We start from the raw sequence: 57,671 nt of genomic DNA, 5'->3' as shown, positions 1-57,671 counted from the left end.
TCACTTCTATTCAATCTGCAATGACGATGACATTACGTGTTCTCGTTCGTGGCCCACTGTTATTTATCGGAAGTATAATTATTGTTTTTGTAACAGCGCGAGAGTTATTTCCAATATTACTTGTAGTTGTTCCAATTTTATTACTTGCAATTATTTTAATTGCAAGTAAAGCAAGTGGTACATTTAAAAAGGTGCAAGAGGCATTAGATAAAGTGAATACAAAGTTACAAGAAAATTTATCTGGTGTGCGTGTTATAAAAGCGTATGTAAGACAAAAATATGAAATCGCTCAATTTGGAAATGTAAATACAAATTTAACGAAGATAAATATTCGAGCTGTGCAACTTATTTCTCTAATGATGCCAATCATTATGCTAGTTGTAAGTGGCGGGATTGTTGCAACATTATGGATTGGTGGAGAAAAAGTATTCAGTGGAACACTTCAAGTAGGAGCGATTTTGGCATTTATTAATTACTTGAATATCATTTTAATGTCACTTATGTCGATTAGCATGGTATTTATTCAAATTGCGCGAGCTTTTCCATCTGCGGATCGTGTAAAGCAAGTGTTAAATACTGAAGTTGATATTATAAGCGAAGCGAATGCGATTGAACCTGAGAAAATCGAGGGGAATATAGAATTTAAAAATGTTAGTTATAGCTATACGAAAAATAATGAATATGTTTTAAAAGATATTTCGTTTAGCATACAAAAAGGTGAAAAAGTAGGGATTATTGGATCGACTGGAAGTGGTAAATCAACCTTAGCGAAACTGTTACCACGTCTATATGATGTGGAGCAAGGTGAAATATGTATAGATGGAATAGATGTTAAAACATATGATTTGCAAAAACTCCGTGCTTCAATAGGCTTTGTACCTCAGAAGGCGTTGTTGTTCTCAGGTAGTATAGAAGAGAATTTACGTTATGGTAAAGAAGATGCAACACACGATGAGCTGGAAGTAGCAACTGCATCAGCTTGTGCGACTGAGTTTATCAATAAGCTGGAAGAATCTTATCAATATAATTTAACACAAGGTGCAACAAATCTATCAGGTGGACAAAAACAACGTGTATCAATTGCAAGAGCACTTGTGAGAAAACCACCGATTCTAATATTAGATGATTCTACATCAGCAGTTGATGCGAAATCAGAGGCTACTATTCAAACAGCTTTAAAAACAAAATATAAAGGCACAACGACTTTATTAATTGCGTCCAAAATTTCTTCCATAATGGATGCGGATAAAATACTTGTATTAGATAATGGTGAATTAGTTGGTAATGGTACACATGAACAATTGTTAGAACAAAGTGAGGTTTATCAGGAAATTTATCTTTCCCAAGGTGGTAATTTGTATAAAGAAGGTGGGGAAGAACATGCGTAATTTTCAAGGACAATTTGCTAATAAAGGTAGAAGAAACACGCCAAAGATGGGAAAAGCTAAAAATGCTCAAGGAACTGTAATGCGGATATGGAATTATATGGGCTATCAAAAAGCTGCTCTTATGTTTGTTATATTTCTAGTAGTTGTTACTACATTACTTGGATTATTAGGTCCATATTTTATGGGAGTCATTATAGATCAATATATTGTACCGAAAGATTTAAGTGGTACAGCAAGAATGTGTATGTTACTTATCGCGATTTATGGTGTAACGGTACTTTTAACATGGTTACAAACGTTTGTCATGATTAACGTTGCATTAAAAACAATTCAAAAAATACGACAAGATATTTTTGAGAAAATCCAAACGCTTTCTTTACGGTTCTTTGATGTACGTTCTCAAGGTGATTTAATGAGCCGTGTGACAAATGATATAGATAATTTGAACCAAGCTTTGACACAAAGTGTTGTACAAATTATTTCATCAGCGTTAACTTTTATAGGTGTAACGATTGCGATGTTCGCCTTAAATTGGATTTTAGCAATTGTAACTTTAATTACAGTACCTATTATGTTTTACGTTACAAAAAAACTAGTTGCATATAGTGGTAAAAACTTTGCGAAGCGTCAAAAAGATTTAGGTGAATTAAATGGATTTATTGAGGAAGCAATTACAGGTGCGGATGTTACAACGTTGTACGGAAAAGAAAAAGAAACTGTACAAAATTTCAATAAAATTAATGAACAGCTAAGAGTTTCAGCTACGAAGGCTGATACATTTTCAGCTTTTATTTTTCCAAGTATGAACTTTATTAATAACTTAGGTATGGGGCTTGTCATTGGGACTGGATCAGTTATGGTCTTAAACGGAATGACAACAGTAGGTGTTATTGCGGCTTTTATTAATTATTCTCGTCAATTCTCAAGACCGTTAAGTCAATTTGCGACTTTAATGAATACAATTCAAGCAGCAGTTGCTGGTGGAGAACGTGTTTTTGAGATTATGGATGAGGTACCAGAAATTCAAAATAAAAAAGACGCATTTGTTGTACAAAATTTACAAGGGCATGTTGTACTTGAGAATGTTTCATTTGGCTACGCAGAAAATAAAACGATTTTAAAAGAAGTAAGTCTTAAAGCGCAGCCAGGAGAGACAATTGCTTTAGTTGGTCCGACTGGATCAGGGAAAACAACAATCATTAATTTGTTAACTCGTTTTTACGATATACAGCAAGGACAAATTCATATTGATGGAAAAGATATAAAAGATTATGATATTAATTCTTTACGAAGTAAAATAGGAGTAGTTTTACAGGATACGTATTTATTTGCAGGCTCGATTATGGATAATATCCGTTATGGACGCTTAGATGCTAGTGATGAAGAAGTCATCACTGCAGCTAAGGCAGCATCTGCACATTCTTTTATTAAGCATTTGCCAAATCAATATGAAACAGAAATTGCTTCAGAAGGATCGAATTTAAGTCAAGGACAAAAACAACTTCTTGCGATTGCACGAGCAATTTTAGCAGATGCAGATATATTAATTCTCGACGAAGCGACATCTAATATTGACACAAGAACAGAATTACAAATACAAGCAGGACTAAATAATTTAATGAGAGGTCGCACAAGTTTTGTGATCGCTCATCGACTTAAAACAATTGAAAAGGCAGATCAAATCCTTGTTATAAAAGATGGAAATATTTTAGAAAGAGGGAATCATGAATCTCTCATGGAAGATAAAGGATTCTATTTTGATTTGTATACGAGTCAGTTTAAAATATAGTAAAAGCATTGATATGTTGCGGTTTCTCTTGAGAGGAGAAACCGCATTTTTTTATATTTGAAAATATTATTATTCTAATGGTCTTTCACTACATATTTTAACAGCATCCTCCTGCATTCCAGGCAAAACATGTGAATAGCGATTTAATGTTATGAACATATCTTTATGACTGAAGTGTTCTAGATGTATACCTTGTTTCAAAAGTAGCGGAGCATGTGTATAACGTAAATCATAAAATCGAACTTTAAAAATTGGGATTTAAATAAAAAGAGCGCAGTATAGCGCTCTGAGACAAACTATATATTTAGAGAGAAATCAAGATAATATATGGATATTGTTTGAGAATGTTGTAGGTTTTAATTAAAAATAAAGCACACATATAAGTGTGCTTTTATGAACGCTTTAGATTTGTATGACTATATAGTCAACATACAATAAAATATGCTTGTTTAATATGAATGTGTGTCAAATCTATAAAAATATATTTTAGTGTGTATAAGGAACATTAAATGTTAGTTAGCCAAGTCTTTTGTTTTTATCCCGCTATTTGCCGGGCAGTAAGGCCCCCACCTCAAAATTCAGTGGAAGCAAAGAAGTTAGGTGAGGGCTGATTAAAGTTTCACTTTATTAACGAATTTGCGCAACTGTTAACGCTGCAGAACGAATATCTACTGTACCTATTACTTCAACGGGGACAATTTGAATTACATCACCAGGGTTTAAGTTAATTAGAATGACACCACTTGATACATCGACTTCACCAGTTCCGATAATATTAGAACGGACTGCGGTTCCGGATCCTGCAATAACATTAGTCGATGAATTTAATGTCAAGAAAAAGCGCGCTGCTTCCGGGGCTACCGGAACGTTATCAAGGCTAATTGTTAATGTATAGCTAATTTGATAAATACCAGCTATCTGAATTTTAATACCAGTTCCAGTACTAATTGTATCATTGATTACAGGGACAGTAATGTTAGGATTTGGGCCTGTACTAGGTAATAGTAGTGGTGTAAATAATGTTGCAAATTGAGGTGAAGTAGCATTGAAGGCAAAACCTAGGGCAGGTAGTGTACTAGGTGCTTGTGCTTCACAATTAAAATTAGCGAATTTACGAATTGATGAGCGCATATTTTCACTCCTTTCTTGTATTTAGATTGCGTGAGTATTAAATTCACGTTTTGGACAATCATAATACAATATATGAAAATTTATAGTAGATAGTGCACAAGCGTTACTATTACGGATAAAGCTATAAATAATATATGGAAAAAGCAGTTAGCTAAATTAGCTAACTGCTTAGTAGGTTCTCTAAGAGCAAATAGGAGAAGAATTATTGTGCCATATAAAAGGTCACTATAGATAAGTGCTCTTTTTGTGAGTGAGTATAAGTTCCTATCATTCTATCTAGTATATGCACTGTACTATATGTAGTTGCTACTAAAATTGATGTGAATTTTTAAAATTAGAGGTTTCTTTTAATGAAACCTCTAAAAAGATAAATCAAGTTACGTTATAGTAAATTCAATTGCAATAGGAGTGCCTCCATCTAGGACTGCTCCTCCTACAATAGTAGCAGCTGTAGTAGTCACACCAGTAATAGTATCACCTGTTTGAATAACACCATTAATATAAAGTGTTAAAAAGGCATAAGAAGCAGGGAATGTTGTTACAGCGCCAGTGTCATCAGTGAAGTCTGTGTTAGCAAAAGTTAAATCTGCTCCAGCAGCAGTTCCTGTTGCTGCTGTACTTACAAATCGTCTTCCAGCTATAAAAGGTTTAACGATAGGCATTTATATTCACCCTTTTTGAGAATTAACTCAGACAAGTTTTTTGAAGGTTTTGTCCTGTATCGTATTCTATGCTGTGCTTCTACTAAGAGATACGGCTTGTATACTAGTAAATGAGTATAATTATTATGCGTTTTATAAGTTAGGTTCTTATCAGTAATTAAGTGATTAAGGTTGGATTTTGTATATGGTATGTTTAGGTTAAAAAAGAGCTCTTAATCAAATTATTATCTTAGTGTTGTAGGGAAACTGGCGGCCTCAGTGACAGATGGCAAAAATAATTTACGTGGTATTGTAATAAATTCAAGCGCAATTTGCTTTGGATAAATAAGTATTTGAGTTAAATCTAGAGCATGTATTAATAGTATCATGAAGCTTGTAAGAATTAAAAAACTACCCCAAAAGAAACTTTTTGAAGTGTTGCGGAAATCTTTTATTAAAGAAAAGAATGAAAAAAATGCGGTAACAATGAGAATTAAAAATTTATACTTATCAGCCATTGTGATCCTCCTAAAGAGCAGTAATTTATATTATACGGTATTTTTTCTCTATAATTATAAAAAGATTTTAAAATACCTATGTTGTAGACTTATTGTTTTCATTTTGCCTACAATCGTATAATACTAAAGCGAATAATGTTGAAGAACTTTATTAAGCTAGCGGCACACAACAAAATTAATATTATCTAGTGAGAAACATTCTAGTTTACTTCGTAGTCCCAATCCATAAATTGTGAAACTACGAAATAGATTATTAATAAAAACATTTTAAGATTATTATAATATTGATGTGATGTATACAGAAAAGAGGATAAAAAGCATCCAGAATGAGTTAATAGCTAGTGAATAACAATTGAAATAGCACTGAAAATCAATAAAACAGCCATAATGATGTTAAATAATTGATTATGTTTTAATAAAATTTTTTGGAACATGGAACCAAAAAGGCTCCAACTAAATGTACTCAGTAAACCAACTATACCTAGGAATAATGAGAAAAGTAGAAAAATTGAATATGAGTTGTAGTAAGGGAGTATAAAAGTAGAGACTACGGTGAGTCCAAATAATATTCCTTTTGGGTTAACAAATTGAAGAAAAATACCCACTGTAAATAAGTTTTTATTATTTTTTTCATCGGGTTCTGCACTGCCTTTACTAGTGATTATTTTAAAGGCTAAATATAGCATATACGCGACACCTAAAATCTTTAAAGGCAATTCAATTATAGGTACAATATTAATTAATACAATATTAAAGAAACTACATAAAGAAGTGAGGATGAAAAAACCGAATGCTACTCCAAAGCAAAAGTTTATACTTCTCTTTAATCCGTGTTGATTTGCGTATGTCATAGCTAAGAAATTGTTAGGGCCAGGTGTGAAGCTGCTTATAAAAACAAATAACAAAAAAGAAAATATTGGCATTTTAAAACCCCCTAATTATTTTGTATGTTATAATGATCAAAAAGAACAATATAACGTGTGCTTTTTATTATACATAACGGACGTTATATTGTATACAATGTAGGAGTGTTTTTTATGGAAGAAATTCAACTTATTCTGGCAAAAAATTTAAAATCAATACGTGAAAAAGAAAAATTAAGTTTAGAAAAGGTCTCTCAATTAACAGGTGTAAGTAAAACGATGATTGGACAAATTGAAAGAGGAGATTCAAGCCCGACACTAACAACAATATGGAAAATTGCTAATGGTTTGAAAGTATCCTTTACCTCTTTAATTAATAATCCACAGCCTGATACGAAAGTGATTTTACGAAATGATGTTCAAGCATTGTCTGAAGACAATGGGAGATATAAAGTGTATCCCTCATTTCCTTTCCAAGATGATAGAAACTTCGAAATCTATACGGTTGAAATTGAAACAGAAGGGAATTTAAGTTCAGAAGCACATAAAGAGGGTACTGAGGAATTTATAACGGTATTTGAAGGGGAATTGAAAATTGATATAAATGATTGTCAATATACGTTAAATAATGGAGACTCAATTCGCTTTAAGGCGGATAGACCGCATACTTATACTAATTCAGGAAGAACATTAACTCGGTTAAGTATGACTATTTATTATCCAGCTTTATAAGCTGGCAATAATATAAAGAGTAAAAGTAAATGTGTATTGTTAAAACCATCTATAAGAGATGGTTTTATTTTTTTGAATAAAAAAAGACACTCAATTGAGTGTCAATATAGTATTGCTCTCGCGTATAGGATTGGAGATGTTTCTCAAATACATATTGAGATGGTCTGTAAAGGAGAAACAATCTTCATCTTTAATGTAACATCGACTTGGGGGAAGTGTAAATTGATAATATATATACGGAAAATTTAGTATAGATGTTTTCTACTATGGATATAGTATAATTTGTTTTTATTACTTAATCACTATAGTAACATTTACTAAGTGAGTATTTAGATTTTTTATTATAAAAAGAATGAATCATTTTTTAATCAATTCGTATAATTGTAAGAGAGGCACCTGTTGATCCGCCTCCAACTAAATTCACGACGGATAATATACCAAATAATTGTAGTGAAATTGTATTACCAGCATTTAAATTAGTAATTAAATTATTACTATAATTTGAAGTTGATAACGCGGGAGAAAAAATAGAGCCAGGAATTGGCGTAGAAGCGTTTAATAGTAGTCTTGTTCCAGCAAGTAGAGAGGTTGTCGTATTAACTTGATAGGTTAAATGATATCTTCCAGTTACAGGAATTGTAAATATATCGTTTGAGGCGTTAACTGTAAAATTACCGAGGCTTTGGTTATTAGAAAGAGGAATATTAGTGCCACCTAATATCACAGAGATGGGACCACCTAATGTATTATTAGCGAACATAGAGTTTGTTGTAACGATTAAACCAGTGCCCAGTACTTCCGGTAGGTCCAGTACTTCCGGTAGGCCCAGTATTTCCGGTAGGTCCAGTACTCCCGGTAGGCCCAGTAAGCCTGTAAGGGAAAATAATGTCAAGGGCCATTGACATTATTTCTTTTTTTCTAATTTCATTATTATCTTGAATATAAATCACCTCATCTTTTTAAATAAGAATGTTATAGATTTAGTACTTTTTAAATAGAATGATTTATTTATTATATTAATTAAAGCGGTTATAGCAACGGTAAAATGTTTAATATATGTAATAATTCTTTGGGAAGAAAAAGAGAATAGTTATAAAGTCATTCTTTAATAATAGGATCATAATGATGTGTATGAATTAAAAAACATGTGGAATGAGGTATTAAATTGAAACGCAATGACAATTTATCATTGAATAAGGGGATGATAGGGCCAGAAAATATTGGACCTACATTTCCGATTCTTCCACCAATTTATATTCCAACAGGAGAAACAGGTCCGACCGGAATAACGGGACCGACCGGAATAACGGGAGCAACCGGAGAAACGGGACCGACCGGAATAACGGGACCGACCGGAATAACGGGACCGACCGGAATAACGGGATCGACCGGAATAACGGGACCGATCGGAATAACGGGAGCAACCGGAGAAACGGGACCGATCGGAATAACAGGTCCGACCGGAGAAACGGGACCGACCGGAATAACAGGTTCAACGGGAATAACGGGACTGACCGGAGTAACCGGGCTAACCGGAGAAACGGGACCAATCGGAATAACGGGACCAATCGGAATAACGGGACCAATCGGAATAACGGGACCGACCGGAGCAACAGGACCAACAGGACCAACCGGAGTAACCGGAACAACAGGGATAACAGGACCAACTGGAATAACAGGACCAACAGGACCAACAGGACCAACCGGAGTAACTGGAGCAACAGGTCCTACTGGGGGTATTGGCCCTATAACAACAACCAATTTGTTATATTACACTTTTGCAGATGGAGAGAAACTTATATATACAGATACTGACGGGATACCTCAATATGGTACAACGAATATTTTGTCTCCTAGTGAAGTTTCTTATATTAATTTGTTTGTTAACGGAATACTGCAGCCACAACCATTATATGAAGTGAGTACTGGTAAATTAACTTTATTGGATACGCAACCACCATCGCAAGGATCTTCAATTATATTACAATTTATCATTATTAATTAAAAGGACAGATCCTTAATGAAAAGGAATCTGTCCTTTTTGTTTCATATTTAAATAGTTAAAATTAAGTGAAGGTACATTCAATTTCTAGATGTTATAAATGGTTGAATGATAGGAAATTTACTTTCAATCCTTTTCATTGTGTATTGGAATAAAATATAGAATGAATTTTTCAATATATTATATGAGAGTTCTCTATGATACAAACGGCTTCATGTTTAAAAAGAGACCACAATTTTAGTAAAGAAATAATGTGAATTTATATGTAAAAAATGGCACCGTTAATTGTTGAGTATATTCAAATTAATATGTGTATTTGAACCTAAGAGATAAACGTGGAAAAATAAAATAAACTCTTAAGTTTAGGTATTTAATCTAAGCAGTCAATTATTAAAAACATATAATTAATATGTGAGTCATGAACATAATTAAATAGCGTTTGCAAGTTTAATTATATTTCATGTTTCCTATTTTAAGTCAATGTATAACACATACTCTTTTACAACTTTATGATCCTTATAATAGGAAAAACTCAAATATAAAACAAGTAAGGAGGACATAAATGACAAGTAATAATTGTTTTGGTCATAACAACTGCAATAATCCGATTGTTTTCACTCCAGATTGTTGTAAAAATCCACAGTCAGTTCCTATTACTAGGGAACAATTAAGTCAATTAATTACTTTACTAAACTCATTAGTATCAGCTATTTCAGCATTTTTTGCAAATCCAAGTGATGCAAACAGAGTAGCGTTATTCAATTTGTTTAATCAATTTTTAATTTTCTTAAATTCCTTATTACCTTCCCCAGAAGTTAATTTTTTGAAACAATTAACTCAAAGTATTTTAGTTTTATTACAATCTCCAGCTCCTAATTTAGGTCAATTGTCAACATTATTGCAACAATTTTATAGCGCACTTGCACAATTCTTCTTCGCTTTAGATCTTATCCCTGTATCCTGCGACTCAAATGTCGATCCTGCAACTTTACAAGTTCTTTTTAATTTATTAATTCAATTAATCAATGCTACTCCAGGTGCAACAGGTCCAACAGGCCCAACAGGTCCAACAGGTCCTGGAGGTGGAGTAACAGGTCCAACAGGCCCAACAGGTCCTGGAGGTGGAGCAACAGGTCCAACGGGAGCAACAGGAGCAACAGGCTTAACAGGAGCAACAGGCTTAACAGGAGCAACAGGTCCAACAGGCCCAACAGGTCCAACAGGAGCAACAGGCTTAACAGGAGCAACAGGTCCAACAGGTCCAACAGGTCCAACAGGTCCAACAGGTCCAACAGGCTTAACAGGAGCAACAGGTCCAACAGGAGCAACAGGAGCAACAGGCCCAACAGGAGCAACAGGTTTAACAGGAGCAACAGGTGCAACTGGTGGCGGAGCTATTATTCCATTTGCTTCAGGTACAACTCCATCTGCGTTAGTTAACGCGTTAATAGCTAATACAGGAACTCTTCTTGGATTTGGATTTAGTCAGCCTGGTGTAGCTTTAACTGGTGGAACAAGTATCACATTAGCATTAGGTGTAGGTGATTATGCATTTGTAGCACCGCGCGCAGGAACTATTACGTCATTAGCAGGTTTCTTTAGTGCAACAGCTGCATTAGCTCCACTATCACCAGTTCAAGTGCAGATACAAATATTAACTGCACCTGCAGCAAGCAATACGTTTACAGTACAAGGCGCACCTCTATTATTAACACCAGCATTTGCCGCAATAGCGATTGGTTCTACAGCATCAGGAATCATAGCTGAAGCTATTCCAGTAGCGGCTGGGGATAAAATACTGTTATATGTTTCATTAACAGCAGCAAGTCCAATAGCTGCAGTTGCTGGATTTGTAAGTGCAGGTATTAATATCGTTTAATTTGTTACAATGTTTAGTAGGAAATTAAACAGAGGTTTGTATATAGTCCTTCCTAATAAATTTAGGAAGGACTATATTTTTGGGGGGAATAGGTAATAAATCAATTGAATAATCACTCTTTGTTAAGTTCGTATAAAAAGTATAATTTATCCTTTCCTATTTAAGGAATAAGTTATGTAACATAAAAAAATTCCGATCAGCAAAAAAAAGATGAATTCTTTTACAAAAGAATTCATCAATAAAATAAACTATTTATTTTTATTACAGTTACATCCTTTTTTCTTTACATAGCCTTGCTGAGTTAAGTCTCTTTGCGATTGGGAATTGGAAGATTGAGAGGATGCTGAAGAGCTACTATTTTTATTATAAGAGTAGTTTTTTCGATAGTTATAATTACTCATAGTACTATCACCTCCAATTTAATATATAAATATTATATGTATGTATACTATCAATTGTTACTATTATTAATAGGAAGAGAAGATACAATAAAAAATCTCCTCGGTATTTTCCTAGGAGATAAATGATGATTATTTTGAAAATTTACAAATTAATAACCCCAGTACAGAGGAAAGTAATAAGAATCTTGGCGATAGGGATTAGGCTGTTGAGTAAGGGGGTGGGTTGGATAATTTTTCATTTCACGGTTTTGATTGCAGTTTGCCGGAGGACCAATTACAGTAGTTGATTGAATAGGAGAAACCGCTTGTTTCCATTGTTGTTCATTGAGGCAGTAAGTATGGGCCATCATATGAGCCGGAGTTAATCTTAAAATGTCAGAACCGAAAATAACTTCTGGCGCTGGGGCATTGAAAATAGCTAATAAATGAGTATTATCTGCTGTAGCAATTTCATAATGCCACCACGCTTGTGGAATGTTGGCAACTTGCCCCGGTTTTATCGGTAAGTTTAATATTTGATTCGTAAATGGATTAAGTAAAGAAACAACAGCAGACCCTGAAATACAATAAACAAGTTCAGCTGCATTTTGATGAATATGTGGTTCTACAACATTTCCTGTACTTAAATAAATATCTAATAAAGAAGTATTTTCTAAAGTATTTAATTGTTTAATGCCAAGTACATTTATATAATTTTGGGCATCTTTCTGAAAAAAATTACTTTTATTTACATCATAAGTAAAATTAGTTGAGGGGGAGGTATAGTCGATGTTGGCAGTCAATTGTATTACCCGCCTTTCTATAGGTAAGTTAGGTTACAAAATTAGGATATGTGTCTAGTCTTTGTTTTGTGCTGTTGTCGATAACTTAATAAATTCACTTATTCCATAAAGAATAAGGTATTAAGATTAAACTATATTCGTATTCCCATTCATACTTTGGATTGATGGAAAAAAGTAATGAAAATGTTAACTTAAAATTACATCAATCATTTATAAGGAGTGAATGTTCATGTCATTTAGTGAAATGATTAGAAATGAAGTACTCAGCTGGGCGGGTGTTTCTGAAAAACCGCATCGATTTGGTGGTATTGAAATAAATTATGGCAAGAAAGAACTTGGCCATCTTCATGGTGATAAATTAGCTGATTTACCATTTCCGAAGTTAAAGCGAGATGAATTAGTGAAGCAGGGATTGGTAAAACCACATCACGTATTACCTGAATCAGGATGGATCAGTTATTATATAAAGAGTGAAGAGGATATTCCATTTGCAATTGAGTTATTTCGTATGCAATATGACCGAATTAAAAAGTAATGAAATAAAGTAGGATAATAAAAATTTATTTTTATGTCACATCCCTCCTTAATCGTTCGTCTTGTATGTAGAACGATAAGGAGGGATTTTATTATGAATACATTTGATATAGCAATTGTTGGCGGTGGGCTTGCTGGATTAACAGCATCTATATATTTAGCGAAAGCTGGAAGGAAAGTGATTGTATTAGAAAAGTCCAGTCAATTCGGTGGCCGAGGGATGACTATAAATAAAAATGGAATCTGCATGAATCTTGGTGCACATGCTTTATATAGAGGCGGGGCAGCGTTTATAACTTTTAATGAGCTCGGTATGAATCTTCCAGGTGGAATACCATCTACAAAAGCACATGGAATATGGAAAGGGGATATATTCACCATCCCAACAGATTTTCGCTCAATTTTATCAACACCACTACTTTCGTGGTCTGCAAAAGTACAATTCTCACGTCTTATGATTCGTTTAGGAAATTTAGATGTAGGAGAAATTCCAAAAATGAGTCTAACTACATGGGCAGAAAATGAAATAAAAGATCCAATGGTTCGCAATATATTTTATGCGCTATGCCGGACGACAACATATACGTTTGCTCCTACAATACAATTAGCATCATCTGTACTAAAGCAAATACAGCTTTCTATAAAAGAAGGAGTGCTTTATGTAGATGGTGGTTGGGAAACGATAATAACAAAATTAAGAGCTATAGCGAACGATGCCGGCGTGCAATTTTTGGCTAAAAAGCATGTTTTGGAAATAGAGCATTACGAAGATAAACAAAGAATACATTGTGTTGATGATGAGGTTTTTGAAGTAGGTACAGTCATCGTGACGACTCCGCCGAAAGAAGCTTGTAAAATAATAAAAGGTGCAGAAGGAACAAGTTTGCATAGGTGGAGTGAACAATCGGTACCGGTTACTGTTGCTGCATTAGATATTGGCTTGAGACAATTACCCAATCCTACACATCAATTTGTATTAGGATTAGATCAACCTATATTTTTCACAAATCAATCGAGAGCAGCTAAATTAAGTGAAGATGGATCAATTGCAGTGAGTCTAATTAAGTACCATAATCCTGTGCTAGCGATGAATCATATTCATGAAGATAAAGAACAGTTGGAAAGTACGATGGAGTTGTTACATCCAAATTGGAAAAGAGAAGTTGTTGCACAGCAATATTTACCTAAAATAACAGTAGTACATGATTTTCCTCATATTGACCGTGTTGAAAAACCGGGCCCAAATATACCTGAAATGCCAGGTATTTATGTTGCAGGAGATTGGGCAGGGCATGATGAAATATTAGCTGATGCTGCGGTAGCAAGCGGGAAACGTGCAGCGTTACACATTTTAAAGCAATATGAAAGTGAGGTAGTTCATCATGGAAACGGAGCAGTTATATGAAGCGTATCAACCATTATTATTTTCGTTAGCATACAGAATTCTTGGGAGCGTTATGGATGCTGAGGATATCGTTCAGGATGTATTTATCTCGCTAAATAATATAGAAGATCCTCAATCTATAGAAAATATGAAAGCATATTTATGTAAGATGGCGACAAATCGTTCAATTGATAAATTACGATCGGTAGCGCATAAACGTAACGTGTATGTAGGGATGTGGTTACCAGAGCCACTTGTAGAAGAGAGTGATGAGCCATCAAAGTCATTTATAATGAAAGAATCCCTTTCCACCGCATATTTATTACTTTTACAACAACTATCTGAGGTAGAAAGGATTGTTTTCATATTAAGAGAGGTTTTCAGTTATGAATACGAAGAAATAGCTTCAATTGTTGATAAGAGTAGTGTGAACTGCAGGAAGATCTTTCAACGTGCACGAAAAAGCATTTTGGAGAAACCGAAGCAATCAAAATTAAGCACGGAGAAAATGGCTTCTTATGTTGAAAAGTTTGTATCATCATTACAGTGTGGGGATGAGGAAGGTATGTTAGAAGTATTAAAAACAGATGCTATACTCAAAGCTGATGGTGGTGGTAAAGTTACGACTGCGATTAATCCGATTTATTCTGCGGATCGAATTATGCGCTTGTTCTTTGGGATTGCACAACGATTGACAGAAGAGTACACTGTTGATTTCAAAATGGTAAATGGTATGCCAGGAGTTATAGTTACAATAAATAATAAAGTAACGTATGTTCTTTCGTTTGCATTTGAGGATGAGAAAATTTCAAATATTTATATGATGGTTAATCCTGAAAAACTTATGCATTTAAATGTAAAAATATAAAAAAGCGCATTTCTTCAGAAATGCGTTTTTTATTATTTTTCTAACATTTCAAGAGGTACATCTTTTTCGCCAGCTACCTCAAATTTAATTTCCCCGTCTTCTTCATAAATACGTGTAATAATCGGTATAGTAATCATTAATTTTTTATGCTGCTTTCGTTTTCGAGCAGCATCTAAGCTAATCACGTTCATTTGTAAGCATCCTTTCTTCTGGAAATATATAAACAAAGAAAATGCGTCCGAAAAGGGCGCTTAATTGAATTTGAAATACCGATTCATTTAAATGGGGTTTATATAATTTAATAACTGCAATTTTAATATGAAATAATATGAATGGAATAATTGCACGTAGAAATTAACTTTACCAAAAAACGAAACAATATGCTATAAAAAATTATAAATCTTTGTCATATAACAGGAAAAAGGTTTTTGTTTCGCATATAATAAAAAGTAGACGGGCAGCAAGAGCTTTTTCATCATATTGCTTGGAAAGGCGATGAAAAGAATGGATACAGTAGATTCATTATTATTGCAACTTGAACAATATGGAGAAGAGCATGATCGAAATAAAAAAACAAGGGAAGAAAAATTACGGAATGTTTCTCGTGAGATGGGGCAATTTTTATCAATTTTAGTAAAAGGTTGTAATGCAAAAAACATCTTAGAAATTGGAACTTCTAATGGTTATTCTACATTGTGGTTAGCTAATGCGGTAGAAGAAACGAATGGAAATGTAACGACTGTAGAGCTTTCTTCAGAACGAGTTGGAGAGGCACTTGTCAATTTTGAAAAGGCAAACCTGTTACAAAGAATCGATATTCATAATCAAGAAGCCGGGGCATTTTTAGATTCGCAATTAAATCATTCATTTGATTTTATTTTCCTAGATTCAGAGCGTACGCAATACATGTGGTGGTTTGAGCATATAAAACGTATGTTACAACCAAAAGGTTTTCTTGTTGTTGATAATGCAACTTCTCATGCGAGTGAATTAGGTGAGTTTATAAAAATGATTGAAGAAGATGATACGTTTGAAACGGTGTTATTAGCGTTTCAAAAGGGAGCATTTGTAGCTCGCAAAAATAAATAAAAGTGAGCGTAATAGAATTATCACATTGAAAAAGGGTGAATGTCAAAAGATTGAGTGTAGCACGATTGAAAGAACGTAAATTATTTAGGAAATATATGAAGAATCCGCCTTCAGCATGTAGTTCTCTAGGTCTTAAGTCTGAGGAAAATTATGTTGATTACAGGTATACTTATAGTAAGAAACAGGGAATGACTGCATAAACAGACATTTCTAAAAAATCGATTTCAAGCAGGCAGAATGTATATGAAATACGATATAATTGATGAAATATAGTGCATATGAATTCGCACATATAAATAAAGGAGCGATTTTGTTGACTGAACTCGAGAAAAAAGAACCTGTATCCATTGTGAAAGATAATAATGTAGAAGTAGTAGTTGATACAGTTATAAAAGATGCAGAATTAGAGGAACTAAATAAAGAAGCTGATCTTTATGTACAAAAGTTAAATAGCGAGCAAAATACAGATTTATCAAAAGTATTGTCTCAGCTAGGAGATTTAGGGGATAAAGAGCAACAAGCAGCAGGACAAACGTTATCAGCTTTAAAACGCCCTGTAACAGCGATGATGAATGGGAAAAATGAAGAAATTCCAAATACATTGTTAGAATTACGAAAAGTGGTATCAGAGCTTGATCCCAATTCACTTAAAGCAAGTGGTATGAAGAAAATAATGTTTAAAGTATTCAAGAAAAATCCACTTGAAACATACGTGCATAAATACCAATCTATAGATAAACAAATCGAGGAAATTATTAGATCCCTCCTAATTGGTCGTGATAACCTACAAGAGGATACAGTTGGTCTTGAAATGTTAAAAGAACAATCGCACGATAAAATTCATGCTCTTGATAAACAAGTATACTTAGGGAAAAAGCTTGCTGGCATGCTTGAAGCTGAAAAACAAAACCCAGAGCGTCAAAGGGATATTCCGTTAATTAACGATGCATTAGAAAAGATACTTGTACGTACACGTAATATGCAGCAAGCGAAAAGTGTATTATTACAATCTATAGCTTCTGTAGACATCATTAAGAAAAACAATGAAAAATTAACAGAGGCAATACGTAATGCGATTACGATGACGCAAAACGTTGTAACAGTTTCAGCTGCTATTCAGCTAGCATTAACGAATCAACGTAAAACAATTGATGCCGTAAATGCGACGAATGAAGCAATTGAATCGATGGTGTTAAGTAATTCTCAAGCGTTAAAACAAAATACAGAAGAAACGACGAAATTGCTTGAGAATCCTGCTATTAGCATGGATAAATTACGCGAATCATTCGAAAATGTGTTCGCTGCAATTGAGGCATCTGAAAAATCGTCAGAACGTATTATTGAGTCAAGTAAGAAGTTTGTTATTGAACTAGACACATTTAATGATGAGATGAAGCAGAAACTCATTCAGCGTCCAAGGAAATAACGGATTATTAGAGGAGGTGAACAAATGAGTTTCATTCAAACAGTACTATTACTACTCGGTACATTGCTTTTAATAGCATTTACTGTCGTTGTTTTAGTCGTATATTTCGGACGGAAACTGTATTTTTCATGGACGAAGCCATATAAAAAAGCGCAAGATTCTTTAGATAAGTTATCAAACAAATCAATACCGTTTCTACAAGAATTTACACAACACCCATTGTTTTATCGCTGGATTCGCACCGAAGGAAAGAAAGAACAAAATATACTAAATACTCTATTCTGTGCATCAGGTCAACGTACGAGAGAACAAGTCTTCTCGATGTTACCGAAAGAAAAGCAGAAAAAAGTGCATGTAATGGCAAAAACTACGAAAAAGCTTACAAGTGAAGATATCGATGTGGCTGCGATGAAAGTGAAAGATTTCTTAAGACAAGAAACGCAGCAAACTGTAAAACCGACAGACTTATCATTTTATAAATTGTATTTTTATGACCGTTATCCAGACGCATTAAATACAATTCAAGCGTATAAACGCTCAATAAATCCTTCATTACAAAGAACGGTTGATGATATTACAATTTCAGTATTAAATGCACTTCCGTACTATCAAGAGCAACGCATGTTTGAACAACAACATAAACTTGAAACGTTCTTAATGAAAGATTTAACGGCCATGTTATCGTTGGTAGTACAATTACCACCTTCACAAAGACCAGAGAAGGAAGAAGAATTGAAAATCTACTTGGAAAATTTCAAAAAAGAAATGGAAGTAGTAGAGCGAGATATTCGCGACTCAATTGATCATGATTTAAATGTGAAGATGAGAGCAGCGACTGAGAAGTTTAAGAATAAATAACAAAAAGCGCCTTAAAAGCTAAGTATCACAGCTTTAAGGCGCTTTTTGTTATGAGATTTTATTTTGCTCTAACGGTAGTATGACTAGAAGCCACACTTTCATTATGCAATCGATCAACTGCAGTTACGACATACGTATACATTTCTCCAGAAATAACGGTTTTATCTACATAAATTTCTCCAAATTTTGTTTTTCTTACAGTAGTAAGTAAATTTTTAGGATTTTGTATATCCACTTCATTTTGCCCATTCGCGCGGTAAATAGCGTAATAAGCAGAATCATTATCTCTATTATCAATGATACCGATTGCAATACCTTCATTTCTTGGAATGGCACCTTTTAATGTCGGTTGTTTTGGTGGATCATGATCAATCCAAGGCATAGGCGGGATTAATGCAGGATGTATATATATGTCTTTTGAGAGTCTATCTTTAACTCCAAGTGGATTGTTATTAATATCTTTTAAGCTAAAATGCATACTACCTTTTATTTCAGGATATAGCCGGTTTAATGTAATTTGTCTTGGATATTCTTCTGGATCAGACCAAGCAGGGACGGAGTTATTATTAATTTTATAGGCCGCTTGACCGATGTATAGGTGAATCGGTTTGTTATTTGTTTCTTTAACCCACCAATCTACTAATATGTCATATGCAGCTGGGGTGAAACCTATATTCCAATATATTTGCGGTGTAATGTAGTCAATATATCCTTTTTGTATCCACTCACGTGTGTCAGCATAAAGGTCATCATAGTTTCTTTGGCCTGCGGTTGTGTTAGAGCCAGTCGGATCGTCAGCTATATTTCGCCATACACCGAACGGACTAATGCCAAACTTTACGTATGATTTTTCTTGTTTTATAGCAGTATTTAAATCTTTTACAAGTTCATTTACATTGTTACGTCGCCAATCTTCTATATTTGTAAATTTACCGTTATTATATGTTTCGTATGTTTTCTGATCTGGAAATTCTTCACCGGCTACTTTATATGGGTAAAAATAATCATCCATATGCAGCGCATCAATATCGTAATTTTGTACGATTTCTAAAGCACCTTCTGTTATAAATTTTTTCACTTCTGGAATACCGGGATTGTAATATAACTTTCCGCCATAAGGTACAACCCAATTGGGGTGTTGCCTTGCAGGGTGATTATTTGATAATCGATTTATATCAGTGTGATTCATCGTTATTCGGTATGGATTAATCCATGCGTGGAATTCTATATTTCTTTTGTGTGCTTCTTCAATCATAAATGCAAGTGGATCGTATCCGGGGTCTTTTCCTTGTGTACCCGTAATGTATTCAGACCAAGGGCCGTAATTTGAGGGATAGAAAGCATCAGCTGTTGGTTTAATTTGTACAACAACTGCATTCATACCAGTGCTTTTTACATCGTCTAATAATCTTATAAATTCTTGTTTCTGCTTTTCAATAGGTAAGCCAGTTTTTGTGGGCCAATCAATATTCAGAACTGATGCGATCCATACAGCACGTAATTCATGTTTTTTGTACGTAGTATTTACTTCAGCATAAGTAGAGTGAGGGGAAATGAAAGAGAAAGGGATGAACAAGATGACGATACAACATATCATTAATAAACGTTTAACGATCATTTATACGCCTCCCTATCATATGATTATTTAAAATAATATCTGAGGTGAGGTTGGCCTTGCAATAGAGAAAATTACACATTGAAACATTAATTTAATAGGAAAAATATTTTTAATGAAATTTACTTTCATTATAACTAAATTCATTTACTACTTCATATGCTTGTTAGTAAAGTGAAACTTCCTTTCATTTGAAGGGTAATAAATTATAAGTATAGGAGGATTAATAAATGAAGGTTTTGTTTGTCTGTTCTGGAGGAATGTCCAGTGCAATTGTTGTAAACGCTTTAAAAAAAGAAGCGGAGAAAAATGGTTTGAATATGGAAGTGCATGCAATTGGAACGAATGAGGTAGAGGAAGAAGTAAAGAATGGCTGGGATGTCGTAATGGTGGCACCTCAAATAAGACACCGATTTGACTCTGTAAAAAAATTTGCAGAGGAGGAATCTATTCCGTGTGGCATCATTCCACCGCAAGCATACACGCCGCTTGGAGGCCCGACTTTATTAAAAACTGTAAATGAATTAATCAGTTAGGGGGAAGCGTTATGAATAAGTTTGTCACGTTTCTTGATAAAAACTTATCTGGCCCGATGGCAAGGCTTTCTGAGCAGAGGCATCTACAAGCAATCCGTGATGGAGTTATTTCGGCGTTACCATTTATTATAGTAGGAAGCTTCTTTTTAATAGTAGCATTTCCACCACTGCCGAAAGATAGTTTCATATCGGTTTGGGCATTAAAGAATCAAACAAGTATATTAATACCATATCGTTTAACTATGTTTATTATGTCCTTATATATAGCATTTGGAATAGGATATAATTTAGCGAAAAGTTATAAATTAGATGCTTTATCAGGAGCACAGCTTGCGGTATGTTCACTACTTTTAACATTAACGCCTGAGTTAATTGATAAAAAAGGATTTATGCTTCCAATGACAAACCTCGGAGGTCATGGATTATTTGTGACGATGATTGTCTCTATTTTATCAGTTGAGATTTTAAGATTTTGTAAGAAGAATAACGTAACGATAAAAATGCCAGAACAAGTACCACCGTCAGTATCACGTTCATTTGAAGCACTTATACCTGCAGCATTCGTTATTATTATTATGAGTCTTATTACAGTCGTTTTTAAAGTTGATTTACATTACGTTGTAGATAAACTAGCCGCACCGTTAGTAAAAGCTGGTGATAGTTACTTTGGCGTTATTATACCTGTATTTTTAATTACGTTTTTCTGGTCTTTCGGGATACACGGAGTATCAGTTGTAGGTACTGTGGCAAGGCCGCTTTGGGATGTGTATTTAGGAAAGAACGGTGAAGCTGTAGCAAGTGGAGCGAGTCATTTTCCGTTTATTGCACCAGAACCGTTTTATCAATGGTTTATTTGGATTGGTGGTTCGGGCGCAACGTTAGGGCTTGTGTTAGCTATGATCGTATTTGGTCGATCAAAATATTCGAAAGCATTATCGAGAACGTGTATTGTTCCGGGGATTTTTAATATAAATGAACCGGTTATATTCGGTTTGCCGATTGTATTAAATCCAATTTTAATTATTCCTTTCGTCATTACACCGTTAGTAACAGCTACTATAGCTTATGCTGCAACAGCGATGGGATTTGTAACACCAACGCATATTATGCCGCCATGGACATTACCTGCTCCAATTGGTGCTTATTTAGCAACAGGTGGAGATTGGCGTGCGATTGTATTAGTTTTTATAAATATAGCAATATCGTTCCTTATTTATTTACCATTCTTTAAAATGTACGACAAAAATATGCTTGAAATTGAAAAGAATGGTAACGGGGAATCTGTTAATCCTTAATCTGCACGCTGTTATTTTGAGTGATAGACTTTTTGTCTATCACTTCTTTCACATTAAAACTAGAAAGGGGGAAATAGAATGAATATAAAATTTAGTTATAAAGGCGTATTTTTATTATTATTTGGAGTGATTTGTGCAAATTTACTTTTTGTCCCTTTATTAGGCATGCTAAATCTATCACAAATGCATAGTATATGGCTCGTTACAAGTATTGCGGCAAGCGTTTTGCTTACGGTAGTTGTTTCTTTCATTGATGGATCGTTTGCATCGAAAGCTCAGTTGTTTTTTAGATTTATATTGTTTTCGATTGGTTGTACGTTCGTTACTTACATGATTGTTTTTTAGTAAATAGGAGGTCATGCACGTTATGTATATTGCAGGGGTAATGTCTGGTACTTCATTAGATGGAATAGATGTAGCGCTCGTTCATATAGAAGGAAGTGGTGTAGATTCTAAAATCGAACTCATCCATTTTACTACTGTTCCATTTTGTAATGATATGAAAAATGAGATCCAACAAGCGTTATCAATTGAAACTTCGAATGTCCAACTTATATGTAGTTTAAATTTTAAACTTGGTTTATGCTTCGCCAATGCTGTAAAGGAAGTTTGTAAAGAGGCCAATTTTCCTTTGAGACAATTAGATCTAATAGGCTCTCACGGACAAACGATTTATCATCAGCCAAAGCAAGAAGGAAATATTATTTCTTCAACATTGCAAATTGGGGAACCAGCAGTAATAGCATATGAAACGAACACGACAGTTATCTCGAATTTCCGAACGATGGACATGGCGGCAGGGGGACAAGGTGCACCACTTGTACCATATTCAGAGATTATTTTATATCGGCATCAAACTAAAAATAGACTACTACAAAATATTGGCGGGATTGGTAATGTTACAGTGGTTCCAAGTAAACGAAGTAATGAGAGTGTTATTGCTTTTGATACTGGACCAGGGAATATGATAATTGATGAAGTATGTCAAAGGTTATTTCAGTTGTCATATGATCAAAATGGTAAGATTGCAAAACAGGGAGTAGTTGTAGATGAAATTTTGACTTATTGTATGAACCATCCATTTTTGAACGTGAAACCACCAAAATCAACAGGTAGAGAACAGTTTGGAGAAGCGTTTGTGACTGAATTATTGAATCGATTTGAAAAGCATAGTAGAGAAAATATATTGGCAAATGTCACGATGTTTACAGCAAGTTCAATTGTTCATCATTATCAGGAATTTATTTTTCCGTATTATGAAATCGATGAAGTAATTTTAGGCGGGGGCGGAAGTTATAATCGTACACTTGTTGAAATGATACGATTTGGATTAAAGGAAGAAAAATGCAAAATATTTACTCAAGAAGATTTAGGCTATTCCTCAGCGGCGAAAGAAGCGATCGCCTTTGCTATTTTAGCAAACGAAACGTATCATCGTAATCCGAGTAATGTGCCGAGCGCAACAGGTGCTAAGAATTCCGTGGTTTTAGGGAATGTAACATTCCCTCCAATATGTAAATGAAAATGAGGCGAACATATGAAGTATATGATTGGAGTAGATGGCGGGGGAACGAAGACAGAGGCAATTGCATTTGATCAAAATGGAAATGAAGTTGTAAGAGGTACGAGCAGATTTGGAAATGTATTAATAGATTTTGATCAGGCGCTTTTGCATATTATGGAAGCAATTAATCAATGCCAGAAAGGGTTATTAAAGGGGGATTGCGTTTGTATTTGTTTAGGATTAGCTGGTATAAGCGGAGCGAATACAAATGAATTAACATTAGGTTTAAAAAAGAAATACGGAACAAAAATTGAAATTTTTAATGATGCAATGATCGCGCATGCAGCTGCTTTAAAAGGTAAGGATGGAATATTAACTATAGGTGGTACAGGTGCAATTTGTCTTGGAAAGAAAGGAGAAGCGTATGAGTATAGCGGTGGATGGGGACATATTTTAGGTGATGAGGGGAGCGGATATTGGATTGCATTACAAGCTTTAAAGAAAATGGCAATTCAATTTGATCAAGGAATCAGTCTTTGTCCATTGAGTTTGAATATTCAAAGGCAGTTTCAACTGTTGACACCGTCTCATATAAAAAGCTTAGTATATACTTCTTCTAAAGATAAAATTGCAGCAATCGCGCCATTAGTTATTCAGGAAGCGAGAAATGGAAATGATGATGCACATGAAATTATAATGCAAGCTGGAAAGGAATTAGCAAGGATTACAGTAAATGTTTATAACAAGTTAAACTTTAAGCACTCAACGCCAATTGCAGTAAGTGGCAGTATATTGCGTTTAGTTCCTGAAATATTTGCTGTATTTAAGAAATGCTGTGAAGAAAGTATGAAAGAAATTATATTTGTATCACAAGCAGAAATGGCAGTGAAAGGAACATATTATTTAATGAGGGATATATATTTTTAAAAATAGCGTATGAGAATTTTTGTATGATTTGTAAAAATATGATGTTAAAATGTATAAAGGGATGTATATTAAAACGTACAATATACGTAGTAATTGAATATTGTATATGTAATCCCATGTAGAAAGTGAATGATTACATGATTAATAGTATGCAGTTTTTATATTTGGTGGCTTCTTATTTAATTGGAAACATCTTGACCGCTTATATAGTAACAAAATTGAGACATAACGTTGATATTAGGGGTGAAGGAAGCGGAAATCCTGGTGCAAGAAATATGGGGCGCGTATATGGAAAAGGGTATTTCATCGCTACATTTTTAGGTGATGCAATTAAAGGAGCAATCGTTGTTACTGTTGCAAAATATCTTTTTGAAGATCCTACATTCGTAATGTTAACATTATTGGCCGTTATTATTGGACATATTTACCCAGTTTTATTTAAAGGTAAGGGCGGTAAAGGTATTTCAACATTTATTGGAGGATTAATCGCATTTGATTATTTGATAGCGCTTACCCTCATAGGCATTTTTATTGTATTTTATTTAATATTTAAAGGATTTACGAAGCCAGGACTAATTACGATTGCTTGTTTACCAATTTGTATGATTCTTTATTCTTATTCTATTGTTACGACTATTTTAAGTGGAATGATTATTGTACTTATTCTATATGTAAATCGAGAATAAAATGAATGTTTAATAAGTGGGGATAATCTCCACTTATCATTTTTTATTAAATAGATAAAGGAGATAAGGCATGGGGTTAATTTATAAAGTTGCTGATCAAGATTGGGAATTTGAAAGTATACATAAATTAAATTATAAAACTTTTGTGGAAGAGATTCCACAACATGAAGAAACGAAAGACCAGTTTCGTATAGATAGGTTTCATGAAGAAAATACATATTTAATTTGTTTAGATGAGGATAGATTAGTAGGTATGGTCGCGGTGCGGGGAAAACGACCATTCTCGTTAGATTATAAAATTTCAAATTTAGATGTTTATTTGCAAGAGCATGGAGAAAAAGTGTATGAAATTCGTTTACTTTCAGTAGAACGTGAATATAGGAATGGAAGAGCGTTGTTAGGATTAATTCGTTTTCTACATCGTTATTTGCTTCTAAAAGGATATGAATTAGCACTCATTTCTGCAACAACACGTGAACTAGCTTTATATGAGCAGATGGGATTCAAAGATTTCCATACGTTAGTTGGTACAGAAGCAGCAACCTACCAGCCAATGTATGTTACCCCTGCTATGTTTGAAGAATCGAGTGTTGGAAGTATTATGACGAAAGAATACACGTTTTTACCTGGTCCAGTAGACATTGAAGAGAACGTTCGAAAGGCATTTTGTACTAAGCCTATTTCGCATCGCTCTAAGTCATTTCAAGTGACAATGGACAATGTGAAAAAACGGTTACTTCACATGACAAAAGCAAAACATGTACAACTTATGTTAGGAACAGGGACGTTAGCCAATGATGCGATTGCTTTACAGTTACGTTCTTTAAAAGGGAAAGGACTAGTATTAACAAATGGAGAATTTGGAAATAGATTAGTTGGGCATGCAAAACGAGCACAGTTACATTTTGATACGTATAAAAAGGAAATGAGAGAGCCGTTTATTTATACAGAATTAGAAGAAATAATGACAACTGGAAATTATGAATGGCTTTGGTTTGTTCATCATGAAACATCTACTGGAATGTTAAACGATTTAAACGAGCTAAATACTCTTTGTAACGAGAATCAAATGAAACTATGTGTAGATTGCATAAGCTCAATTGGAGCAATACCAATAGACTTGAAGGATGTGTATTTTGCAAGTGGTGTTAGCGGTAAAGCGATTAAATCATATACAGGAATTTCTTTCGTTTTTCATAACCACATTGTAAAAATAAACGAGGCTGTGCCGGCCTATATGGACATTGGCATGTATGAAGAAAATGAAAGCATTCCATACTCACAATCATGGAATTTAATTTATGCATTGCAAGAAGCGTTGAAGAGATTTGAAGATGAAAAGGCATTTGTAAAAATTAAAGAGACATACGATTATGTTGAAGAAGTTATTACTGATATGGGTTTAAAGCTTGTTTCACCTAAAGAACATGCCGCGCCAATTATACTTACTATTGTATTGAGCGAAGATCATTCTTCTAAAGTAGTAGGCGATGCATTAGCATTACAAGGATACATCGTTCATTATGAGTCATCTTATTTACAAAAGAATAATTGGATCCAAATTGCATGTTTAAATCATTATAAAGAACGTGATATGAAGAGGATGTTGAATTGTTTGCAAATGTGTTTATTTCAGAGTGGGGTACAAATATAAAGACTTTTTCTTTTCGTATAAAGGAGCTACGACTTACGAAAACTTAGGAATAGAACATTGGAAGAGGTGTAAGTATGATAACTAGAAAACTACCATTACATATAGACAATATTAAAAAAGCTCACAAGATTCTAGATAGAAATGCTCGTAAAACGCCATTAGTAAAATCTTTTTACTTGACTAGTAAAACGGGCGGAGAAATTCATTTGAAATTAGAAAATATGCAATTAACGGGTTCTTTTAAATTTCGTGGCGCATTTAATAAAATGTCGCGGCTCACGGATCAAGAAAAAGAAAGAGGTGTAATTGCATGTTCAGCAGGTAATCATGCACAAGGAGTTGCATTATCTGCTCATTTACTCGGTATTAAGAGTAAAATTGTTATGCCAATTTCTGCACCGCAGGCTAAAGTCGAAGCAACTAGAGGATATGGATCTGAAGTAATTTTACATGGTGAAACATTTGATGATGCAAAGGCAAAATGTGAAGAAATTATAAGGGAAACAGGTGAGACATACTTACATCCATATGATGATGTAGAGGTAATGGCTGGTCAAGGTACAATTGGATTAGATATTCTTGATGATATGTGGGATGTAGATACTGTCATTGTACCAATAGGTGGAGGCGGAATTATTTCTGGTATTTCTGTAGCATTAAAATCTTTTAATCCATCGATTAATATAATTGGTGTCCAAGCAGATAATGTTCATGGAATGAAGGCATCTTACGATAAAGGAGCAATCGTAGAACATTATGAGGCGCCTACTATTGCAGATGGTTGCGCTGTTAAAATACCAGGGGAATTAACATTTGAAATTGTAAAAGAATTAGTAGATGATATTGTAACTGTATCAGAAAAAGAACTGGAAGTAGCGATGAAAGATTTATTACAACGTGGGAAAGCTGTTGTAGAAGGTGCAGGTGCATTAGCAACTGCTGCACTTCTTGCAGGAAAAGTTGATAGCTATATAAAAGGAAAAAAAGTAGTAGCGGTTATATCTGGTGGGAACGTGGACTTACAGCGCATATCAAGTGTATGTGAGCACTTTTTTGTCGCTAATGAAGTGAAATAGTTTTATGAAAGAAGAGCTAAGAGAAATAATTTTAGCTCTTACTTTTTGTCTACTGTTTATTGTAAGTAGCAATAAATTTGCTGTTTAATGAATTGTTTTATTTAAGCGCCAATTTTTACACATATCTTGAATGTTACAATAATTATTTCAATATTGTCGAAACGTAAGCAGAAATTTAATATAATAGTTTTAATGTACTAATGAGCGGTGAGGAGGGCAGGTCATGAATAAAGAAGAACAGGTCATGAACGGTTTCAGGAAATTATATAATAAGCTGGTTTGGCTTAATAAAGATAAGATGGAAGAAGGTCTTAAAGGTTTTAAGTCTTCTGAAGTCCACTGCATTGAATATATTGAAAATAATGTGGATTCTAATGTGACACAACTTGCAGAGGCTTTTTATGTGACTCGCGGTGCTATAAGTAGAATGACTAAGAAGCTCATACAAAAAGGCCTTATTGAAAGCTACCAAAAGTCGGAAAATAAGAAAGAAATTTATTTTAGGCTTACCGAAGAAGGGAAAGAAATTTATAAAATCCATGAAGATCTGCACAAAGAGTTTCAAGAGCGGGATAAAGCTGTATTTGAGCAAGTAACTGAAGAAGAATTCGACAGTATAATTAGTTTCGTGGAAAAGTATAGTAGACATTTGGATGCAGAAATAAAGAAACAAGGTATACATATTAAATCCTAATACATTTTAATAATGAAATGGCAGCCTTACTCTAATGAGAATAGGCTGCTTTTTTATTATGTTATTTTTGTTGACTAATCAACAAAACGAAGTTATCATTTTGTTGACACGACAACAAAATGTTTTGAGGAGAGAAGTTAAATGTCTATATTTAGATCACAAAATGAAAGGGAAACTGAAAAAAGCATAGATAAACATGCTTTACTATTCGGACTTATTTCTGTATTTCTTTGTGGTATAGGTTTCAGTATTATCATGCCTGTAGTCCCATTCTTAGTACAGCCATATACAAGTAATCCGGAAGAACAAGCATTAGTTGTTACACTACTAACTTCCGTATATGCGGCTTGCGTGTTTTTAGCTGCCCCAGTACTCGGAGCTTTAAGCGATAAGTATGGCCGTCGTCCATTACTTTTAATATGCTTATTTGGTTCTGCAATTGGGTACTTAGTTTTTGGTATAGGAGGAGCTTTATGGGTACTATTTGCTGGACGCATAATAGAAGGAATAACAGGCGGGAGCATAAGTACTATCTTCGCATATTTTGCAGACATCATTCCAAAAGAGCAGAGAACGAAATACTTTGGATGGGTGAGTGCAGTTGTAGGTGCGGGAACTATCATTGGCCCCACTATTGGGGGATTACTTGCCAAGTTTGGTGATACTGTACCTATGTATTTTGGAGCAATCATAACGTTAATAAATGTTGTATATGGGATCAAATATATGCCTGAGAGTCTTGACAAAAATAATAGGTTAAAAGAGATTACTTTTGTAAGGTTGAATCCTTTTGCACAGCTAGCAAACATACTTTCCATGAAAAATTTAAAATGGTTACTTGTCTCAGCGTTTTTACTTTGGATACCTAACGGATCTTTACAAGCAATTTTCACGCAATTTACAATGGATACTTTCAGTTGGAAACCTGCACTAATCGGACTTATGTTTTCAATTTTGGGCTTTCAAGACATTGTTTCACAAAGTTTTATAATGCCAAAGCTTTTGATCCAGCTTAGTGATAAACAAATAGCAATTCTTGGGATGCTTTCGGAGATTATAGGATACAGTTTTATTGGGGCATCAGCTTTGTTTTCACTCTATCCACTACTTATCGTTGGAATGCTGATGTATGGTTTTGGGGATTCAATTTTCGGGCCTTCATTCAACGGGATGCTTTCAAAGTCTGGCGGTTCTAGTGAACAAGGAAGGATTCAAGGGGGAAGTCAATCTATTCAAGCTTTAGCAAGAATGATTGGTCCTATTATTGGAGGGCAAATCTATGTATCGCTTGGTCATGCTGCACCTGCTTTTATGGGTATGATCCTTATAGTCGCGGCAATAGCAGTTTTGTATAAGGGGACACATGCAACTGTATAACAGATAGATATAAGAACAAATAAAAGGGTGTCAGAACTTAGGAACACGTGCTGACACCCTATTTGTTTACGGTTTGAGAGCTAAGAGAAATGCTTTTGTTTAGGGATTTATTCTGCAATGCTCTCATAGTGAAGAGTAATGTTCAGTGAGGTTGAACTATCATTAATTACAGTTAGCTTTTTTTGAAAGTAAAAAGGTATGTAAATGACTAGTTAGTTTAATTATGCTTGTGCTGAAGTAAATAATGACTCCATTTTTACCTTGCTCTTCTCTCGAATTTCAGCATCTGCATGGCGCATAACATATTTATGCGCTACAGCGATTGCTAAAACATCATCTAATAAGCCAATCCCAATAATAGCAGCTATATCTGGAATGAAATCAATTGTTAATACGTAATAAGATAAAGCGGCTAATATTATGAATTTCGCTTTAGTAGGTAATTCTTTCTTTTTCATTGTGTAGAATAAGATAATACTTTCATATACGCTGGATTTACCGAGGTTTACAGAGCTTTTTTTGAACTTTTTCCAAAGTGTCTGTTTCTCCATATAAATACTCCTTTTACAAAAACATAGATTTTTTAAAAGGATAGACAAAGAAGTGAGAGATTAATCAATGTTATTGTTTTTCTTATTATATATTTCCATAAAAATAGGGGATTACCTGTTCAAAATAATATAATGTGGATTATGCCACGATTCACAGTGTTCCGTTACATAGTATATATATTGTAAAATGTATGTGTATGATTTAGTTATTATTATGCATTTTATAAGCGGTATGGGGGAAGAAAAATGAAAATAATAGAACTACCAATTGAATTCGAATTTAACGGGCAAAAACAATGTATTTATCCAAGTTTAATTATATTACATAATGAATTAACGTTAGTCGATACAGGATATCCAAGTTTTTTACCTTTAATTGAAAATGCAATATTAAAACATGGATATGAGATGAAAAACTTAAAGAATATAATTATTACCCATTATGATGACGATCATATAGGGGCTTTATATGATTTTAAAATGAAATATCCAAATGTTAATGTTATTGCTAGTGAAATTGAATCTAACTATATTAGTGGTGATATAAGATCAGAGAGGTTGGCTCAAGCTGAAAAAATGTTAGAACGTATGCCAAATGAAGAAAAAGAATTTGGTAAATGGTTTATTCAACAGTTAAAAAATATAAAACATATTTCCGTCGATGAAAAAGTACATGATGGTCAAATGATTTTGAATAATGAATGTCAAATAGTAGCGACGCCAGGACATACTTCGGGGCATATTTCATTATATTTTCCGAATTTAGACTGTGTAATTACAGGAGATGCAGCGGTTCAAGAGAATCGTGAGTTAGTAATAGCTAATCCGGATTTTTGCTTAGATATAGAAAGGGCGGAAAAGTCTTTAAATAGGATTAAAAGTCTTAAAGCAGCACAGTATTATTGCTACCATGGAGGAAAGCTGACTTTATAAAATAATGAAAACCGGTCTTTCCTAAATCAAAAAGATCGGTTTTTTAGTTCATATATTTTGCGATTTCAACCAAATCAGTAACAGTATATTTCGGTAAAATTGAAATGTATATGTACAAAAGAATATATATAATTTGAGCAAGGGTATAGGAGGGAGAAGATGGGTTCGTTATTTGATGTAATAGCAAATGTTATTTTGTTTTATCCTCGAAATGACATGAAATTGAAACACCATATTGCAAAATTAAGTGAATTAGAGTGGTTTCGAAATCTACATGAAGATCCGAAGTATACAAGTTTAATTTGGAGTAATAGAAAAATTAAAAAGTATATTTTGACTTCTGCAAATATGGAACCATTAATAAAATCCGAGAAAAAGCAAAAAGAATTTGTCCATCTAGTACAGGATGAATATAAAAAAAGAAGATAAGAATTTTTTTATTTTTCATATTTAGCGAAACAAATGGTACAATGAAAGCTAATGTGAAAAATAAGGAAAAGAAGTGGTCTATTTGAAAAACTTTTTAGAATTAGGAATTAGTGAAACTTTTAATCATACATTACGTGAAAATGGAATTACAGAAGCAACACCAATTCAAGAAAAGGCAATTCCAGTTATTCTGTCAGGTAAAGATATTATTGGGCAGGCGAAAACTGGAACGGGTAAAACGTTAGCATTTGTGTTACCGATTTTAGAAAAAATCAATCCAGAGTCTAGTGATGTTCAGGCTTTAATTGTTGCACCAACAAGGGAACTAGCTCTGCAAATTACAACTGAAATTAAAAAAATGCTTGTTCAAAGAGAAGATATTAATGTACTAGCGATTTATGGTGGGCAAGATGTAGCACAACAATTGAGAAAATTAAAAGGTAATACACATATTGTTGTTGCAACACCAGGACGATTATTAGATCATATACGACGCGAAACAATTGATTTAAGTAATCTTTCAACGATTGTACTAGATGAAGCGGATCAAATGCTTTATTTCGGTTTCTTATATGATATTGAAGATATTTTAGATGAGACACCTGGTAGTAAACAAACGATGTTATTCTCAGCAACGATGCCAAAAGATATTAAAAAATTGGCGAAGCGTTATATGGATGAGCCGCAAATGATTCAAGTACAAAGTGAAGAAGTAACGGTAGATACAATTGAGCAGCGTGTCATTGAGACGACAGATCGTGCAAAGCCAGATGCACTTCGTTTTGTTATGGATCGTGACCAGCCATTTTTAGCAGTTATTTTCTGTCGTACAAAGGTTAGAGCAAGTAAGCTTTATGATAATTTAAAAGGACTAGGTTATAATTGTGCTGAACTTCATGGTGATATACCTCAAGCGAAACGTGAAAGAGTTATGAAGAGTTTCCGCGAAGCTAAAATTCAGTACTTAATCGCAACGGATGTAGCAGCTCGTGGACTTGATGTAGATGGTGTAACGCACGTATTTAACTTTGATATCCCTGAAGATGTAGAAAGTTATATTCACCGCATTGGCCGAACAGGACGTGCAGGTGGATCAGGTCTTGCAATTACGTTTGTTGCAGCGAAAGATGAAAAACATTTAGAAGAAATTGAAAAAACGCTTGGTGCACCAATACAAAGAGAAATAATCGAACAACCGAAGATAAAACGTGTAGATGAAAATGGAAAACCGGTACCAAAGCCGGCTCCGAAGAAATCAGGTCAAAATCGTCAAAGAGATAGCCGTGAAGGTTCAAGAAGTGAATCAAGACGTGATTCGAGAAATAGCCCAAGAAATGATTCAAGAAATAGTTCGAGAAATGAAAACAACCGATCATTTAATAAGCCAAGTAATAAAAAAGGTAATACAAAGCAAGGTCAGCAAAGACGTGGTCGTTAAAGTATGAAGTGGTAATTGGGATGAAGAGTTATATCGTTTGTTAATAGAGAAATCGCTATATAATAAAAAATCCTGATATAATTATTAATGCAGAAGGAGTCACAAAAATTTGTGGCTCTTTTTGTATTTAATAATAGGTTGGCGTGCATTTGCACCATAAGAGTAAAGTTTATAATTTCATTTACCGTATTTAAAATAATTTAAAGAATAAAGAAAAAATTAAAATGTGGAGCCTTTATTCGTCTGATAGTTCAAAAAGATATATAATAATTTTCTGACTATTAATTCGTGGAGGGGTATTAATGAAAACTGAAACGTTATACACACAAGAAGATATTTTAAAAATGCTTGATTCATTATTAAGACCTGCTGAACCATTTTGGAATGAGTTTTATGAGAATAGAGAAAAGGATGTTCCGTTTTTTGAAAATGTTCCAGATGAGAATCTAGTTTCGAATATACAAAAAGAGAGAGTTTCAAAAGGGAAGGTATTAGAACTTGGATGTGGTCCAGGTAGAAATGCCATTTATTTAGCGACTCAAGGATTTGATGTAACAGCAGTGGATTTATCTGTAGAAGGCATTAACTGGGCAAAAGAGAGGGCATTGGCAAAAGGGGTAGAAATTCATTTTATTTGTAATTCAATTTTTAATTTAGAGGTTCAAAACGAATTTGATTTTGTATATGATTCGGGCTGTTTGCATCACATTTCACCGCATAGAAGAATAAATTATGTGGATTTAATTAAAAACTCATTAAAATCGGGTGGTTATTTCGGATTAACATGTTTTGCAGCAGGCAATTTAGATGAGCGAAATGGATCAGAAATAACAGATTGGGACGTATATAGAGAATGGAGTCTACAAGGTGGTCTTGCATACTCGGAAGAAAAGTTAAGAGAGATATTTAAAGAATTTGAGGTAATTGAGATTAGAAGGATGAAACAAATAAAACAACCGAATGAAATGTTTGGAGAATCATTTCTTTGGACAGCATTATTTAAGAAGAAATAAGAAAGTAGATAATTGACAAACTCATCGTTTTTATAGACAATACACTTATAGGAATATACGTTCGGTTTTTTGGCCGACTTATGTTTTACATAAATATATAACAAGGGGCTGTCTCCATATGAGTAACACAAATCAAAAAATTACTACGTTTTTAATGTTTGAAGGCAAAGCTGAGGAAGCAATGAATTTTTATACGTCGCTATTTGATCAATCGGAAATTGTAAGTATTTCTCGCTACGATGAAAATGGACCTGGTAAAGAGGGAACTGTAATTCATGCAACTTTTACGCTAAATGGCCAAGAGTTTATGTGTATTGATAGTTATGTAAATCATAATTTTACATTCACTCCAGCTATGTCTCTTTATGTAACTTGTGAGACAGAAGAAGAAATTGAAACGGTCTTTCATAAACTAGCGCAGGATGGAGCAATTCTCATGCCTTTAGGTTCTTATCCGTTTAGTAAAAAATTTGGCTGGTTAAATGATAAGTATGGTGTATCTTGGCAGTTAACTCTTGCTGAATAAAAAAGAAAAAGCGTAGCTTATTTGTTTAATGGATTTAGTTAAAAGCTTGAAAAATGAAATAACATAAAAAAGCGTTCCAACTGTCAACAGTTTTGGAATGCTTTTTTTGTGGAAATGAGTTGTTTAAAACTTACCAATTCTACAATTATTTTAAATGAATGGAATGGATGTATATTTTTGTGTCTTTTTAGAATTTTTAGTAATTATTAGTGTTTATCTGTTAATATAAATGTAAACAACTATGTATGAACTATCAGGCAGGTTAATAGGAAAAGGAAAGTATAAATAGTTAATAAGCTTACACATTGAATGCCACTAGATCGTTTGGAGGACTAATCGCAATGGATACTACACAACAAAACAGTAATGCATGGGATAAGAAGGTTGAAGAAGGTTCTAGATACACGCAGCCTGTAAGTAGCGAGATTATTGAGAAAAGCAAATCAGGTGAATGGGAGATTACAGTCACTACGGAAAAGTCAGTTCCTAGAGAGTGGTTTCCAAAGTCATTAGATGGATTAAAGATACTTTGCTTAGCGTCAGGTGGTGGACAACAAGCACCTGTTCTAGCTGCTGCTGGAGCAGATGTAACAGTTACTGATATATCTAAGAAGCAATTGGAACAAGATGAAAAGGTAGCAAAACGGGATGGTTTGACTTTAAAAACCGTACAAGGAGATATGTCAGACCTTGGTGACTTTGAGGATGAATATTTTGATATTGTTGTAAATCCTGTCTCTAATTTGTTTGTAAAAGATGTTCATCTTGTATGGAATGAAGTTTCTAGGGTTTTAAAGAATAAAGTTATTCTTATTGCTGGATTTACAAATCCATTACTATGGATCTTTGATGATAACCAAGAACAAAAAGGTATTCTTGATGTTAAACATTCAATTCCTTCATCAACATTGGATTATTTACCAGAGGATGAAGTTCAAGATTACATCGATTCAAATCAAACAATAGAATATGCGCATACTTTAGAAGACCAAATCCAAGGCCAAATTGATGCTGGTTTTGCTATAACAGGTTTTTATGAGGATGATTTTGGTGGAACAAGGATATTAGATAAGCATATTAAAACATTTATTGCGACAAAAGCTATAAAGTTAAAGATGGATTAAGAATTTTTACTTGTCGCACAGGGTGTTAGTCGAAGAAGGCTCTTAAAATAGAAAAGGATGGTACTTTCCATCCTTTTCCTTTATGTATTTTGAGGGTCGAAACTATTCTCAAAACAAGTTTTACACTACCAATTGTATAATTAGTTTTTTTATATTAAGAATTTTGCTGACCGAATCTTTTCCCGAGTTTAGCTAACAATTCAGGTTGATCGCTTTGGCTCATTATTACCTCAATAAAGATAAGTTGATTCTTATTAAAAGTTATATTTGTTAAGACTTCTGTTAACTCTGTTTCATTCTCCACTTTAAATGTTAGGCTTTTTTCTTCTGATCCGAATAGGTTCGGCAAGTTAGTATAATCCCACATCTGTATGTCATTATATGGTTGGTTTTGGCCGTGAATGGCACGTTCAACAGTGTATCCGTTGTTATTGATTAAAAATATAATCGGTTTTAAATTTTGACGTAGTATAGTTGATAACTCTTGGGCAGTTACTTGGAAAGAACCGTCACCAATAATTAAAATGTTGCGCCGTGATAAATTGGCGACCTGTGTACCAATTAGAGCGGGCAGTGTATATCCGATAGATCCCCATAACGGTTGTCCTACATATGCAGTGTTATTAGGTAGAGGGATAGCAGCACTACCAAAGAAAGGTGTTCCTTGCTCTACAATTAAGATGTCGTTTTCTTGTAAGAAATGGTACATTTGCTGCCAAAAACGTTTTTGTGTAATCATTTGTTCTTTTGGGTTAAACTCTTCAGTAATAGATAGTGATTCTGAAATAAATGGCTTAATATCAAGTGTTTCCTCATTGCGATGTTCAATTACATCACTTAACTGTTGTAAAACAGCTTTCATTACAACTGGTCCGTATTTTTTATCTATAATTTTCACAGTGTAGGGATGGATTTCTATAACTTGTTCTTTTGTAAAACCTTGTGTGAAGCCGCCTGTAATAGTATCAGTTAACTTCACACCAATACTAATAATACAATCCACTTTAAATTTTCATGTGGTACTACATCATCTAAAAAGGCAAGATTATAATCACCAGGAACCCCGAATGTATGTTCAATTCCTAATTCGTGTAGTCTATCCAATAAATATGTACTTACAGTATATTTTTTTCAAATGAATCATCTCCTAATTATGCAGTGAATGTTTCAATAGACTAAACAGGTTCTAATAAGTTGATTAAAATATTCATTACTAGATTGTGGTATAATTTACATACAGGGGGAAAGTAGATGACACAACATAAAGAAGAACAGATGAATGAGGCATTAGCATTATTTTATTTTGCATATAAAACATTTACTGAAAAGCCAGATGAAATTATAAAAGAATATGGCATTCAACGAGTACATCATCGAATTTTATTTTTTATCGCACGTTTTCCAGGGATAAGTGTAAATGAGTTATTATCATTATTAGAAATAAGTAAACAAGCTCTCCACGGGCCACTACGTCAACTTGTGGAAAAGGGCTTAATTGAGAGTAATGAAGCTACACATGACCGCCGTGTGAAACAGTTGTCTTTAACAGAACAAGGTGCAGATTTAGAGAAAAAATTGAGCGATGTACAAAGACAACAAATGGGCGCTATTTTTTCAAAATTTGGTGAATCATGTGAAGACAATTGGCATCAAGTTATGAATGAAATGGCAAATAGTCGATCAGGTTTTGATGCTTGGATATCAAAACGGGAAATACCAGTCGATCAAAAATAATGAAAAACTTCTGTTTTTATAGTTTGAAAAAGAACAAATTTTATCCATACATTTGGCAACTATCGTTTGGTTATAGAGTGAATGGATAAAAAGATACATTACTAGATACTTTATACGTGTACGCAATGGAACAATAAAATTCACATTTCCGAAAGGGGAATTATAATGATAAAACTTGTACTTATTCGTCACGGACAAAGTTTATGGAATCTTGAAAATCGCTTTACTGGATGGACAGATGTTGATCTATCAGAGAATGGATTAAGTGAAGCGAGAGAAGCAGGAGCAATATTAAAGAAAAACAGATATACTTTTGATGTGGCTTATACATCTGTATTAAAACGCGCAATTCGGACGTTATGGATTGTACTTCATGAGATGGATCTTACTTGGGTCCCAATACATAAATCTTGGAAGCTAAATGAAAGACATTATGGTGCATTGCAGGGGTTGAATAAAGATGAAACTGCTCAAAAATATGGTGAGGAGCAAGTTCATATTTGGAGAAGAAGTGTTGATGTAAGACCACCGGCTCTTACTGAAGATGATCCTCGATATGAAGCGACCGATCCAAGATATAAAACACTCAAAAAAGGTGAATTTCCATTAACTGAATGTTTAGAGGATACGGAGAAGAGAGTACTTGCTTATTGGCACTCAGAAATAGCGCCGATATTAAAAAATGGTAATAAAGTAATTATTTCATCACACGGTAACACAATTCGCTCGCTAGTAAAATACTTAGACAACCTTTCGAGTGATGGTGTAGTTTCATTAAATATTCCAACTAGTATTCCGCTTGTTTATGAATTAGACGAAAACTTACGTCCGATTCGTCATTATTATTTAAGTATGGATGGAGAAGTACCTGAAGGGGAAATTCCGAAACATATTTCTTTTTAATACGAAAATTTGAAATGAATGCTTGTCTACATATACAATATAGACTCATGGTAAAGTAAAATTTTAATCAGTGGGGGTCTTACTGCCCACAAATAGCAGGATAAAAGACGTGGTACCTTCTAATATATATGCGATGTAGCTAAATTTAGAAGCTTGTCCATGTCTTTTGTCATAAAGAGAGCAGCTTGCGCATGTAATGATATCGTGAGTAGTTTTTGAATGGAGGGTGATGTGATTAATGATCTCTAACATTCGAATTGGCTTATTTGTTTTAGCGATTGTCTTTGTAGTCCTTGTTTTCTTTTATTGGAAAAATGAGGAGTTGTACGAGGAGAAAAAGCAACGTATTAGAAAGACTTGGTATGGTTTGTTTATCATATCTGTCACCGTGTATTTCATGATAAAAGGAATTGATTTAACCCTCTGGAAAAATCTTTTAATGTTTACTGCAATGGTTATTTTTGTTGATATTGCGTTCATTTTAACGCCTAATATTTCAGAAATATGGGGTGCGAAATTTAGCGATATTGGCAAGACAGTTCAATCAATAAAACGATCATTAATTGCATCTAAAGCGAGAGGAGAAATATACACCACAATTATTCAAAATGTTAATCCAGCAGTATTCGGTACGATGGAATGGCATACGGAAGAAGAATATACAAAGAGCTTAAATGTATTTTTAGATTCATATGGGGAAAAAATTGGCGCGAAAATTGTTGTTTTTGAAGCGGCAAAGGAATTAAATACAAACTTTCGTGGTATTCGCTCGCAATTTAGTATTATCGTTCCGTTAGAACATATCGAGCAATTGAATGAGCAGAAAGCAGTGCAAGTAGAAAATGTCGGGATCATACCAGCAAAAATAGTAAGTGATGTTTTCATTGTTATTGATGGAAAGAAAAATAACCTGCAAGATCGGGATTTTGAAAATGTATATAATTTAACAATACATCATAGTTATTTTAGTAAATAAGGACAGAATCTTTTTCTGTCCTTTTCTTCTATACATAAATTAAAAACAAAATCCGACAAAGTTGAATAAAATTGGACAATCATTCCTACACTAGCATGTAGAGGTGATTGTAGTGGTAAAAGATTATGACAATGATTTTTTTAAAGAAGATAACGAAGATACAACAGATTTCTCTTTAATAAAAGGGGATGCGTTGCAGCAAGTAGAAGAATTAGAAGAAGAATTAAAAAGAAAATCATAAGTGTACACTCTTTCTACATTTGCTATATAATATAAATAAAAGGTTGTATCTTTTTGAAAAGGGGGAGAAGAGATGGCTGAAGTCAATGTACAAAAGTCTTCGTTTTTTAAAGAAAAAAAAGAAGAATCCAATACAGATTTCTCTCTTGTGAAAGGTGCATTAACGGAGAATATAAATCGGTTAGAGAAACTGATGAATAATAGTAGTTCAAAATATATACAAGTGAAAAGAACAAAAGAAAATGCATAGAGCATTTTCTTTTGTTTTTTATTTAATAGTAAACTTATCTTTTACTTTTTTAGGTAAATCTGTTTTCTGAATCTCTTCATAGGACTTTACTTCAATTGATGATATTTCATTTTTGCTATTATCATCTTGATCTACATAAAGGCGTAAAAACGCGTCTTCATTTAATTTATGGTCGTTTTCTTTTTTTGTACTTCTAAATGTAATTTGTTTTTTGACACCATCTTCATGATATGCGGGCAGCGTATAGTTTCGTAAGTTTCTACCATCTACTTTTTCGATAGCTCCTTCGCCTTTTATCTGCATGTAATATACATCTTTACCAATTTTATTTAGTGACGCTCTCTCACAGCCAATAGTAAAACTAAAAAATAATAAACATAGTGTAATAATTGCTGCAAACTTTTTCATTTTCTTTATCTCCTTTAATGTGTTTCTTTAAAAAGTATACGACTATTATTAAATGAGAAAAATCGATATAGCTTACAACGCCCTTATAATGTTGTATGAGTGTTGTAAATAAAATGAACAATAAAAGTTAAAAGAAAGGTAAAATAATGAATCATGGTATAATGATAAAAGACTTACATACTATTTTTTCATTTTGAGAGGAGCTTGAAAAATGTATTCTACTTTAGAACAATTAACAAAGCACCCTGTATTTTATCATTTTGCAGAAATTTCAAAGATTCCTAGAGGATCAGGTAATGAAAAGGAAATTAGTGATTATTTAGTGGGCTTTGCAAAAGAGCGTAACTTAGAAGTCATTCAAGATGAAGCATTAAATGTCATTATTAAAAAAGAAGCAACAGCTGGTTATGAAAATGTACCAGCTATTATTATTCAAGGTCATATGGATATGGTTTGCGAAAAAAATCAAGCAACAGTACATGATTTTGAAAAAGATCCAATTGAATTACGAATCATTGGGGACATGTTATATGCAAATCAAACAACTTTAGGTGCTGATAATGGTATTGCAGTTGCGTATGCATTAGCTTTATTAGATTCAAAAGAAATTCCGCATCCAGCACTTGAAGTCGTTATCACTACTGAAGAAGAAACGACAATGGGCGGGGCTTTTGCTATTGATCCAAATCATTTTGAAGGAAAGATATTTATAAATATTGATTCTGAAGAAGATCATAAATTACTTGTAAGTAGTGCAGGTGGTGCGAAAGCTGTTGAAACAATTCCCGTAATTTGGGATGAAACACCAGCGAATATGGATGCATACCGTCTATATGTTGGCGGTCTAAAAGGCGGACATTCTGGTATGGAAATTGATAAACAACGCGGTAATGCGAACAAAGTATTAGGACGAGTGTTACGTGATTTATCAGCACATACGGAGTTTAACATAAGTGAAGTTCACGGCGGATTAAAAACGAATGCAATTCCGCGTGAAAGTGTAGCTACAATTTTAATTCGTACAGAAGATGTAGGGCAAGTAGAAGAAAAACTAGAATCATGGACACGTGTATTACAAGAAGAAATGCGTGCTGTTGATTCAGATGTTCATGTTACACTGACAAAATTGGATGAAACAGTTGAAAAAGTATTTGCTAAAGAGACACAAAAGCAGCTTATTTCATCATTATTCTTAATTCCGAATGGTATTCAAAGTATGAGCATGGATATTAAAGGTCTTGTAGAAAGCTCAACAAATTTAGGCGTTATTGAAACGTTGCAAGATGAAATTAAATTACGTAACGAAGTGCGAAGTTCTGTAAGTAGTTTAAAACAACATGTTGCAGAAGAAATCAAATATATTGCTGAATTAGTTGGTGCTACATTTGAAATAGAGTCAGAGTATCCAGAATGGCCATACAATCCAAACTCACAAATTCGTAATTTATTTGAAAAAGTACATCAAGAAAAATACAATAAAGAAATTGAAATCTTCGCTGTACATGCGGGGATTGAGTGTAGCGCATTCGTTCAAAAGATGCCTGAATTAGATGCAATTTCATTCGGACCAGACATCTTTAACGTCCACACTCCAGATGAACATATCAGTATCTCTTCTGTAGTGAATAACTGGGGATTCTTCGTTGATGTAATGAAGGGTACGAAAGAATTAGCTAAGTAATAACGACGAAATAAAAAGGAGCCTATAAAAATTTATAGGCTCCTTTTTTGTATTGGAATTTATCTCGCTATTTGCCGGGCAGTAAGACTCCCACCTCAAAATTCAGCGAGAGCAAAGAAGTTAGGTGGGGATCGGGCAGCCCGTAAAAGCCCGATTAGTTTAACTAATAATCAGTGAGGGATGAATAAAACCCCCACTGATTAAAGTTTTACTTTATGAGAAGTCATTTTTCGTTAGTATGTAATATTAAGCTTGAACAATTAATAAGGATGAATTGTTGATGTTTTTTAGTACTGATGAAGGGGTGGAGAAATGAAGGGAAGAAAGCATTTTATTGTTTGTATGGTTTTATTGTTCTTCACATTTAGTTTTATTGGTGTTCAGAAAATAATAGCAGAAGAAGTTGAATTTTCAGGGACAACAGCTCCATTGAATGTAAATGTTAGAGAGGCGAAAAGTTTGAATGCAAATATTGTAGATGTGATTCCCGGAAATACAAAAGTATCTTTTAAAGGATGGGAGTATGGTGAAGCGGTTAAAGATTACTGGACAGGAAATTTAGATAATCGTTGGTTTTACTATTTTAAAGATGGAAAAAAAGTATATGTAACGTCAGCGTATATTAATGGAAATCCTCCAAGTACACCAATAGACCGTAAATTATCTGTACCTAACATATTACAAGAAAGATCAAATTGGTGTTGGGCAGGCACTTCGGTTTCAGTTTTAAATTATTTTGGGAAAACTCCTTCACAAGATCAGTACGTTAGGTATGTTAAGGGTGGATCATATAATAATCCTGCAACTTCACGTGAAATACAATATGGATTATCGGGATATGGTGTTAGTTCAGCTATAAGTTCTGGAGCAAAATCGTATGATTGGTTCAAAAGTCAAATTAATAGTAATCAGCCGATGATTGTACTCATTATGTGGCAAAATGGAGCTAACATCGGACACTTTCTAGTACTTGATGGATTTTATAAAGGGACAAATGGAACAGATTATATAACGTATATGGACCCTTGGTATGGTGATCATTATAATCATAATTTCAGTACGTTCCATAACAATAATAATTTTTGGTGGAGTGAAACTGTTTATAATATCCATGCAAACTAATAATATTAAAAGCGGGGGTTCATAAATGGGAAATCTACTTAAGCTTGTGATACCGTGCATGTGTTTAATGACCGTTATTATTTTCGCTAGTAAAATTAGTTATGCATCAAAAAATAAAAGTGAATCAGTACAATCGATCGCATTAAAAGATTATCAATATAGTAAGGGAAGTTCTTCTGAAAATTTAAATTTTGAAAAAATAACAACATCTCCATTTTCGTTACCAATCTATGCAACAATTCCAGCACAGCAAATTTTAAATAGCTCTGAATTTAAGCAATTGCTATTACCAACAAATGAAAAGCTGTGGTTTATTATGAAGGGTGAGCAGCCAGAAGGACTAATTGTTGCGAATGATACTGAACCGATTCGAACGGGCGGAGAAAATAGAAGTAAAGATTTATATGGATTATATAAAGCAATAAAAAATAATACAAATGAAACAAAAGATATTAGTTATTTCGAATTTGAAGGGCAAGGAATATTGGTAGTAAATCAAAATAATGATCAAGAAATATACCTTAGTAAAGGTGCTGCTGCCATATTAAAACTTCCTGCTGGTCAAAAGGTATTGAGCAATGAAGTAATACAGAAAATGAAAGAGAGAATTGTAACTAGTTTTGAAAAGTAGGAAGGGCTAATTCTTTTTTGTGTTTATACAAGGTTGAACAGATAACAGGATTAATGGTAGCATTAGGGCTGTTTAAAAGCTAATATTGAATATAAAAAGGTTAGAGAAGTTAATTCTCTAACCTTTTTATATTCTGCTATCTACTGTACAACCTTTTTGCATAGCTGAATTTCCTTATTAGAAAATAAGGGTGCATCTATAAAACCATAATGATAAACTAAAATACCTAATTCCACTCTAGAATTAATATGCCATTTTTCTTTAATATGATTAATTATCGTTGAAATTCTTCTAGGGGTAACATATATTTTTCTGGAAATTTCTGCATCTGTATATCCTTTTGCTACATAAATAGCCACTTCTAATTCTCTTTCGGTTAATATTCTTTTCATAAAATAAGCCCCTTCGAAATTGTTTATATAAAATCAAAAGAAACTATTAAAAAAAATAAAGGTCAAAAATCATATTTATTTCTTTTAATTTCGCTATTTGCGGGCAGTAAGATTCTCACCTCAAAATTTAGCTGTGACAAAGAAATCGAACTACCTGTAAACGCCTGCTTGGAGTGGACTAATAATCAGTGGTGATGAATAAAACTCCCATTGGTTATTAGTGAACTTTATTGTAATAATTTCTCATATTGTGATACAAGTTTGTAAAAAACTATAAATCCATATAAATAGTAATTGTAACTATACTAATTTTACATTACATTAAAAGTTGGAAAATATTCTTATACTCATAAAGTGTTACATTTGAGGGAGGAAAGATGGAATTCTACAATCTTGGTATTATTATTAAAGAACTTAGAAAGAAAAAAAATATGTCACAATCTGAATTATGTCATGGAATATGTTCACAAAGCCAAATTAGTAAGATAGAAAAAGGGATTATTTATCCATCTAGCATATTGTTGTATCAACTATCTGAAAGACTTGGTATTGATCCAAATTATATATTTGCACTGACCAAAAATAAAAAAATAAAATATATTGAAAATGTAAAATGTGTAATGAGAGATTGTGTGAAACAAAAAGAATATAATGAGCTTTACGAAATAGTGAAAAAAGAGAAAAACGAAAATAATTTCCAATCAAAAGAAGATAAACAATTTCTATTATGGCATGAAGCGATTGCTATATATTATGTAAATGGAGCAACAATTAATGCTTTTGACATTTTAAATAGAGCACTAAAACAAACTTTAAGTAGTAGTAACTTTTTATCAGAAAAAGAAATAAGCATAATGAATTCAATTGCTATAATACATGCAGAAAATGAAGAGTATGAGAAAAGCATAAATATATTAAAACAAAGTTTAATTAATTTTAATAAGATAGAATTTCCTAGAGAAAAAGAAATCAAATTAAGACTCATTCATACGTTAACAAAATGTCTACACCTTGCAAATCAATATGAAGAAGCGATTAAGTATAGTGAAATAGGTATAAAATTAGCCATAAATATGAATACTTTATACTTATTAGGTGAATTGTTTTTTGAAAAAGGTGCAATTTTATTGAAAGTTCAGCACTCTAATGAAGTTGGTTTAACATACATAAAAAAGGCATTATTTATATTTGAACTAACAGAAAGAAAACAATATATAAAAATGATCAAGGATAAATATATTAAAAATGAAGAATAAACAAGAAACAAGAAACAATCCTAACATAAGCTATTTTTAATTGGTATTTATTCCTAAAAAAAGTACTGTAATACGAACTATTCCTTATTGTTGTTTATTGCTAAAATAAGTACCGTAATATTAGATAAAAATAAAGGGTGGCATTTTATGAAATTAAGAGGGATTACTCGTAAAGCAGATAGCATGGGGCGTATTGTTATTCCAATGGAAATAAGACGGAGTTTAGGAATTGTAGAAAAAGATTCTCTTGAAATGTTTATAGAAGAGGATCAGATTATTTTACGAAAATATCAATCTCCAAGAGCTTGTGCACTTACAGGTGATATTTCAGACAGCAATATTTCGTTAGCGAATGGGAAGATTATTGTAAGTCCAGAGGGGACGGAACTATTAATAAAGAAGTTACAGCAATATCTTTTAAAATAAAAGGTAAGTAAGGATTTTAAAATAGAATATTCTTGTAAAGAAAGTCCTCTATCATTTAGGGGGCTTTTTTATCCGCTATTTGCCGGGCAATAAGACCCCCACCTCAAAATTCAGCGGAAGCAAAGAAGTTAGGCGGGGGCCCTGTTGCCCGTAAAATCCCGATTGGTGAGGGCTGATTAAAGTTCCACTTTATTACAGTTAGTTCAATGAAATACAAATTACCTTAAAATAGTCTGACTATTTTTTATAAAAAAAACTATTCGTTTACATTTTTTGGTTTCGTGTTATATTTTTATTGTTAATATTAGTGTATTGAAAATTCTGATTTCAATCTTAGGAAAATTCTAGGGAAAGGAATATTTGTGCTTGAATTGAAAATCCTATAAACATAGTTTGAAAGTAAAGTATGAAAAGAAATCTCCATTAAATATACTAATTTAATGGAGATTTACGGGGTTAATGTAACTAAAAAGAAATTTTGTTTACTCCACGTTTATGCTCTGTAATTTGGTAACTGTAATAGCTCTGACGAAAAGCAAAGGAGCAAAAAAGAAGTAGGTAGTTTATTTAATAGAAGATATGGTGAAAAAATAAAACAACGGAGGTTTTATAATGAATAAAGGAATACTGCAGATTACAGAAATCGAAGAAATTAGCATTCCTAATGTATTGAAGGATAAAATCAAGAATCTAATAGACCATGAATTAAAAACTCATAATCCTTATACTTGTGATCAAGAAATAGCTGCAAGCTTTTCAAGAGAGTGGCTTAATTGTTTGATTGATTATTCAAAGAAAACTTCGAATTCAGATATGAAAAAACTACTACATATGATAAAAGTAGCGAATTGTGGTGGAAACGTACCACCTACTCTTATTAAAAATATTCCATGTGATCCTATGGAAACCCTATTACCTGGGGAAAATCGCAAAGGTTTTAATTATGGTGAAGACGAAGACGATAGAATGAAAAAATATTTTTATGCAGAATGGGTCACATGGCTTTTTGCCACACTTTTTAATTATGATGCTTTAATTCACCCATCCGAACATGCAGGGAAAAATAGATTTCACCTCATTTCCCCTTTGAACAACGATGAAGTTTTGCGAAATGTCGGTGCAAGCACCGGTGGCGGGAACTTTTATCAACATAACGATGCCACAGTGTATACAGACATGAAAGACCAATCAGATATTGAAGCAAGATTGAAAATATTCAATACGAATTTAGAAATTGTATCAAATAGACTTAATAAATCCGTGGAACGAATAGTGTCTGAAATTACTTGTGGAAAATTTACTAGAGTTGATGCTCTTTTATTAAAAGGAGTGTTAAATTTAAAAACTCAAACTCATATTGGAACGCCAAAATTACTTCAAAAGCATCTTGAAGAAAATCACTTCAGTAAAGATGATATATTGGCGATAAGTAAAATGCCTATTGCTCATATCGCAGGAATGGCGGATGGTGAAATATCGGGATTTGTAGGGGAAATAAACCAAATCATATTTTTGGATGATAATGGTGATATTATTGCAACTTGTTTGAATGGAGCAGAAAATAGATTGATTTATGTGGGAAAAAGTGAAGAAGAAAAATTGAAATTTGACATGTTTTTAGAACTCTTACGAACAACGCCCACTTATAAGGTTCCACTTACATCTGAAGATTTATTAATTATTCCAAATTCATACTATGGTAAACAAACAAATGTAACTCATGGTAGGGAAAGGTTATCTGAGGAAGAATATAAAATTCCGATTGGAGATAATAAGTACGGAAGAAGAATTGTTTGCAGGCAGTACGTTTCCAGCCGATTACGTGATCAGAAAGAAAGTTACTTTACAGATATTATTAACTAGTTTAAAGAGAGGAGGGACGATGGGGAGGTTTGGGGTATAATAGCTCAAGCCTTCCCATATTCTTTGTATGGATTTTACTATTGAATTACTCATATTACTATTTTTAGTAGCTGTATTAGCAGGGTGGATAGATACAATTGCTGGAGGCGGTGGTATGATAACTATCCCGATAATGTTATTAGTAGGTATGTCTCCTTCTGTAGCGATAGCAACTAATAAACTGCAAGGGAGTAGCGGAACTCTCATGGCGACAGTGTTTTTTATTAAGAAGAAAGAAATTAATCTTAAAGAAATGCGTTTGTCCATCTTAATGACCTTTTTTGGATCAGTTTTGGGTGGATGGCTTGTTTTACAGATACGGGCAGAATATCTAATCATGATATTACCTTTTTTACTTATTATTATTGGTCTTTATTTTCTATTATCTCCAAATATAGCAAACGAAGATCAACCGAGAAAAATAAGTATGTTGTTGTTTGCGTTAACAGTGGCTCCATTCCTTGGATTTTATGATGGTTTCTTCGGCCCAGGAACAGGTAGCTTGATTGCTTTAGCGTTCATTCTTTTATGTGGATATAGTGCTACACGGGCAACTGCAAATGCTAAGATTTTGAATTTTACTAGTAATTTCGCTGCTTTGTTGTATTTTATTATTTTTGGCCAAATCGATTGGACAATTGGATTGATTATGATGCTTGGTCAAATTATAGGGTCATATATTGGGGCGAAGATGGTGCTTACAAAAGGGACGTCATTAATACGACCAATAGTGGTTATTGTTTGCTTTGTCATGGCAATTAAGATTTTTTTACAAAATATGAACTAAATGTAATAAATATAGTATTTGTATCGAAGTTAGAGTGTTTTCATATTGTTATTGTAGTATTACACTGTTTAAGATGTGTTCAAAATTACACAATTTGACTAGTGTAATGTATTGCGTTATGCTTTTTCTATTATAAAAGAAAGGCTTGAAGATAATGATTCGTCGTTTGAGAAAGCTAAAAAATGTAGCAGTCGTAGTAAGCTTCTAAGTAAATAGCAAAATATATAATACTTAGAAGCGAGGAATAAAGTTATGAAGCATCCATTATTTAATCATTGGTCAGAAACAAAATATATAAAAGATATAGTAACAAATCCACTCATTGAAGTAGGAGAATACTCCTATTATTCAGGGTATTATGGTCATCAAAATTTTGAAGATGGTTGTGTAAGGTATTTGTGGGGGGATGCTAAGTCACAAGCACTGTTTAATCCAATTGAACAGATGGGATGGCATCTTGATAAACTCATTATTGGGAATTATGTTTGCATTGCAAGTGGAGTAGTCATTTTAATGGGTGGTAACCATAATCATCACTCAGAATGGATTACAGTATATCCATTCGCTGAGCAAATTGAACAATCATATGAAACTAAGGGCGATACAGTCATTAAAAGTGATGCTTGGATTGGAATGAATGCTATAATAATGCCTGGCGTTACTATTGGTGAAGGTGCAATTGTTGCTGCAGGATCTGTCGTAAGTAAAGATGTTCCGCCGTATACAATAGTTGGTGGAAATCCTGCTAAGGAAATAAAGAAACGATTCACTGATACAGAAATAAACATGTTAATGGAAATGCGTTGGTTTGATTGGGATAGGAAATTGATCGAGAAGGCAATTCCGCTGTTATCTAGTCCATCCATTGAACCATTATTTGCTTTTTATAAAAATGAAGTAAAAAATAAATAAATTAGTTAGTTAGAAAAACTACATTCAGTATTGGGTGTAGTTTTTTTATTACAAAAAACTAATGGTTTAGACTAAAGAAAATTTATCTCTAATATAAGTCTAGCAAATAGCTCAATTGAATAATTAAAATCCCGATTGGTGAGGGTTAATAATTAGTGGGGATGAACAAAACCCCCACTGATTAAAGTTTCACTTTATTTTTTGTAAATGTGGAACAAATGTATTATGTAGATTGTCTATTAATTGTAATCCTAAAAAATATGAAAGTGCGAATCATTTTAAAAAATATAAGGGGATTAAAAATAAGGATATGCGTGGGAATACAAAGTATCAGGGCACCTAAAAGTGTCAGATGAGATGGTCTATATGAAAGCAATCCTAACGTTTAATATGTATATACAATTTGAGAACACTTTCTATTTTTTTGAGATTATGTTAGAATAACGCTTTTTTGAGTACAAAGATATTGGAGGTAACAGAAGTGAAAGGTATGTTTTGCAAGAGATTTATTGCAATAGTAACAGTGCTTACACTATTTTTTAGTATGTTCGTTACATTTGGAAGAGCAGCAGCGGAAACAGTTTCTGCTATAGAGGTTGAAGCAGGATCAGCAATTTTAATAGAAGCAAATTCCGGAAAAATTTTATATCAAAAAAATGCAGATGAATCATTGGCAATTGCTAGTATGACAAAAATGATGAGCGAATACTTAGTTCATGAAGCGGTAGATAAAGGAAAACTTAAATGGGATCAAAAAGTTAAAATTTCTGAATATGCACATAAGATTTCGCAAGATCGTTCATTATCAAATGTTCCATTAGAAAATGGTGGCTCTTATACGGTAAAAGAGTTATATGAGGCAATGGCAATTTATTCTGCAAATGGTGCAACAATTGCTTTAGTTGAAGAGATTGCTGGTAAAGAGGGCAATTTTGTAAAAATGATGAACGATAAGTCGAAAGAGTTTGGAATGAAAGATTATAAATTTGTAAACTCTACAGGCTTAACAAATCAAGATTTAAAAGGATATCACCTAGAAGGGACAACTCTAGACGAGAAAAATAAAATGTCTGCAAGGGATTGTGCAATTTTAGCACAACGTCTTATTCAAGATTTTCCCCAAATATTGAATACAGCAAAAATTCCTAAAAAAACATTCCAAGAGGGTGGTAAATATCCAATTGATATGGCGAACTTTAACTGGATGTTAAAAGGTTTAATTAAGCAATATGAAGGTGTAGATGGTTTGAAAACAGGAACGACTCCAGAAGCGGGAGATTGTTTCACTGGTACAGTAGAAAGAAATGGTATGCGCCTAATTTCTGTAGTGATAAAAGCAAAATCTCATACGGCACGCTTTGATGAAACAAAGAAATTATACGATTATGGATTTGCGAATTTTGAAGTGAAGAATGTCTACGGAAAAGATTCAGTAGTAAAAGGACATGAAACGGTACGAGTAGCAAATGCAAAAGAGAAAGATGTAGTAGTTCAAACGAAGCAAGCTGTTTCACTTCCAATGCGGAAGGGAAACAAAGACGGTTATAAAAAAGAATTTAAAGTATCAAATAAAGAACCAGAAGCGCCTATTAAAAAAGGTGTAACAATTAGTAAAATAATTATCTCGCCTAAAGATAATACCGATCCTGGGTTCTTATCAGGTAATTCATTACAAATAGACCTTGTAACAAAATCTGATGTGGAACAAGCAAATTGGTTTACACGTTTTATACGTAAAACTGGATCTTTTTTTAGTGGTATGTGGGATAGTGCGATTGATATAGTAAAAAGCTAATTTTATAGGATACAACTAAATATTAGTTTGAAACAAAAGGTTTCAAAGTATTATAGATTCTTATGTGGATAGTTTGGAATGAAAGATTGTATTACTTTTCAAATTTGGTCCTTCGGAACTTTTTGTATTTCTATTAAGCTAAAATAAATTTGTATCCATATACTCCAAAAACGCTATTCTTTTTGTAGAAATATACAGAAGGGATGGCGTTTATTATGAATCTTTCGATTTAAAGGATTCTGGTGCAAGGTTAGTTTAATAAAGTTACATGATGAAAAACCACCCATTAAAGTTTCACTTTATAAAAATTTAATAAAATCTTTTCTTTGTATTAAATATTTTGTTTTAAATTATGTATATAAAGAAATGGAGGTCAAATTAACTTTTTACTGCTTATATTAGGAATTTAAAGAAACGATGTGTACAATTCTCTCACTACATTCGCATAGTGGCCTTTATGAAAAGCAAAATCTACAATTTACAAGGAGAACATTTTATGAGTAAGAGAATAAAAGAATTAGATTCCATACTAGGGTTAGCGGCACTTACTGTGGTATTTGGACATTTTTGTTTAATGCTACCATCGTTGCCTAATTCTATTAAATTTTCCCCGCTTAGGTTTTTATGGGCGGGTGGGGAAGCTGTTATCGTTTTTTATGTACTAAGTGGTTTTGTGTTATCGATGGCACTTTATCATTCAAAAACAAATTATTGGGGATATTTAATTAAGAGATTTGTAAGAATCTATATTCCTTATTATTTTTGGATAATTGTTTCCTTTGTTTTATTTATTTTATTTTCGTCGTATGAAGTGGTAGGACTACGGGATTGGTTCTATGATAGGTGGCAAGGGTCTATAACAAAATTAGATATTCTAAACCACTTTGTGCTTCTTAATAACTTTTTTACGGAAAATTATAATCCAGTTATTTGGTCATTGGCTCAAGAAATGCGTATATCTATTGTGTTTCCTTTGTTATTCCTTCTTTTTTATAAATTGAATTGGAAGAAAACGATACTATTTGCTTTGAGCTTTTCTTTAATTAGTGTTTTTCTTAATGTGTTGTATATTGGGAAAGCTGAAGGATTTTATAATGGTTATGCTGATACACTGCATTTTACATCTATGTTTATGGTTGGAATGTTACTTTTTAAGTATCAGGAAAAACTTATCTACTCATATAGGAATATGAAAAAATTTAAAAAAGGATTTCTTATTGCATTAGGGATTATTCTGTATTTATATTCCATTTTAATTTATGGTTTTTCCCGTAATGATACTACTTTCTTATTAAAAGATTGGGGTGTCGTAATGGGGGTTGGTATATTTATTATAATGGCTATGAGTAACCTAAAAGTAAAAGCATTTTTAAATAAGAGTGTATTTGTATATTTAGGAGAAATTTCATACAGTATCTATTTGTGTCATTTTCCAATCATGATGGTACTATTTAAACTTTTGTATACAAAGATACCTATCTTTTTCCTTCTTACTTTATGCATTGCAATGACACTACTTTTTTCTATAGTTTCATATCATTTAATCGAAAAGAAATGTATCAACTGGGCAAAACAAAGAACAACCAATTTTTTGAAAAAAGTATAATTCCTAGAGAAATTTTATTTCTTTAGTAAATATACGAATATGACCGATTCCTAAGTATACTTAGGAATCGGTCAATTTTGGATTCTAAATGTAAATATAATTGAAATCGAAAACCACTTAGAAATAACAATTACGGTGTGAGCTATTGTATAGTATAGATATGGTTAATAATAAAGGGGGAATACATATGTGGAAGCGATTTGTAGCAATTGGTGATAGTTTTACAGAGGGGATAGGGGATGAAGTTGAGGGAATTGCATTAAAAAGCTGGATAGATCATTTTGTTCAACTGTGTGAAAACGATATAAAATATGCTAATTTGGCAAAGCGTGGCTTAGTAACTAAAGAAATTCGCTCGCAGCAATTGGAAAAGGCGTTAACTTTTAATCCAGATTTGGTTAGTCTCATTGCAGGGGCAAACGATGTTTTAAAAGGACGTTGGAATCATGATGCATATAAGAACGATATGGAATTTATGATAGATTCATTAAGTAAAGCAGGGGCTGATATTATTATAGCAAACCTTCCTGATTTTACAGTTAGGCTTCCTTTTGCTTCTGAAAAAAAACAAGTAATAAAAGAACAATTATTAGAGGCAAATGAAGTTATACGTTCACTGAGCAGAGAATATAAGTTTCATCATGTTGATTTTTGGAATCATCATTTAGTTAATGACAATACGCTTTGGTCTAAGGATTTAATTCATCCAAACTCAAAAGGATATGTAAAAGTTGCTGATTTGATTTTTAGTAGTTTGTCTGTACAGAAGACAAAATAATAGTTTGCAATTTAACGAATATGATATTAATTGTGATAAGCTATGTTTTTTAGTAAATGGAGAGAACTAGAAATTTAGCATACAAAGCGTATCTACGATATATTTCTACAGTAGTGCATAAATGTAGAATTACAAAGAAAGATCACTTATGGAAATAGGTGGTCTTTAAACGTTTTTATAACTAAATTAAAATATATACTGTAGTACTAACAATTTCGTACTACATAAAAATTAAGTTCTCTTATAGAAAAACTGATTTTATATTATCTTAAAATATAATAACATATTCAAATCATATTTTGGGTGTGTATCCTAATTGTGAATAATTTGTAATTTTTTTGAAGTGTAAATATCTAATAAATAAAATAGGTAGTAGGTGCAGAAGTATTAATACTATATTATTCAATTCTGTTATGAGTACATTAGTAATTGGTAGTATTATATTTTTATTATCAATTTTAGTTATTGGAATTAATTTGCATAGAAAATATGTAGGATAAGAAAAGATAAATATACTTTATTGTATATTTATCTTTTTGTTTAGTAGGATTTATAGTCTCTTTAAACTATTATGTTAATAAAATTAAGAAACTTAATTTTTGATATCCTTATGGCTAAAGCCATCTATAAACTGACAATATAACTAAATAATTGTTTGGTATGATTTGTGGGTTGGTTTTTTTATCCGAATTTTCTGATTCAAATATTTCAACTTTATGAATATAGTAGGTGAAATATTTGTGTGATAGTATTTGAGATAGAAAAAAGCCAACTTTAAAAAGGATGTGAATTGAATGTGCAAACAACTATAAATGGTTATATTAAGGTAATGTTTAGCTGTTTTTTAGTGTAAGGTAAAGGTCTATGTTGTAACAGTTGATATAAATACGAAGAAATAGGTGCGCCTAAATTTATCTGACTTTTTTAAATAAACTAAACCTTGAGATTAGTCTAGGTTTTGACGAAGTTACATTCTAGGTGAAATCTTTATAATGATTAATTAGGTTTAATAAAGGGGTACCTTATACGCAAAAGCGTTTATATTAGTAACCTAAGGAGCTTGCTTTTATGAAAACTACTGATTCAAAAGGCCTATTAGGAAATAGGGTTTATTTACAAGTTTTCTCTGCTTATTCATTGCTTATGCTTGGTGTTTTTATTGATATGTTAGCGATTATGACTATAGTTGGGTTTGAATGGGAAGTAGATCCTACTATGATTGGATTGATCCCTGTTGCATATGCACTTCCTGGAATTATTTTTGGTTCATGGGCAGGTGTTATTGCAGATCGTTTTAGAAAAATTCCAATTATGATGTTCTGTAATCTAATGGTTGGTCTAATAACAATTGCTCTTTTATTTGTACAAGATATCCACTGGCTCTTAGTGGCATTAATGATTCGTTCCATTTTTATTGTTTTCTATTATCCTGCACAGCAAACACTAACAAGACAGATTGTATCCCCGGACTTACTTACTAAAGCAGTAAGTATCAACGGAATAGTAGAGCAGGGTACCAAGATAGTAGGTCCACTTATAGGGGGCATGTTGCTGAGCTGGTTTCAACCAGAGTTCTGCCTCATTATAAGAGCTATAAGTTGTTTATTAGCTACCTTAGTTCTCATACCCACAATAAAATTTAAAGAAACTATATCGAAAGAATTTGTTGAAAAGCAAAAACAAAGTACTTGGACCGCTTGGGTACAAGGGTGGGGTTATGTGTTATCTAATCGGATAATATTATCAACCATGATTTTCGTTACAATAGCCATGGCAGTATTACAATTAGTAGACTCACAATTCCCAACTTTATTTAAGAACTTATTCCCACATGATAAAAGTAAAATGGGATATATCATTTCTATTATTGGTCTTGGCGGAATACTTGGTGCACTACTAACTCAGAAATTAAAACAATTTCAATATGGCTGGGTAGTATGTGGAGGTATGGTTTTAATGGGAATTGGTTTTGGGGGGATTGGTTTGATAACGCCCGGTACGGTCTTCGTTTTAGCCTATTTAATTAGTTTTATCGCTGGTATCGGAAGTGGGCTGATGCTTGTATCTAATCAAGTCATTTTACAAATAGAATCCGACCAAGATCAAGTAGGAAGAGTATTTGGTATACAAAGCAGTTTAACAAACGCAGTTCTAATTATTTCTCCTGCTATGAGTGGCCCATTAGTGCATTTGTTTGGAGTAACTCAACTCTATGTTTATGGAGGGATTGGGCTTGTTATTATTGGAGTAATTGGAGTTTCACTGCAGAAATATTTATGGGCTAAACATAAACACGAACCTATAAGAGCAAATAATTTTTGAAGGGGAGATTTTTATGACCAATGAGGAATGTTATCCATTAAGCCATCCGCAGCGAAGAATATGGTATACAGAAGTTATTCATTCTGATAAAGGAATATGTAATTTAAGATTTTTATTTAAACTTCATCGGAAAATGAATTATTCAAAATTAAACCAAGTTGTGAATCGCGTTATCAGTGAAAATGACGGTCTGTGCATTAGGTTAAAAGAAAATGGGCATCAGGAACCGAAACAATATTTTATTAAACATGAAGAACAAGAATTTGAGTTTTTTGATTTCAGTAATGTGGAGAATACAAATTTGCTTGAGGAATGGATTGAGCAGAAAACAAAAGAAACGTTTACATTATTTAATTCAGATTTATACTATTTCGCTTTAATAAAATTAAACGATAATGAATGTGCAGTCTTTGGAAATGTTCATCATATTATTATGGATGGTTTATCAATTCAAATATTTACTGAGCAAATTGCAAAATATTATTATGAAATGCATAACGAGAATGAGGAAGGCGAAATTAAAAATTCATATGTTCAATTCCTGACCAATGAACAAACATACTTGAATAGTAGTCGCTTTCAAAAAGATCAAAAATTCTGGTTAGAGGAATTTAAAACACTGCCATCTGTGACTGGATTGAAGCCCTATAATACGTACCAAGTTAGTACCAAAGCATCACGTGAGACATTTATATTAACGGAGCATTTGAAGAGAAAGATAGAAAAATTTTCTGAAGATTACAAAATTAGTTTATACACTTTTTTTGTTGCTGCTTTCTCGTTGTCCATGTATCGGTGGACTTCATCGCTTGATATTGGTTTAGGAATGGCTTACGGCAATCGTATGACTAAAATGGAACGAAAATTGATTGGAATGATGGTGAGTACAGTTCCTTTAAGAATGGATATTGATCCAGAAGAAGAAGTACTTTCATTTATTAGCAGGGTGTCCAGAAAACAAAGCAAATTATTGAGGCACCAGAAATATCCATTTGATTTGTTGTTAAAGCAGATTAATAAAGGGAATAATAGTAATGTGAGACTTTTCGGAACTACGATTGATTATAGGGATCGCGATGAAAGTGGTGACTCACTATGGATTCCAAACCATGAAGAGGTACAAGATTTTGCAGTGCATATTGAAAATCTAATTGATATTGACTCTTTACATGTACATATTGATTATCGTGAGGAGCTATTTTCTAAGGAAGAGATAAAACGTTTTTTTAACGTGATGTTAGCGATAATGGAAAACACTTTTGAAAAACCAAAGCAGAAGGTAGCTGAAATAGAAATCATTTCTGAGGAAGATAAAAGAATAAGTTTAGTTGAGTTCAACAATCCTAAACTGAATGTCCCACCTCAAGTAACTATTCATGAAATATTCGAACAGCAAGCGATGATTTATCCAAATACTATTGCAGTTACGTATGAAAAAGAAAAAATTACTTATAAGGAGCTTAATGAACGTGCAAACCAGTTAGCTCATTATTTGCAGAAAAAGGGAGTAGGACCTGATACTTTAGTTGGAATATGCGTTGAACGTTCCCTCGAAATGATTGTAGGTATTTTAGGGGTTTTGAAGGCTGGTGGGGCTTATGTTCCACTTGATCCAACATATCCAGAGCAGCGACTTCAATATATTTTAGAAGATGCTAGCATTCAGTTATTCGTGACGCAAGAAAGTTTAAAAGAATTGAAATGGTTACCAGAAAATGTTGAGTCGATTTGCCTGGATCGTGATCAAGATGAGATTGGGAAAGAAAGTAAGACTTTGCCGCTTTCTGATGTCGGTCCAAAAAATCTGGCATATGTAATCTATACTTCGGGATCAACGGGAAATCCAAAGGGCGTTATGATAGAGCATCACAATGTCATTCGGTTATT

At 33.1% G+C, this 57,671-nt stretch carries 56 protein-coding genes and 2 pseudogenes (2 of these 58 running past the window's edge); 45 read left to right on the top strand and 13 right to left on the bottom strand.

Annotated elements, in window-relative coordinates:
- Both ACYFX0_RS21695 and ACYFX0_RS21690 read left to right on the top strand, forming a co-directional pair.
- Positions 1 to 1,388, top strand: partial view of an ABC transporter ATP-binding protein gene (locus ACYFX0_RS21695; protein WP_460271955.1) — the 3' portion only. It extends 367 nt beyond the left edge of the window; only the last 1,388 of its 1,755 coding nucleotides appear in the window; its start codon lies off the left edge, out of view; it ends in the stop codon at positions 1,386 to 1,388.
- Positions 1,381 to 3,177, top strand: coding sequence for an ABC transporter ATP-binding protein (locus ACYFX0_RS21690; protein WP_086391118.1), 1,797 nt, complete (start codon positions 1,381 to 1,383; stop codon positions 3,175 to 3,177). Before ACYFX0_RS21695 ends, ACYFX0_RS21690 begins: the two co-directional genes overlap by 8 nt.
- 627 nt (positions 3,178 to 3,804) lie before the next feature.
- Here ACYFX0_RS21690 and exsF read toward each other — a convergent pair.
- The 4 genes from exsF to ACYFX0_RS21670 form a co-directional block, all read right to left on the bottom strand.
- A complete protein-coding gene (gene exsF / locus ACYFX0_RS21685) occupies positions 3,805 to 4,308 on the bottom strand; it encodes an exosporium protein ExsF (RefSeq protein ID WP_001257874.1) in 504 nt (167 codons plus the stop codon).
- A 377-nt stretch (positions 4,309 to 4,685) separates the two neighbouring features.
- Positions 4,686 to 4,970, bottom strand: a complete 285-nt coding sequence (locus ACYFX0_RS21680) for a DUF4183 domain-containing protein (protein ID WP_001123247.1) — start codon at positions 4,968 to 4,970, stop codon at positions 4,686 to 4,688.
- Between the two features lie 224 nt (positions 4,971 to 5,194).
- Positions 5,195 to 5,467, bottom strand: a complete 273-nt coding sequence (locus ACYFX0_RS21675) for a hypothetical protein (protein ID WP_000774122.1) — start codon at positions 5,465 to 5,467, stop codon at positions 5,195 to 5,197.
- Between the two features lie 338 nt (positions 5,468 to 5,805).
- A complete protein-coding gene (locus tag ACYFX0_RS21670) occupies positions 5,806 to 6,390 on the bottom strand; it encodes a LysE family translocator (RefSeq protein WP_001121279.1) in 585 nt (194 codons plus the stop codon).
- A 114-nt stretch (positions 6,391 to 6,504) separates the two neighbouring features.
- Here ACYFX0_RS21670 and ACYFX0_RS21665 point away from each other — a divergent pair, with 114 nt between their 5' ends.
- Positions 6,505 to 7,062 (top strand): helix-turn-helix domain-containing protein, encoded by a 558-nt coding sequence (locus ACYFX0_RS21665; protein WP_000391292.1) that lies wholly within the window; start codon positions 6,505 to 6,507, stop codon positions 7,060 to 7,062.
- A gap of 364 nt (positions 7,063 to 7,426) precedes the next feature.
- Here the strand turns inward: ACYFX0_RS21665 and ACYFX0_RS21660 are convergent.
- Positions 7,427 to 8,012: pseudogene (locus ACYFX0_RS21660) on the bottom strand (BclA C-terminal domain-containing protein).
- Between the two features lie 215 nt (positions 8,013 to 8,227).
- Here ACYFX0_RS21660 and ACYFX0_RS21655 point away from each other — a divergent pair.
- Together ACYFX0_RS21655 and ACYFX0_RS21650 are read left to right on the top strand one after the other, a co-directional pair.
- The gene (locus tag ACYFX0_RS21655; protein ID WP_460271954.1) at positions 8,228 to 9,067 is read left to right on the top strand and encodes a DUF4183 domain-containing protein; all 840 of its coding nucleotides are present in this window, start codon (positions 8,228 to 8,230) and stop codon (positions 9,065 to 9,067) included.
- A gap of 559 nt (positions 9,068 to 9,626) precedes the next feature.
- The gene (locus ACYFX0_RS21650; protein ID WP_460271953.1) at positions 9,627 to 10,943 is read left to right on the top strand and encodes an exosporium glycoprotein BclB-related protein; all 1,317 of its coding nucleotides are present in this window, start codon (positions 9,627 to 9,629) and stop codon (positions 10,941 to 10,943) included.
- 550 nt (positions 10,944 to 11,493) lie between these two features.
- Here the strand turns inward: ACYFX0_RS21650 and ACYFX0_RS21645 are convergent.
- Positions 11,494 to 12,126, bottom strand: a complete 633-nt coding sequence (locus tag ACYFX0_RS21645; protein WP_098902138.1) for a cupin domain-containing protein — start codon at positions 12,124 to 12,126, stop codon at positions 11,494 to 11,496.
- Positions 12,127 to 12,355: 229 nt separating this feature from the next.
- Here ACYFX0_RS21645 and ACYFX0_RS21640 point away from each other — a divergent pair, with 229 nt between their 5' ends.
- The 3 genes from ACYFX0_RS21640 (at position 12,356) to ACYFX0_RS21630 (ending at position 14,912) form a co-directional block, all read left to right on the top strand.
- The gene (locus ACYFX0_RS21640) at positions 12,356 to 12,661 is read left to right on the top strand and encodes a luciferase domain-containing protein (RefSeq protein WP_000010317.1); all 306 of its coding nucleotides are present in this window, start codon (positions 12,356 to 12,358) and stop codon (positions 12,659 to 12,661) included.
- A gap of 93 nt (positions 12,662 to 12,754) precedes the next feature.
- A complete protein-coding gene (locus ACYFX0_RS21635) occupies positions 12,755 to 14,065 on the top strand; it encodes a phytoene desaturase family protein (RefSeq protein WP_001091191.1) in 1,311 nt (436 codons plus the stop codon).
- The gene (locus tag ACYFX0_RS21630; RefSeq protein ID WP_000447150.1) at positions 14,043 to 14,912 is read left to right on the top strand and encodes a sigma-70 family RNA polymerase sigma factor; all 870 of its coding nucleotides are present in this window, start codon (positions 14,043 to 14,045) and stop codon (positions 14,910 to 14,912) included. Before ACYFX0_RS21635 ends, ACYFX0_RS21630 begins: the two co-directional genes overlap by 23 nt.
- Before the next feature lie 32 nt (positions 14,913 to 14,944).
- Here ACYFX0_RS21630 and ACYFX0_RS21625 read toward each other — a convergent pair whose 3' ends face one another.
- Entirely contained in the window at positions 14,945 to 15,103 is a 159-nt protein-coding gene (locus ACYFX0_RS21625) for a hypothetical protein (RefSeq protein ID WP_001100984.1), read from the bottom strand.
- Positions 15,104 to 15,407: 304 nt separating this feature from the next.
- On the opposite strand from ACYFX0_RS21625, the gene ACYFX0_RS21620 reads away from it, so the two are divergent.
- From ACYFX0_RS21620 to ACYFX0_RS21610, 3 genes are all read left to right on the top strand, one after another.
- Positions 15,408 to 16,001 carry an O-methyltransferase gene (locus ACYFX0_RS21620; protein ID WP_002082794.1) on the top strand — a complete coding sequence of 198 codons (594 nt, stop codon included), beginning with the start codon at positions 15,408 to 15,410 and terminating at the stop codon, positions 15,999 to 16,001.
- A 313-nt stretch (positions 16,002 to 16,314) separates the two neighbouring features.
- A complete protein-coding gene (locus ACYFX0_RS21615; RefSeq protein WP_141534621.1) occupies positions 16,315 to 17,427 on the top strand; it encodes a toxic anion resistance protein in 1,113 nt (370 codons plus the stop codon).
- Between the two features lie 24 nt (positions 17,428 to 17,451).
- A complete protein-coding gene (locus ACYFX0_RS21610; RefSeq protein ID WP_000008362.1) occupies positions 17,452 to 18,285 on the top strand; it encodes a DUF3974 domain-containing protein in 834 nt (277 codons plus the stop codon).
- A 58-nt stretch (positions 18,286 to 18,343) separates the two neighbouring features.
- Here the strand turns inward: ACYFX0_RS21610 and ACYFX0_RS21605 are convergent, their stop codons facing one another.
- Positions 18,344 to 19,903, bottom strand: coding sequence for a glycoside hydrolase family 10 protein (locus ACYFX0_RS21605; protein WP_106082457.1), 1,560 nt, complete (start codon positions 19,901 to 19,903; stop codon positions 18,344 to 18,346).
- A gap of 227 nt (positions 19,904 to 20,130) precedes the next feature.
- Between ACYFX0_RS21605 and ACYFX0_RS21600 the strand changes: the two genes are divergently transcribed.
- The 10 genes from ACYFX0_RS21600 to ACYFX0_RS21555 all read left to right on the top strand — a co-directional run bounded on the left by ACYFX0_RS21600 (position 20,131) and on the right by ACYFX0_RS21555 (position 29,649).
- Positions 20,131 to 20,436: a PTS sugar transporter subunit IIB gene (locus ACYFX0_RS21600; RefSeq protein WP_000865903.1), complete on the top strand. Its 306-nt coding sequence runs from the start codon at positions 20,131 to 20,133 to the stop codon at positions 20,434 to 20,436.
- An 11-nt stretch (positions 20,437 to 20,447) separates the two neighbouring features.
- The gene (locus ACYFX0_RS21595) at positions 20,448 to 21,731 is read left to right on the top strand and encodes a PTS sugar transporter subunit IIC (RefSeq protein WP_106082458.1); all 1,284 of its coding nucleotides are present in this window, start codon (positions 20,448 to 20,450) and stop codon (positions 21,729 to 21,731) included.
- A gap of 78 nt (positions 21,732 to 21,809) precedes the next feature.
- Positions 21,810 to 22,076: a hypothetical protein gene (locus ACYFX0_RS21590; RefSeq protein ID WP_001021963.1), complete on the top strand. Its 267-nt coding sequence runs from the start codon at positions 21,810 to 21,812 to the stop codon at positions 22,074 to 22,076.
- Positions 22,077 to 22,098: 22 nt separating this feature from the next.
- Positions 22,099 to 23,253, top strand: a complete 1,155-nt coding sequence (gene anmK / locus ACYFX0_RS21585; RefSeq protein WP_106082459.1) for an anhydro-N-acetylmuramic acid kinase AnmK — start codon at positions 22,099 to 22,101, stop codon at positions 23,251 to 23,253.
- A 15-nt stretch (positions 23,254 to 23,268) separates the two neighbouring features.
- A complete protein-coding gene (locus tag ACYFX0_RS21580; protein ID WP_106082460.1) occupies positions 23,269 to 24,162 on the top strand; it encodes a BadF/BadG/BcrA/BcrD ATPase family protein in 894 nt (297 codons plus the stop codon).
- Between the two features lie 137 nt (positions 24,163 to 24,299).
- A complete protein-coding gene (gene plsY, locus ACYFX0_RS21575; protein ID WP_000610879.1) occupies positions 24,300 to 24,848 on the top strand; it encodes a glycerol-3-phosphate 1-O-acyltransferase PlsY in 549 nt (182 codons plus the stop codon).
- 70 nt (positions 24,849 to 24,918) lie between these two features.
- Positions 24,919 to 26,502 (top strand): aminotransferase class V-fold PLP-dependent enzyme, encoded by a 1,584-nt coding sequence (locus tag ACYFX0_RS21570; RefSeq protein ID WP_460271952.1) that lies wholly within the window; start codon positions 24,919 to 24,921, stop codon positions 26,500 to 26,502.
- A 74-nt stretch (positions 26,503 to 26,576) separates the two neighbouring features.
- On the top strand, positions 26,577 to 27,578 hold the full coding sequence (tdcB, locus tag ACYFX0_RS21565; protein WP_000632966.1) for a bifunctional threonine ammonia-lyase/L-serine ammonia-lyase TdcB: 1,002 nt from the start codon (positions 26,577 to 26,579) through the stop codon (positions 27,576 to 27,578).
- Positions 27,579 to 27,801: 223 nt separating this feature from the next.
- A complete protein-coding gene (locus ACYFX0_RS21560) occupies positions 27,802 to 28,272 on the top strand; it encodes a MarR family transcriptional regulator (RefSeq protein WP_106082462.1) in 471 nt (156 codons plus the stop codon).
- A 141-nt stretch (positions 28,273 to 28,413) separates the two neighbouring features.
- Positions 28,414 to 29,649 (top strand): MFS transporter, encoded by a 1,236-nt coding sequence (locus tag ACYFX0_RS21555; RefSeq protein WP_247727937.1) that lies wholly within the window; start codon positions 28,414 to 28,416, stop codon positions 29,647 to 29,649.
- Positions 29,650 to 29,870: 221 nt separating this feature from the next.
- Here ACYFX0_RS21555 and ACYFX0_RS21550 read toward each other — a convergent pair whose 3' ends face one another.
- A complete protein-coding gene (locus ACYFX0_RS21550; protein WP_000415089.1) occupies positions 29,871 to 30,200 on the bottom strand; it encodes a YkvA family protein in 330 nt (109 codons plus the stop codon).
- Between the two features lie 246 nt (positions 30,201 to 30,446).
- Between ACYFX0_RS21550 and ACYFX0_RS21545 the strand changes: the two genes are divergently transcribed.
- The 6 genes from ACYFX0_RS21545 to ACYFX0_RS21520 all read left to right on the top strand — a co-directional run bounded on the left by ACYFX0_RS21545 (position 30,447) and on the right by ACYFX0_RS21520 (position 35,663).
- The gene (locus ACYFX0_RS21545) at positions 30,447 to 31,133 is read left to right on the top strand and encodes an MBL fold metallo-hydrolase (protein ID WP_106082464.1); all 687 of its coding nucleotides are present in this window, start codon (positions 30,447 to 30,449) and stop codon (positions 31,131 to 31,133) included.
- Positions 31,134 to 31,292: 159 nt separating this feature from the next.
- Positions 31,293 to 31,562, top strand: a complete 270-nt coding sequence (locus ACYFX0_RS21540) for a hypothetical protein (protein WP_000535041.1) — start codon at positions 31,293 to 31,295, stop codon at positions 31,560 to 31,562.
- Between the two features lie 73 nt (positions 31,563 to 31,635).
- Positions 31,636 to 33,000 carry a DEAD/DEAH box helicase gene (locus ACYFX0_RS21535; RefSeq protein WP_106082465.1) on the top strand — a complete coding sequence of 455 codons (1,365 nt, stop codon included), beginning with the start codon at positions 31,636 to 31,638 and terminating at the stop codon, positions 32,998 to 33,000.
- Positions 33,001 to 33,302: 302 nt separating this feature from the next.
- Entirely contained in the window at positions 33,303 to 34,013 is a 711-nt protein-coding gene (locus tag ACYFX0_RS21530; RefSeq protein WP_106082466.1) for a class I SAM-dependent methyltransferase, read from the top strand.
- Between the two features lie 118 nt (positions 34,014 to 34,131).
- Entirely contained in the window at positions 34,132 to 34,539 is a 408-nt protein-coding gene (locus ACYFX0_RS21525; RefSeq protein ID WP_000072495.1) for a VOC family protein, read from the top strand.
- 341 nt (positions 34,540 to 34,880) lie between these two features.
- Positions 34,881 to 35,663 (top strand): class I SAM-dependent methyltransferase, encoded by a 783-nt coding sequence (locus ACYFX0_RS21520; protein ID WP_106082467.1) that lies wholly within the window; start codon positions 34,881 to 34,883, stop codon positions 35,661 to 35,663.
- A gap of 154 nt (positions 35,664 to 35,817) precedes the next feature.
- Here the strand turns inward: ACYFX0_RS21520 and ACYFX0_RS21515 are convergent.
- A pseudogene (locus tag ACYFX0_RS21515) lies at positions 35,818 to 36,663 on the bottom strand (thiamine pyrophosphate-dependent enzyme); the annotation flags it as partial.
- Entirely contained in the window at positions 36,639 to 36,767 is a 129-nt protein-coding gene (locus ACYFX0_RS21510) for a hypothetical protein (RefSeq protein ID WP_106082469.1), read from the bottom strand. The pseudogene ACYFX0_RS21515 and the gene ACYFX0_RS21510, both read right to left, overlap by 25 nt.
- 147 nt (positions 36,768 to 36,914) lie before the next feature.
- On the opposite strand from ACYFX0_RS21510, the gene ACYFX0_RS21505 reads away from it, so the two are divergent.
- The 5 genes from ACYFX0_RS21505 to spoIISB all read left to right on the top strand — a co-directional run bounded on the left by ACYFX0_RS21505 (position 36,915) and on the right by spoIISB (position 39,766).
- Entirely contained in the window at positions 36,915 to 37,397 is a 483-nt protein-coding gene (locus tag ACYFX0_RS21505; protein WP_000191905.1) for a MarR family winged helix-turn-helix transcriptional regulator, read from the top strand.
- A gap of 165 nt (positions 37,398 to 37,562) precedes the next feature.
- Positions 37,563 to 38,300: a 2,3-diphosphoglycerate-dependent phosphoglycerate mutase gene (gene gpmA / locus ACYFX0_RS21500; RefSeq protein ID WP_000594159.1), complete on the top strand. Its 738-nt coding sequence runs from the start codon at positions 37,563 to 37,565 to the stop codon at positions 38,298 to 38,300.
- Between the two features lie 238 nt (positions 38,301 to 38,538).
- Entirely contained in the window at positions 38,539 to 39,276 is a 738-nt protein-coding gene (locus ACYFX0_RS21495; protein ID WP_000624981.1) for a type II toxin-antitoxin system SpoIISA family toxin, read from the top strand.
- A 112-nt stretch (positions 39,277 to 39,388) separates the two neighbouring features.
- Positions 39,389 to 39,517, top strand: a complete 129-nt coding sequence (locus ACYFX0_RS21490) for a hypothetical protein (protein ID WP_000237817.1) — start codon at positions 39,389 to 39,391, stop codon at positions 39,515 to 39,517.
- Between the two features lie 72 nt (positions 39,518 to 39,589).
- Positions 39,590 to 39,766 carry a stage II sporulation protein SB gene (gene spoIISB / locus ACYFX0_RS21485; RefSeq protein ID WP_000852629.1) on the top strand — a complete coding sequence of 59 codons (177 nt, stop codon included), beginning with the start codon at positions 39,590 to 39,592 and terminating at the stop codon, positions 39,764 to 39,766.
- Positions 39,767 to 39,784: 18 nt separating this feature from the next.
- Here the strand turns inward: spoIISB and ACYFX0_RS21480 are convergent, their stop codons facing one another.
- Positions 39,785 to 40,174, bottom strand: coding sequence for a YxeA family protein (locus tag ACYFX0_RS21480; RefSeq protein WP_000712655.1), 390 nt, complete (start codon positions 40,172 to 40,174; stop codon positions 39,785 to 39,787).
- Positions 40,175 to 40,385: 211 nt separating this feature from the next.
- Between ACYFX0_RS21480 and pepD the strand changes: the two genes are divergently transcribed.
- The 3 genes from pepD (at position 40,386) to ACYFX0_RS21465 (ending at position 43,608) form a co-directional block, all read left to right on the top strand.
- Positions 40,386 to 41,855 carry a beta-Ala-His dipeptidase gene (gene pepD, locus ACYFX0_RS21475; RefSeq protein ID WP_000287540.1) on the top strand — a complete coding sequence of 490 codons (1,470 nt, stop codon included), beginning with the start codon at positions 40,386 to 40,388 and terminating at the stop codon, positions 41,853 to 41,855.
- A gap of 312 nt (positions 41,856 to 42,167) precedes the next feature.
- Positions 42,168 to 42,977 (top strand): papain-like cysteine protease family protein, encoded by an 810-nt coding sequence (locus ACYFX0_RS21470; RefSeq protein WP_000678376.1) that lies wholly within the window; start codon positions 42,168 to 42,170, stop codon positions 42,975 to 42,977.
- A 25-nt stretch (positions 42,978 to 43,002) separates the two neighbouring features.
- Positions 43,003 to 43,608, top strand: a complete 606-nt coding sequence (locus ACYFX0_RS21465) for a hypothetical protein (RefSeq protein ID WP_000527413.1) — start codon at positions 43,003 to 43,005, stop codon at positions 43,606 to 43,608.
- A gap of 140 nt (positions 43,609 to 43,748) precedes the next feature.
- Here ACYFX0_RS21465 and ACYFX0_RS21460 read toward each other — a convergent pair whose 3' ends face one another.
- Positions 43,749 to 44,000 (bottom strand): response regulator transcription factor, encoded by a 252-nt coding sequence (locus ACYFX0_RS21460; protein WP_000821942.1) that lies wholly within the window; start codon positions 43,998 to 44,000, stop codon positions 43,749 to 43,751.
- Positions 44,001 to 44,377: 377 nt separating this feature from the next.
- On the opposite strand from ACYFX0_RS21460, the gene ACYFX0_RS21455 reads away from it, so the two are divergent.
- The 10 genes from ACYFX0_RS21455 to ACYFX0_RS21410 all read left to right on the top strand — a co-directional run.
- Positions 44,378 to 45,256: a helix-turn-helix domain-containing protein gene (locus ACYFX0_RS21455; protein WP_000397974.1), complete on the top strand. Its 879-nt coding sequence runs from the start codon at positions 44,378 to 44,380 to the stop codon at positions 45,254 to 45,256.
- A gap of 147 nt (positions 45,257 to 45,403) precedes the next feature.
- Complete coding sequence (locus ACYFX0_RS21450; protein ID WP_106082470.1) at positions 45,404 to 45,682, top strand: AbrB/MazE/SpoVT family DNA-binding domain-containing protein; 279 nt, start codon at positions 45,404 to 45,406, stop codon at positions 45,680 to 45,682.
- 612 nt (positions 45,683 to 46,294) lie between these two features.
- Positions 46,295 to 47,545 carry a hypothetical protein gene (locus tag ACYFX0_RS21445; protein WP_001032355.1) on the top strand — a complete coding sequence of 417 codons (1,251 nt, stop codon included), beginning with the start codon at positions 46,295 to 46,297 and terminating at the stop codon, positions 47,543 to 47,545.
- 67 nt (positions 47,546 to 47,612) lie between these two features.
- Positions 47,613 to 48,371 (top strand): TSUP family transporter, encoded by a 759-nt coding sequence (locus ACYFX0_RS21440; RefSeq protein ID WP_000347990.1) that lies wholly within the window; start codon positions 47,613 to 47,615, stop codon positions 48,369 to 48,371.
- A gap of 252 nt (positions 48,372 to 48,623) precedes the next feature.
- Entirely contained in the window at positions 48,624 to 49,283 is a 660-nt protein-coding gene (locus ACYFX0_RS21435; protein WP_000682536.1) for a CatB-related O-acetyltransferase, read from the top strand.
- Positions 49,284 to 49,764: 481 nt separating this feature from the next.
- On the top strand, positions 49,765 to 51,078 hold the full coding sequence (locus ACYFX0_RS21430) for a D-alanyl-D-alanine carboxypeptidase family protein (protein WP_081143199.1): 1,314 nt from the start codon (positions 49,765 to 49,767) through the stop codon (positions 51,076 to 51,078).
- A gap of 457 nt (positions 51,079 to 51,535) precedes the next feature.
- A complete protein-coding gene (locus ACYFX0_RS21425; RefSeq protein ID WP_460271951.1) occupies positions 51,536 to 52,684 on the top strand; it encodes an acyltransferase family protein in 1,149 nt (382 codons plus the stop codon).
- 187 nt (positions 52,685 to 52,871) lie between these two features.
- The gene (locus ACYFX0_RS21420) at positions 52,872 to 53,462 is read left to right on the top strand and encodes an SGNH/GDSL hydrolase family protein (RefSeq protein ID WP_000265867.1); all 591 of its coding nucleotides are present in this window, start codon (positions 52,872 to 52,874) and stop codon (positions 53,460 to 53,462) included.
- Between the two features lie 1,068 nt (positions 53,463 to 54,530).
- On the top strand, positions 54,531 to 55,784 hold the full coding sequence (locus ACYFX0_RS21415; RefSeq protein ID WP_460271950.1) for an MFS transporter: 1,254 nt from the start codon (positions 54,531 to 54,533) through the stop codon (positions 55,782 to 55,784).
- Positions 55,785 to 55,797: 13 nt separating this feature from the next.
- A protein-coding gene (locus ACYFX0_RS21410) for an amino acid adenylation domain-containing protein (protein ID WP_460271949.1) crosses the window boundary here: on the top strand, positions 55,798 to 57,671 show its start. 2,683 nt of this gene lie beyond the right edge of the window; the window shows 1,874 of its 4,557 coding nt (coding positions 1-1,874); its start codon is at positions 55,798 to 55,800; its stop codon lies beyond the right edge, outside the window.

Source organism: Bacillus sp. NEAU-Y102 (assembly GCF_054788175.1).
Note: the sequence above shows the minus strand (reverse complement) of the source record. Positions and strands in the feature narration are given on the sequence as shown.

Coding starts and splice junctions, on each gene's coding strand:
- ACYFX0_RS21690 (WP_086391118.1), top strand. CDS start 1,381: ATGCGTAATTTTCAAGGACAATTTGCTAATAAAGGTAGAAGAAACACG.
- exsF (WP_001257874.1), bottom strand. CDS start 4,308: ATGCGCTCATCAATTCGTAAATTCGCTAATTTTAATTGTGAAGCACAA.
- ACYFX0_RS21680 (WP_001123247.1), bottom strand. CDS start 4,970: ATGCCTATCGTTAAACCTTTTATAGCTGGAAGACGATTTGTAAGTACA.
- ACYFX0_RS21675 (WP_000774122.1), bottom strand. CDS start 5,467: ATGGCTGATAAGTATAAATTTTTAATTCTCATTGTTACCGCATTTTTT.
- ACYFX0_RS21670 (WP_001121279.1), bottom strand. CDS start 6,390: ATGCCAATATTTTCTTTTTTGTTATTTGTTTTTATAAGCAGCTTCACA.
- ACYFX0_RS21665 (WP_000391292.1), top strand. CDS start 6,505: ATGGAAGAAATTCAACTTATTCTGGCAAAAAATTTAAAATCAATACGT.
- ACYFX0_RS21650 (WP_460271953.1), top strand. CDS start 9,627: ATGACAAGTAATAATTGTTTTGGTCATAACAACTGCAATAATCCGATT.
- ACYFX0_RS21640 (WP_000010317.1), top strand. CDS start 12,356: ATGTCATTTAGTGAAATGATTAGAAATGAAGTACTCAGCTGGGCGGGT.
- ACYFX0_RS21635 (WP_001091191.1), top strand. CDS start 12,755: ATGAATACATTTGATATAGCAATTGTTGGCGGTGGGCTTGCTGGATTA.
- ACYFX0_RS21630 (WP_000447150.1), top strand. CDS start 14,043: ATGGAAACGGAGCAGTTATATGAAGCGTATCAACCATTATTATTTTCG.
- ACYFX0_RS21625 (WP_001100984.1), bottom strand. CDS start 15,103: ATGAACGTGATTAGCTTAGATGCTGCTCGAAAACGAAAGCAGCATAAA.
- ACYFX0_RS21620 (WP_002082794.1), top strand. CDS start 15,408: ATGAAAAGAATGGATACAGTAGATTCATTATTATTGCAACTTGAACAA.
- ACYFX0_RS21610 (WP_000008362.1), top strand. CDS start 17,452: ATGAGTTTCATTCAAACAGTACTATTACTACTCGGTACATTGCTTTTA.
- ACYFX0_RS21605 (WP_106082457.1), bottom strand. CDS start 19,903: ATGATCGTTAAACGTTTATTAATGATATGTTGTATCGTCATCTTGTTC.
- ACYFX0_RS21600 (WP_000865903.1), top strand. CDS start 20,131: ATGAAGGTTTTGTTTGTCTGTTCTGGAGGAATGTCCAGTGCAATTGTT.
- ACYFX0_RS21595 (WP_106082458.1), top strand. CDS start 20,448: ATGAATAAGTTTGTCACGTTTCTTGATAAAAACTTATCTGGCCCGATG.
- ACYFX0_RS21590 (WP_001021963.1), top strand. CDS start 21,810: ATGAATATAAAATTTAGTTATAAAGGCGTATTTTTATTATTATTTGGA.
- anmK (WP_106082459.1), top strand. CDS start 22,099: ATGTATATTGCAGGGGTAATGTCTGGTACTTCATTAGATGGAATAGAT.
- ACYFX0_RS21580 (WP_106082460.1), top strand. CDS start 23,269: ATGAAGTATATGATTGGAGTAGATGGCGGGGGAACGAAGACAGAGGCA.
- plsY (WP_000610879.1), top strand. CDS start 24,300: ATGATTAATAGTATGCAGTTTTTATATTTGGTGGCTTCTTATTTAATT.
- ACYFX0_RS21570 (WP_460271952.1), top strand. CDS start 24,919: ATGGGGTTAATTTATAAAGTTGCTGATCAAGATTGGGAATTTGAAAGT.
- tdcB (WP_000632966.1), top strand. CDS start 26,577: ATGATAACTAGAAAACTACCATTACATATAGACAATATTAAAAAAGCT.
- ACYFX0_RS21560 (WP_106082462.1), top strand. CDS start 27,802: ATGAATAAAGAAGAACAGGTCATGAACGGTTTCAGGAAATTATATAAT.
- ACYFX0_RS21555 (WP_247727937.1), top strand. CDS start 28,414: ATGTCTATATTTAGATCACAAAATGAAAGGGAAACTGAAAAAAGCATA.
- ACYFX0_RS21550 (WP_000415089.1), bottom strand. CDS start 30,200: ATGGAGAAACAGACACTTTGGAAAAAGTTCAAAAAAAGCTCTGTAAAC.
- ACYFX0_RS21545 (WP_106082464.1), top strand. CDS start 30,447: ATGAAAATAATAGAACTACCAATTGAATTCGAATTTAACGGGCAAAAA.
- ACYFX0_RS21540 (WP_000535041.1), top strand. CDS start 31,293: ATGGGTTCGTTATTTGATGTAATAGCAAATGTTATTTTGTTTTATCCT.
- ACYFX0_RS21530 (WP_106082466.1), top strand. CDS start 33,303: ATGAAAACTGAAACGTTATACACACAAGAAGATATTTTAAAAATGCTT.
- ACYFX0_RS21525 (WP_000072495.1), top strand. CDS start 34,132: ATGAGTAACACAAATCAAAAAATTACTACGTTTTTAATGTTTGAAGGC.
- ACYFX0_RS21520 (WP_106082467.1), top strand. CDS start 34,881: ATGGATACTACACAACAAAACAGTAATGCATGGGATAAGAAGGTTGAA.
- ACYFX0_RS21505 (WP_000191905.1), top strand. CDS start 36,915: ATGACACAACATAAAGAAGAACAGATGAATGAGGCATTAGCATTATTT.
- gpmA (WP_000594159.1), top strand. CDS start 37,563: ATGATAAAACTTGTACTTATTCGTCACGGACAAAGTTTATGGAATCTT.
- ACYFX0_RS21495 (WP_000624981.1), top strand. CDS start 38,539: ATGATCTCTAACATTCGAATTGGCTTATTTGTTTTAGCGATTGTCTTT.
- spoIISB (WP_000852629.1), top strand. CDS start 39,590: ATGGCTGAAGTCAATGTACAAAAGTCTTCGTTTTTTAAAGAAAAAAAA.
- ACYFX0_RS21480 (WP_000712655.1), bottom strand. CDS start 40,174: ATGAAAAAGTTTGCAGCAATTATTACACTATGTTTATTATTTTTTAGT.
- pepD (WP_000287540.1), top strand. CDS start 40,386: ATGTATTCTACTTTAGAACAATTAACAAAGCACCCTGTATTTTATCAT.
- ACYFX0_RS21470 (WP_000678376.1), top strand. CDS start 42,168: ATGAAGGGAAGAAAGCATTTTATTGTTTGTATGGTTTTATTGTTCTTC.
- ACYFX0_RS21465 (WP_000527413.1), top strand. CDS start 43,003: ATGGGAAATCTACTTAAGCTTGTGATACCGTGCATGTGTTTAATGACC.
- ACYFX0_RS21460 (WP_000821942.1), bottom strand. CDS start 44,000: ATGAAAAGAATATTAACCGAAAGAGAATTAGAAGTGGCTATTTATGTA.
- ACYFX0_RS21455 (WP_000397974.1), top strand. CDS start 44,378: ATGGAATTCTACAATCTTGGTATTATTATTAAAGAACTTAGAAAGAAA.
- ACYFX0_RS21450 (WP_106082470.1), top strand. CDS start 45,404: ATGAAATTAAGAGGGATTACTCGTAAAGCAGATAGCATGGGGCGTATT.
- ACYFX0_RS21445 (WP_001032355.1), top strand. CDS start 46,295: ATGAATAAAGGAATACTGCAGATTACAGAAATCGAAGAAATTAGCATT.
- ACYFX0_RS21440 (WP_000347990.1), top strand. CDS start 47,613: ATGGATTTTACTATTGAATTACTCATATTACTATTTTTAGTAGCTGTA.
- ACYFX0_RS21435 (WP_000682536.1), top strand. CDS start 48,624: ATGAAGCATCCATTATTTAATCATTGGTCAGAAACAAAATATATAAAA.
- ACYFX0_RS21425 (WP_460271951.1), top strand. CDS start 51,536: ATGAAAAGCAAAATCTACAATTTACAAGGAGAACATTTTATGAGTAAG.
- ACYFX0_RS21420 (WP_000265867.1), top strand. CDS start 52,872: ATGTGGAAGCGATTTGTAGCAATTGGTGATAGTTTTACAGAGGGGATA.
- ACYFX0_RS21415 (WP_460271950.1), top strand. CDS start 54,531: ATGAAAACTACTGATTCAAAAGGCCTATTAGGAAATAGGGTTTATTTA.